The 54,673-nt window shown below is 60.0% G+C and carries 61 protein-coding genes and 1 pseudogene (2 of these 62 running past the window's edge); 32 read left to right on the top strand and 30 right to left on the bottom strand.

The window, feature by feature from the left end; genetic code table 11:
- The 3 genes in view from ACK83U_RS02840 to ACK83U_RS02830 are tightly spaced (at most 50 nt apart) and all read left to right on the top strand, a layout consistent with a single transcriptional unit that may run on beyond the window.
- On the top strand, positions 1–854 hold the 3' portion of the coding sequence (locus ACK83U_RS02840) for a M16 family metallopeptidase (protein WP_112605884.1). Its footprint begins 445 nt before the window's first position; 854 of the gene's 1,299 nt are visible here — the last part of the coding sequence; its start codon lies beyond the left edge, outside the window; it ends in the stop codon at positions 852–854.
- Positions 855–904: 50 nt separating this feature from the next.
- The gene (locus ACK83U_RS02835; protein WP_015339080.1) at positions 905–1,519 is read left to right on the top strand and encodes a GNAT family N-acetyltransferase; all 615 of its coding nucleotides are present in this window, start codon (positions 905–907) and stop codon (positions 1,517–1,519) included.
- Entirely contained in the window at positions 1,516–4,428 is a 2,913-nt protein-coding gene (locus tag ACK83U_RS02830; protein WP_412474783.1) for an EAL domain-containing protein, read from the top strand. The genes ACK83U_RS02835 and ACK83U_RS02830 overlap by 4 nt, the downstream gene beginning before the upstream one ends.
- 8 nt (positions 4,429–4,436) lie before the next feature.
- Here ACK83U_RS02830 and ACK83U_RS02825 read toward each other — a convergent pair.
- The 3 genes and pseudogenes from ACK83U_RS02825 to ACK83U_RS02815 form a co-directional block, all read right to left on the bottom strand.
- Positions 4,437–5,491, bottom strand: a pseudogene (locus tag ACK83U_RS02825) (putative zinc-binding metallopeptidase).
- Between the two features lie 133 nt (positions 5,492–5,624).
- Positions 5,625–5,816, bottom strand: a complete 192-nt coding sequence (locus tag ACK83U_RS02820) for a CsbD family protein (protein WP_112397964.1) — start codon at positions 5,814–5,816, stop codon at positions 5,625–5,627.
- Positions 5,817–5,911: 95 nt separating this feature from the next.
- Complete coding sequence (locus ACK83U_RS02815; RefSeq protein ID WP_112605890.1) at positions 5,912–6,517, bottom strand: YqgE/AlgH family protein; 606 nt, start codon at positions 6,515–6,517, stop codon at positions 5,912–5,914.
- 140 nt (positions 6,518–6,657) lie between these two features.
- On the opposite strand from ACK83U_RS02815, the gene ACK83U_RS02810 reads away from it, so the two are divergent.
- Entirely contained in the window at positions 6,658–7,485 is an 828-nt protein-coding gene (locus tag ACK83U_RS02810) for a protein-disulfide reductase DsbD domain-containing protein (RefSeq protein ID WP_112605893.1), read from the top strand.
- Between the two features lie 81 nt (positions 7,486–7,566).
- Positions 7,567–8,052, top strand: a complete 486-nt coding sequence (locus tag ACK83U_RS02805; RefSeq protein ID WP_112335510.1) for a peroxiredoxin — start codon at positions 7,567–7,569, stop codon at positions 8,050–8,052.
- 48 nt (positions 8,053–8,100) lie between these two features.
- Here the strand turns inward: ACK83U_RS02805 and ACK83U_RS02800 are convergent, their stop codons facing one another.
- Both ACK83U_RS02800 and ACK83U_RS02795 read right to left on the bottom strand, forming a co-directional pair.
- Positions 8,101–8,409: a type II toxin-antitoxin system RelE/ParE family toxin gene (locus ACK83U_RS02800; protein ID WP_112605897.1), complete on the bottom strand. Its 309-nt coding sequence runs from the start codon at positions 8,407–8,409 to the stop codon at positions 8,101–8,103.
- On the bottom strand, positions 8,410–8,655 hold the full coding sequence (locus ACK83U_RS02795) for a type II toxin-antitoxin system ParD family antitoxin (RefSeq protein ID WP_112605900.1): 246 nt from the start codon (positions 8,653–8,655) through the stop codon (positions 8,410–8,412). It abuts the gene before it with no gap.
- A 182-nt stretch (positions 8,656–8,837) separates the two neighbouring features.
- Between ACK83U_RS02795 and ACK83U_RS02790 the strand changes: the two genes are divergently transcribed.
- From ACK83U_RS02790 to ACK83U_RS02775, 4 genes are read left to right on the top strand one after another with little or no spacing between them, the layout of a single operon-like run.
- Entirely contained in the window at positions 8,838–8,966 is a 129-nt protein-coding gene (locus tag ACK83U_RS02790; RefSeq protein ID WP_280949796.1) for a hypothetical protein, read from the top strand.
- Positions 8,963–9,745: a metal ABC transporter ATP-binding protein gene (locus tag ACK83U_RS02785; protein ID WP_112605903.1), complete on the top strand. Its 783-nt coding sequence runs from the start codon at positions 8,963–8,965 to the stop codon at positions 9,743–9,745. Before ACK83U_RS02790 ends, ACK83U_RS02785 begins: the two co-directional genes overlap by 4 nt.
- Positions 9,742–10,614: a metal ABC transporter permease gene (locus tag ACK83U_RS02780; protein ID WP_112605906.1), complete on the top strand. Its 873-nt coding sequence runs from the start codon at positions 9,742–9,744 to the stop codon at positions 10,612–10,614. Before ACK83U_RS02785 ends, ACK83U_RS02780 begins: the two co-directional genes overlap by 4 nt.
- A 19-nt stretch (positions 10,615–10,633) precedes the next feature.
- Positions 10,634–11,536, top strand: coding sequence for a metal ABC transporter solute-binding protein, Zn/Mn family (locus tag ACK83U_RS02775; protein WP_112335506.1), 903 nt, complete (start codon positions 10,634–10,636; stop codon positions 11,534–11,536).
- Between the two features lie 48 nt (positions 11,537–11,584).
- On the opposite strand, the gene ACK83U_RS02770 is transcribed toward ACK83U_RS02775, so the two are convergent.
- Complete coding sequence (locus ACK83U_RS02770; protein WP_112335715.1) at positions 11,585–11,893, bottom strand: Dabb family protein; 309 nt, start codon at positions 11,891–11,893, stop codon at positions 11,585–11,587.
- A gap of 124 nt (positions 11,894–12,017) precedes the next feature.
- On the bottom strand, positions 12,018–12,917 hold the full coding sequence (locus ACK83U_RS02765) for a LysR family transcriptional regulator ArgP (protein WP_112605909.1): 900 nt from the start codon (positions 12,915–12,917) through the stop codon (positions 12,018–12,020).
- 165 nt (positions 12,918–13,082) lie between these two features.
- On the opposite strand from ACK83U_RS02765, the gene ACK83U_RS02760 reads away from it, so the two are divergent.
- Together ACK83U_RS02760 and ACK83U_RS02755 are read left to right on the top strand one after the other, a co-directional pair.
- Positions 13,083–13,691 carry a LysE/ArgO family amino acid transporter gene (locus ACK83U_RS02760; RefSeq protein WP_112605912.1) on the top strand — a complete coding sequence of 203 codons (609 nt, stop codon included), beginning with the start codon at positions 13,083–13,085 and terminating at the stop codon, positions 13,689–13,691.
- 110 nt (positions 13,692–13,801) lie between these two features.
- Complete coding sequence (locus tag ACK83U_RS02755) at positions 13,802–14,692, top strand: dihydrodipicolinate synthase family protein (RefSeq protein WP_112605915.1); 891 nt, start codon at positions 13,802–13,804, stop codon at positions 14,690–14,692.
- Between the two features lie 46 nt (positions 14,693–14,738).
- On the opposite strand, the gene rnhA is transcribed toward ACK83U_RS02755, so the two are convergent.
- The 5 genes from rnhA to ACK83U_RS02730 all read right to left on the bottom strand — a co-directional run bounded on the left by rnhA (position 14,739) and on the right by ACK83U_RS02730 (position 18,518).
- On the bottom strand, positions 14,739–15,179 hold the full coding sequence (gene rnhA, locus ACK83U_RS02750) for a ribonuclease HI (RefSeq protein WP_095434161.1): 441 nt from the start codon (positions 15,177–15,179) through the stop codon (positions 14,739–14,741).
- Positions 15,176–16,141 (bottom strand): homoserine kinase, encoded by a 966-nt coding sequence (locus ACK83U_RS02745; RefSeq protein WP_112605917.1) that lies wholly within the window; start codon positions 16,139–16,141, stop codon positions 15,176–15,178. Before ACK83U_RS02745 ends, rnhA begins: the two co-directional genes overlap by 4 nt.
- Before the next feature lie 33 nt (positions 16,142–16,174).
- Entirely contained in the window at positions 16,175–17,182 is a 1,008-nt protein-coding gene (ispH, locus tag ACK83U_RS02740; protein WP_112605920.1) for a 4-hydroxy-3-methylbut-2-enyl diphosphate reductase, read from the bottom strand.
- Positions 17,183–17,344: 162 nt separating this feature from the next.
- On the bottom strand, positions 17,345–18,106 hold the full coding sequence (locus tag ACK83U_RS02735; RefSeq protein ID WP_412474782.1) for an SURF1 family protein: 762 nt from the start codon (positions 18,104–18,106) through the stop codon (positions 17,345–17,347).
- A complete protein-coding gene (locus ACK83U_RS02730; RefSeq protein ID WP_112606087.1) occupies positions 18,099–18,518 on the bottom strand; it encodes a DUF983 domain-containing protein in 420 nt (139 codons plus the stop codon). Before ACK83U_RS02730 ends, ACK83U_RS02735 begins: the two co-directional genes overlap by 8 nt.
- A 151-nt stretch (positions 18,519–18,669) precedes the next feature.
- On the opposite strand from ACK83U_RS02730, the gene ACK83U_RS02725 reads away from it, so the two are divergent.
- Positions 18,670–19,320 carry a phosphotransferase-like protein gene (locus ACK83U_RS02725; RefSeq protein WP_112605926.1) on the top strand — a complete coding sequence of 217 codons (651 nt, stop codon included), beginning with the start codon at positions 18,670–18,672 and terminating at the stop codon, positions 19,318–19,320.
- A 62-nt stretch (positions 19,321–19,382) separates the two neighbouring features.
- Here the strand turns inward: ACK83U_RS02725 and ACK83U_RS02720 are convergent, their stop codons facing one another.
- The 6 genes from ACK83U_RS02720 to coxB form a co-directional block, all read right to left on the bottom strand.
- Positions 19,383–20,261, bottom strand: a complete 879-nt coding sequence (locus ACK83U_RS02720) for a cytochrome c oxidase subunit 3 (protein WP_112605930.1) — start codon at positions 20,259–20,261, stop codon at positions 19,383–19,385.
- A 62-nt stretch (positions 20,262–20,323) separates the two neighbouring features.
- Positions 20,324–20,935, bottom strand: coding sequence for a cytochrome c oxidase assembly protein (locus ACK83U_RS02715; protein ID WP_112605934.1), 612 nt, complete (start codon positions 20,933–20,935; stop codon positions 20,324–20,326).
- A gap of 9 nt (positions 20,936–20,944) precedes the next feature.
- Entirely contained in the window at positions 20,945–21,085 is a 141-nt protein-coding gene (locus tag ACK83U_RS02710) for a hypothetical protein (protein WP_015339051.1), read from the bottom strand.
- The gene (locus tag ACK83U_RS02705; protein ID WP_112605937.1) at positions 21,082–22,041 is read right to left on the bottom strand and encodes a heme o synthase; all 960 of its coding nucleotides are present in this window, start codon (positions 22,039–22,041) and stop codon (positions 21,082–21,084) included. The genes ACK83U_RS02710 and ACK83U_RS02705 overlap by 4 nt, the downstream gene beginning before the upstream one ends.
- Before the next feature lie 58 nt (positions 22,042–22,099).
- Entirely contained in the window at positions 22,100–23,794 is a 1,695-nt protein-coding gene (gene ctaD, locus ACK83U_RS02700; RefSeq protein ID WP_112397979.1) for a cytochrome c oxidase subunit I, read from the bottom strand.
- 13 nt (positions 23,795–23,807) lie between these two features.
- The gene (gene coxB / locus ACK83U_RS02695; RefSeq protein ID WP_112397980.1) at positions 23,808–24,698 is read right to left on the bottom strand and encodes a cytochrome c oxidase subunit II; all 891 of its coding nucleotides are present in this window, start codon (positions 24,696–24,698) and stop codon (positions 23,808–23,810) included.
- A gap of 337 nt (positions 24,699–25,035) precedes the next feature.
- Here coxB and ACK83U_RS02690 point away from each other — a divergent pair, with 337 nt between their 5' ends.
- Together ACK83U_RS02690 and tldD are read left to right on the top strand one after the other, a co-directional pair.
- On the top strand, positions 25,036–25,659 hold the full coding sequence (locus ACK83U_RS02690; protein WP_112335711.1) for an invasion associated locus B family protein: 624 nt from the start codon (positions 25,036–25,038) through the stop codon (positions 25,657–25,659).
- A gap of 63 nt (positions 25,660–25,722) precedes the next feature.
- Positions 25,723–27,138 (top strand): metalloprotease TldD, encoded by a 1,416-nt coding sequence (gene tldD, locus ACK83U_RS02685; protein WP_112605940.1) that lies wholly within the window; start codon positions 25,723–25,725, stop codon positions 27,136–27,138.
- A gap of 18 nt (positions 27,139–27,156) precedes the next feature.
- Here tldD and ACK83U_RS02680 read toward each other — a convergent pair whose 3' ends face one another.
- Together ACK83U_RS02680 and ACK83U_RS02675 are read right to left on the bottom strand one after the other, a co-directional pair.
- Positions 27,157–27,462 (bottom strand): pyrophosphatase, encoded by a 306-nt coding sequence (locus ACK83U_RS02680; RefSeq protein ID WP_112605943.1) that lies wholly within the window; start codon positions 27,460–27,462, stop codon positions 27,157–27,159.
- A 108-nt stretch (positions 27,463–27,570) separates the two neighbouring features.
- Positions 27,571–28,878, bottom strand: a complete 1,308-nt coding sequence (locus ACK83U_RS02675) for a D-alanyl-D-alanine carboxypeptidase family protein (RefSeq protein ID WP_112605946.1) — start codon at positions 28,876–28,878, stop codon at positions 27,571–27,573.
- Between the two features lie 227 nt (positions 28,879–29,105).
- On the opposite strand from ACK83U_RS02675, the gene ACK83U_RS02670 reads away from it, so the two are divergent.
- Positions 29,106–30,164, top strand: a complete 1,059-nt coding sequence (locus tag ACK83U_RS02670) for a polysaccharide deacetylase family protein (protein WP_112605949.1) — start codon at positions 29,106–29,108, stop codon at positions 30,162–30,164.
- Between the two features lie 3 nt (positions 30,165–30,167).
- Here the strand turns inward: ACK83U_RS02670 and pdxH are convergent, their stop codons facing one another.
- Positions 30,168–30,788, bottom strand: coding sequence for a pyridoxamine 5'-phosphate oxidase (gene pdxH, locus ACK83U_RS02665; RefSeq protein WP_112605952.1), 621 nt, complete (start codon positions 30,786–30,788; stop codon positions 30,168–30,170).
- Between the two features lie 64 nt (positions 30,789–30,852).
- Between pdxH and ACK83U_RS02660 the strand changes: the two genes are divergently transcribed.
- The 4 genes from ACK83U_RS02660 (at position 30,853) to ACK83U_RS02645 (ending at position 34,342) form a co-directional block, all read left to right on the top strand.
- Positions 30,853–31,311, top strand: a complete 459-nt coding sequence (locus ACK83U_RS02660; RefSeq protein ID WP_015339041.1) for an RT0821/Lpp0805 family surface protein — start codon at positions 30,853–30,855, stop codon at positions 31,309–31,311.
- A 313-nt stretch (positions 31,312–31,624) separates the two neighbouring features.
- Positions 31,625–32,788 carry a DnaJ domain-containing protein gene (locus ACK83U_RS02655; protein ID WP_112606090.1) on the top strand — a complete coding sequence of 388 codons (1,164 nt, stop codon included), beginning with the start codon at positions 31,625–31,627 and terminating at the stop codon, positions 32,786–32,788.
- Between the two features lie 121 nt (positions 32,789–32,909).
- Positions 32,910–33,728 carry an enoyl-ACP reductase FabI gene (fabI, locus tag ACK83U_RS02650; RefSeq protein WP_015339039.1) on the top strand — a complete coding sequence of 273 codons (819 nt, stop codon included), beginning with the start codon at positions 32,910–32,912 and terminating at the stop codon, positions 33,726–33,728.
- Positions 33,729–33,745: 17 nt separating this feature from the next.
- A complete protein-coding gene (locus ACK83U_RS02645) occupies positions 33,746–34,342 on the top strand; it encodes a histidine phosphatase family protein (RefSeq protein WP_112605955.1) in 597 nt (198 codons plus the stop codon).
- A 110-nt stretch (positions 34,343–34,452) separates the two neighbouring features.
- Here ACK83U_RS02645 and ACK83U_RS02640 read toward each other — a convergent pair whose 3' ends face one another.
- Entirely contained in the window at positions 34,453–34,713 is a 261-nt protein-coding gene (locus ACK83U_RS02640; protein WP_015339036.1) for a DUF1344 domain-containing protein, read from the bottom strand.
- A gap of 307 nt (positions 34,714–35,020) precedes the next feature.
- Here ACK83U_RS02640 and aroC point away from each other — a divergent pair, with 307 nt between their 5' ends.
- From aroC to ACK83U_RS02620, 4 genes are read left to right on the top strand one after another with little or no spacing between them, the layout of a single operon-like run.
- Entirely contained in the window at positions 35,021–36,118 is a 1,098-nt protein-coding gene (gene aroC / locus ACK83U_RS02635) for a chorismate synthase (RefSeq protein ID WP_112605958.1), read from the top strand.
- 10 nt (positions 36,119–36,128) lie between these two features.
- Positions 36,129–37,232 carry a 3,4-dihydroxy-2-butanone-4-phosphate synthase gene (ribB, locus tag ACK83U_RS02630; protein ID WP_112605961.1) on the top strand — a complete coding sequence of 368 codons (1,104 nt, stop codon included), beginning with the start codon at positions 36,129–36,131 and terminating at the stop codon, positions 37,230–37,232.
- Between the two features lie 48 nt (positions 37,233–37,280).
- On the top strand, positions 37,281–37,772 hold the full coding sequence (locus tag ACK83U_RS02625; protein WP_412474781.1) for a metalloprotease: 492 nt from the start codon (positions 37,281–37,283) through the stop codon (positions 37,770–37,772).
- On the top strand, positions 37,766–38,032 hold the full coding sequence (locus ACK83U_RS02620; protein WP_412474780.1) for a site-2 protease family protein: 267 nt from the start codon (positions 37,766–37,768) through the stop codon (positions 38,030–38,032). Before ACK83U_RS02625 ends, ACK83U_RS02620 begins: the two co-directional genes overlap by 7 nt.
- A gap of 21 nt (positions 38,033–38,053) precedes the next feature.
- On the opposite strand, the gene ACK83U_RS02615 is transcribed toward ACK83U_RS02620, so the two are convergent.
- The 3 genes from ACK83U_RS02615 to ACK83U_RS02605 form a co-directional block, all read right to left on the bottom strand.
- Positions 38,054–38,602 (bottom strand): GNAT family N-acetyltransferase, encoded by a 549-nt coding sequence (locus ACK83U_RS02615; RefSeq protein ID WP_412474828.1) that lies wholly within the window; start codon positions 38,600–38,602, stop codon positions 38,054–38,056.
- An 86-nt stretch (positions 38,603–38,688) separates the two neighbouring features.
- On the bottom strand, positions 38,689–39,747 hold the full coding sequence (locus ACK83U_RS02610; RefSeq protein ID WP_112605970.1) for a dipeptidase: 1,059 nt from the start codon (positions 39,745–39,747) through the stop codon (positions 38,689–38,691).
- Between the two features lie 73 nt (positions 39,748–39,820).
- On the bottom strand, positions 39,821–41,011 hold the full coding sequence (locus tag ACK83U_RS02605) for a winged helix-turn-helix domain-containing protein (RefSeq protein ID WP_112606092.1): 1,191 nt from the start codon (positions 41,009–41,011) through the stop codon (positions 39,821–39,823).
- A gap of 208 nt (positions 41,012–41,219) precedes the next feature.
- On the opposite strand from ACK83U_RS02605, the gene ACK83U_RS02600 reads away from it, so the two are divergent.
- Genes ACK83U_RS02600 through ACK83U_RS02590 form a run of 3 tightly spaced genes read left to right on the top strand, consistent with a single transcriptional unit; the run spans position 41,220 to position 43,085 of the window.
- Positions 41,220–41,897 (top strand): ABC transporter ATP-binding protein, encoded by a 678-nt coding sequence (locus ACK83U_RS02600; RefSeq protein WP_112605973.1) that lies wholly within the window; start codon positions 41,220–41,222, stop codon positions 41,895–41,897.
- Entirely contained in the window at positions 41,897–42,499 is a 603-nt protein-coding gene (locus tag ACK83U_RS02595; RefSeq protein WP_112605976.1) for an energy-coupling factor transporter transmembrane component T family protein, read from the top strand. The genes ACK83U_RS02600 and ACK83U_RS02595 overlap by 1 nt, the downstream gene beginning before the upstream one ends.
- Positions 42,500–42,527: 28 nt before the next feature.
- Positions 42,528–43,085 carry a biotin transporter BioY gene (locus tag ACK83U_RS02590; RefSeq protein WP_112397993.1) on the top strand — a complete coding sequence of 186 codons (558 nt, stop codon included), beginning with the start codon at positions 42,528–42,530 and terminating at the stop codon, positions 43,083–43,085.
- Positions 43,086–43,093: 8 nt separating this feature from the next.
- On the opposite strand, the gene ACK83U_RS02585 is transcribed toward ACK83U_RS02590, so the two are convergent.
- A complete protein-coding gene (locus tag ACK83U_RS02585; RefSeq protein ID WP_112397994.1) occupies positions 43,094–43,495 on the bottom strand; it encodes an acyl-CoA thioesterase in 402 nt (133 codons plus the stop codon).
- Positions 43,496–43,663: 168 nt separating this feature from the next.
- Between ACK83U_RS02585 and ACK83U_RS02580 the strand changes: the two genes are divergently transcribed.
- The 4 genes from ACK83U_RS02580 to dxs all read left to right on the top strand — a co-directional run bounded on the left by ACK83U_RS02580 (position 43,664) and on the right by dxs (position 47,909).
- Positions 43,664–44,605, top strand: a complete 942-nt coding sequence (locus ACK83U_RS02580) for a histone deacetylase family protein (RefSeq protein ID WP_112605979.1) — start codon at positions 43,664–43,666, stop codon at positions 44,603–44,605.
- Positions 44,606–44,607: 2 nt separating this feature from the next.
- Complete coding sequence (locus ACK83U_RS02575) at positions 44,608–44,859, top strand: exodeoxyribonuclease VII small subunit (RefSeq protein ID WP_015339025.1); 252 nt, start codon at positions 44,608–44,610, stop codon at positions 44,857–44,859.
- Between the two features lie 84 nt (positions 44,860–44,943).
- Complete coding sequence (locus ACK83U_RS02570; RefSeq protein ID WP_112605982.1) at positions 44,944–45,867, top strand: pirin family protein; 924 nt, start codon at positions 44,944–44,946, stop codon at positions 45,865–45,867.
- Between the two features lie 125 nt (positions 45,868–45,992).
- Positions 45,993–47,909: a 1-deoxy-D-xylulose-5-phosphate synthase gene (gene dxs, locus ACK83U_RS02565; RefSeq protein WP_112335476.1), complete on the top strand. Its 1,917-nt coding sequence runs from the start codon at positions 45,993–45,995 to the stop codon at positions 47,907–47,909.
- A 55-nt stretch (positions 47,910–47,964) separates the two neighbouring features.
- On the opposite strand, the gene ACK83U_RS02560 is transcribed toward dxs, so the two are convergent.
- The 3 genes from ACK83U_RS02560 to ACK83U_RS02550 form a co-directional block, all read right to left on the bottom strand.
- Positions 47,965–49,002, bottom strand: coding sequence for a sensor domain-containing diguanylate cyclase (locus tag ACK83U_RS02560; RefSeq protein ID WP_112397997.1), 1,038 nt, complete (start codon positions 49,000–49,002; stop codon positions 47,965–47,967).
- A 325-nt stretch (positions 49,003–49,327) separates the two neighbouring features.
- Positions 49,328–51,271 (bottom strand): methyl-accepting chemotaxis protein, encoded by a 1,944-nt coding sequence (locus ACK83U_RS02555; protein ID WP_112605985.1) that lies wholly within the window; start codon positions 51,269–51,271, stop codon positions 49,328–49,330.
- A 224-nt stretch (positions 51,272–51,495) separates the two neighbouring features.
- Complete coding sequence (locus ACK83U_RS02550; protein WP_112605988.1) at positions 51,496–52,503, bottom strand: DUF4424 domain-containing protein; 1,008 nt, start codon at positions 52,501–52,503, stop codon at positions 51,496–51,498.
- A gap of 111 nt (positions 52,504–52,614) precedes the next feature.
- On the opposite strand from ACK83U_RS02550, the gene ACK83U_RS02545 reads away from it, so the two are divergent.
- Both ACK83U_RS02545 and ACK83U_RS02540 read left to right on the top strand, forming a co-directional pair.
- On the top strand, positions 52,615–53,355 hold the full coding sequence (locus ACK83U_RS02545; RefSeq protein WP_112605991.1) for a TlyA family RNA methyltransferase: 741 nt from the start codon (positions 52,615–52,617) through the stop codon (positions 53,353–53,355).
- Positions 53,352–54,602: a class I SAM-dependent RNA methyltransferase gene (locus ACK83U_RS02540; protein WP_112605994.1), complete on the top strand. Its 1,251-nt coding sequence runs from the start codon at positions 53,352–53,354 to the stop codon at positions 54,600–54,602. The genes ACK83U_RS02545 and ACK83U_RS02540 overlap by 4 nt, the downstream gene beginning before the upstream one ends.
- Before the next feature lie 4 nt (positions 54,603–54,606).
- Here the strand turns inward: ACK83U_RS02540 and ACK83U_RS02535 are convergent, their stop codons facing one another.
- Positions 54,607–54,673, bottom strand: partial view of a crotonase/enoyl-CoA hydratase family protein gene (locus tag ACK83U_RS02535; RefSeq protein WP_112605997.1) — the 3' end only. Its footprint extends 686 nt past the window's final position; only the last 67 of its 753 coding nucleotides appear in the window; its start codon lies beyond the right edge, outside the window; it ends in the stop codon at positions 54,607–54,609.

The following is a 54,673-nucleotide window of genomic DNA, read 5'->3' as shown; positions in this document are numbered from 1 at the left end:
GCGGTCAGACGCTGGGACGCGCCATTCTCGGCACGCCGGAAACAGTTGTCTCCTTCTCGCCGGAACAGATCCGCCATTATCTCGGCCGCAACTATACGACCGACCGCATGTTCGTGGTGGCGGCAGGCGCTGTCGACCATGAAAGCTTCGTGCGTCAGGTCGAGGATCGCTTCTCCAGCCTTCCGACCAAACCGTCCGCTCCGCCCGTTATCGAACCGGCGCGTTATATCGGCGGCAACATTCGCGAAACGCGCGACCTGATGGATGCGCAGATCCTGCTCGGCTTTGAAGGCCGCGCCTATCACACCCGCGATTTCTACTGTTCGCAGATTCTCGCTAACATCCTCGGCGGCGGCATGTCCTCGCGCCTTTTCCAGGAAGTGCGCGAATTCCGCGGCCTCTGTTATTCGGTCTATGCCTTCCATTGGGGCTTCTCCGATACCGGCATTTTCGGCATCCATGCCGCGACCGGTGGCGAGAACCTGCCGGAACTGCTGCCCGTCATCGTCGACGAGCTGCACAAATCCTCCCATGACATTCAGCAGCAGGAAATCGAGCGCGCCCGCGCTCAGATCCGCGCACAGCTGCTGATGGGTCAGGAAAGCCCGGCCGCTCGCGCTGGTCAGGTCGCCCGGCAGATGATGCTTTATGGCCGCCCCATCCCGAACCAGGAGATGCTGGAGCGCCTGGAAGGTATCACGATCGAGCGCCTGACGGATCTTGCCGGCCGCCTGTTCTTCGATACAGTACCGACGCTTTCTGCGATCGGGCCGCTGGAGCAGCTCGCGCCGATGGAGGACATCGTCACTTCGCTGTCGTCGCCGGTCCCTGCTTCCAGAAGCGCAAGCGGCTAAGGGCACGCCGCAGGCCTATGGGTGCAATTCTCGGGGGAGTGCTTGGCGGCATGCAAAAATCTGTCTTTCGGTTTCTCTCACGTCATTCGGACGCGGTTGAACTCGAAAACGACAATTATTTGCTGCGGCTGCCGCGCTACTCCGATTTCAACCAATGGCACAGGCTTCGGGCTGAAAGCCGCCGTTTTCTGGAACCTTGGGAACCTACCTGGCGACATGACGAGCTGACCGAGGCCGCCTATCGGGCGCGCATCATTCGGGGCAAGCAGGAATACAGCTCCGGCCAGGCCATACCGCTCTTCATTTTTCTGAGGGAAAACACGACGCTGGTTGGCGGCATCACGATCGGCTATATTCGCCGAGGTGCCGCGCAGAGCTGCATGATCGGGTATTGGATGGGCGAGCGCTACTCCGGTCAGGGCCATATGTTCGCCGCACTTCAGTTGGTTATACCCTATATCTTTTCCGGACTTGAGTTGCACCGAATTGAAGCAGCCTGTATTCCGGATAACGAGCGTAGCATGCGGCTTTTGCAAAAAGCCGGTTTCCAACGGGAAGGTCATTTGCGCGGTTATCTTAAAATCAACGGTCAGTGGCGCGACCATGTGATGTTTTCAAGGTTGGCATCCGACACCAACCCGAACCGAAGCTTCGACCAGCGATGATCGCCGGAATGATGCAGACGTGGCCGATGGCCCGGCGGCTATGCGCGCTGATCGCAACGCTCGCAGCCGTGATGTTGCTGCTGCTCACCGGAGTGGCTGACGCAGCCGAGCCTGTGAAGATCTCGCGCGACGATACCGCTCTCGACCTGACGGCGACGACGGAGATCTATACCAATCAGGGAGAAGCCTTTCAGGTCTCTACAGCCGCAGGCACCGACGGCATCCGACGCCGCATTGAGGTACGATCCTCTTCGCCGAACCATCAGGGTGACTGGGCCGTCTTTGCACTGGCTAATGTGTCCGAAGAGCAGCTGGAGCGCGTCATCGTCGCCCCGCATTTCCGCCTGGTGAATTCGAAAGTCTTCTGGCCGGATCTCGGCTCGCAGCGCATCGTCGCGATCACGCCGAGCGAAGGGTTCGCGCTCGATCGCCAGCCGAGCGACGAAGCCGATGTCTTCCGCATCACGCTGAACCCCGGCGCGGTCGTCACCTTCGTTGCCGAACTTTCGTCACCAAACCTGCCGCAGCTCTATCTTTGGGAACCGAACGCCTACAAGGATACGGTCAACGCCTTCACGCTCTATCGCGGCATCGTGCTCGGCATTGCCGGCTTGCTGGCGGTGTTCCTGACCATCCTTTTCGTGGTCAAGGGAACCTCGATGCTGCCAGCGACGGCGGCGCTTGCCTGGGCGGTGCTCGGCTATATCTGCGTCGATTTCGGCTTTCTCGGCAAGCTCATCAGCATCACGTCAAGCGACCAGCGAATATGGCGCGCCTGTGCGGAGGTGGCGCTCGCGTCGAGCCTGGTGATCTTCCTGTTCACCTATCTCAATCTCAATCGCTGGCACGCCCATCTCGGCTATGTGACGCTTGCCTGGGTACTCGGTCTCGCGCTGCTCTTCGGTGTGGCGATCTACGATCCGTCGATTGCCGCCGGCATCGCGCGGCTGTCGCTGGCGCTGACCGCGACGGCAGGCCTGCTGCTTATCATCTATCTCGGCTTCAGCCGTTATGATCGGGCCATCCTGCTCGTGCCCGCCTGGGCGCTGATCCTCGTCTGGCTGTTCGGGGCCTGGATGACCGTCATGGGCAAGCTCGACAACGACATCATCCAGCCGGCACTCGGCGGCGGCCTTGTTCTCATCGTCCTGCTGATCGGCTTCACCGTCATGCAGCACGCCTTTGCCGGCGGCGCATTTCAGCAGGGCCTGTTCTCGGATCTGGAACGGCAATCCCTGGCGCTCACCGGCTCCGGCGATACCGTTTGGGATTGGGACGTGGCGCGCGACCGCGTGGTGACGACGCCCGATATCTCGATGAAGCTCGGCCTTTCTCCCGGCACCATGCACGGCGCTGCGCGCAACTGGCTGCCGCGGCTGCATCCCGACGATCGCGACCGCTTCCGCGCGACGCTCGACGTGCTTCTGGAACATCGACGCGGCCGGCTGAACCATGAATTCCGCATTCGCGCCGAAGACGGGCATTTCCACTGGCTGTCGATCCGCGCCCGGCCGGTCCTTGGTTCCAACGGCGAGATCATTCGCTGCGTCGGTACGATCGTCGACATCACCGAGCAGAAGAATTCGATCGAGCGGCTGCTGCACGACGCCGTGCACGACAATCTCACGGGACTGCCGAACCGCCAAGTCTTCCTCGATCGCCTGCAGGCGGTTCTAACACTTGCCTCGGATGGCAATCAGCTCAGGCCGACGGTCATCGTTATCGATATCGACCGGTACAAGCTCGTCAACGATACCCTTGGCTTTGCCGCTGGTGACAATATTCTCATCGCGCTGACGCGACGTCTTCGCCGGCTGATGAAGCCGCAGGATACGCTCGCTCGCCTTTCGGGCGACCAGTTCGGCCTCATCCTCGTTTCCGAACGCGATCCAGCCAAGGTCGCCGACTTCGCCGATGCAATCAGCAAGGCAATCATGGTGCCGATCAATTTCGCCAACCGCGAGATCATCCTGACGGCTTCGGTCGGACTGACGTCCTGGGTCGATCAGCAGGAGAATGCGACTGGTATGCTGAGCGATGCGGAGCTCGCCATGTACCGCGCCAAGCGCGCCGGCGGCAATCGTGTCGAACCCTTCCAGCCGGCCTTCCGAAGCTTCGGGACGGACCGGCTGCAGCTGGAAACCGACTTGCGCCGGGCCGTCGAACGCAAGGAACTCTCGCTCGTCTATCAGCCGATCGTTCGGCTCGAAGATGCGGAGGTTGCCGGCTTCGAGGCGCTGATGCGCTGGGAGCATCCAAAGCGCGGCAATATTCCGCCATCGGAATTCATCCCGATCGCCGAGGCTTCCGATATCATTGGCCCGCTTGGCATGTTTGCGCTCGAGCAGGCAACGAATGACCTGATGGCATGGCAGCGACAGACCGGCGACCTGCCGCTGTTCGTCTCCATCAACCTTTCCAGCGTCCAGCTGCTCAACAACGAGCTTTACGACGATATCCGCGCCCTGCTCGCCAAAACCCATTGCGATCCGCACCGGATCAAGCTGGAGCTGACGGAATCGCAGGTGATGGAAAATCCGGAACAGGCACGGCTCGTGCTCGACAAGCTGCGAGATGCCGGCATCGGCCTGGCGCTCGACGACTTCGGCACCGGCTATTCCTCTCTCGCCTACCTCACCCGTTTCCCCTTCGATACGATCAAGCTCGACAAGGCGATGGTCCGCGACGATAGCGACAAGAAGGCGGTTCTGTTGCGTTCGGTCATCTCCATGGCGCGTGAACTCAACATGCGCGTGGTCGCCGAAGGCATCGAATCGGAAGAGGATGCGCTGGAGCTCGCCAAGATCGGCTGCAGCTACGGCCAGAGCTTCATCTTCGGCCCGCCGATGGGTTCGGATTCGGTGATACGCCTGCTGAAGGAACGCTTTCCGCTGACGAAGCGCGCCTGAGCATTCGATCACGCGCTGTCGATCAACTCCCTGATATAGTCGAGCTTAGCGACCACGGGCGGCGAGAGAATGAAGGGATAGGAATCCGGCTGCCCCATACTGCGCTGGATGGAGTTGATCGCCACGCTCAAAGGGATCCAGGCGCTGACGAGCTGCTCGGCGCTTTCCGCCCTGTAAGGATTGAAATCTATCTCGGCCGCCATGTCATGATAGCGATGGGGATCGATCACCACGCCGAAGGAGCGTGCCGTTTCCAGCGTGTCGACGATGTGCAGATAATGCGCGAAGCATTCGGCAAAATCCTCCCAGGGATGGGAGCTGGCATAGGCGCTGATAAAGCTTTCCTGCCAATTCGCCGGTGGCCCGTTCTCGTAGTGAGCCTGAAGCGCTGCGCCATAATCGGCGCGCTCGTCGCCGAAGACGGCGCGAAAGGCATCGAATTGCCCGCGGTCGCGGACAAGCTTGTTCCAGATGAAATGGCCAGTCTCATGGCGGAAGTGGCCGAGCAAAGTGCGATAAGGCTCGTTCATCGAGGTGCGCGCCTGTTCGCGCGTGCATCGTCCGCCTCGGCGGCACGGATGGCGATCAGTCCCTCCTCATGACCCGTCATCGCGGGGACCACGGTATCGCCCTGCACCTCGTCCTCGAGGAAGTCGAAGACGAGCCCACCTTCGGGGTCCTGCTGACGGTCGGGATGCGGCAGGTTCCAGCGCAAAAGCGAATAAAACAAATGCCGCTGCGCCTGACTGATGCGCCGCCAGCGGTCTATGCCCTGTTCCGTGCCGGTGTTCGGCACGAGACGATTGTGCCGGCAGGCGACGCAATAGGGTTGCGGGTCGTCCGCATCGATCAGCCAATTGCATATATCGAGTTCGGCATTCGCGCAGAACCGAACGTGTTGTGCCGGCTCGGACACCGGATGCCAGCTGTCAGCATTTTCAGCTTCCAAGGCGTATATCGCCAAGCGGTCGGGGATAAAACCAAGCTGATGGCCGCAACGCACGCACTGCCTGTTATCGAAGTGGACGGGCTGGCCGCAATGGTCACAAGTGAAAAGCCGCATGTCTCCCCTCGAAAAATCCTTGGCCGATAGTAAAGAGCCTGCCACGTTTCCGTAACAGGCCCTTCCTCCCAATATCGCCGCTACAACATCAATTCCGATGGAGCGGCGACCATGGATTTGAAAAATTCAGCAGTCACATCCGGTCGACTGCGCCCTTGACCTTATCCTTGGCCTTGCCAACGGCGGTCTGCACCTTGCCCTTAGCTTCCTGGGCGGCGCCCTTCGCGCGCATTTCTCTGTCATTGGTTGCCTTGCCGGCTGCCTGCTTTGCCTTGCCGGCGATTTCATTCACCTTACCGGATACCTTGTCGGTTGTGCTGCTCATATCTGGCGCCTCCTGGTCTGGCCCGGCGGAATTGCCGATGCTCTGTCAGGAAAACGTCACCACAGCTATTTCGTTCCAAAGTAACGCAACTCGGCTTAGCTATGGCCCGCCTGCAGCGACAGCATCGCAGGATTGATGCCCATCAGAGCCAGCGCGCGATCATATTTATTGTCGAGGCTGCGATCGAAAATCATTTCTTCGTTTGCCGGGCAGTTCAGCCAGCCATTATTGCCGATCTCGGCTTCGAGCTGGCCAGCCCCCCAGCCGGCATAGCCGAGCAACATGGTGGCGCGCTTCGGGCCGCTCCCTTTGGAAATCGCCCGCACGATGTCGAGCGTCGCCGTCAGGCTGATGTCATCACTGACCGGAATGCTGCCGTCGCTGATGTAATCGTCCGAATGCAGAACGAAGCCGCGGCCGCTTTCGACGGGGCCGCCGGTCTGGATGGGGAAATCGCGCGCCCTCTGCGGCAACACGATGGCATCGTCGTCCTTGATCATTTCGAGATGCAGCAGAACATCGGTGAATGTTAGCTTCTGAGACCGATTGATGACGAAGCCCATGGCACCGGCATCGGAATGGGCGCAGATATAAATCACCGTTCGATGGAAGTTCCGATCCTCCATGCCCGGCATGGCGATCAGGAACTGACCGTCGAGAAAACCTCTTTCGCGTCTATTCTTCAGCGTCGATAGGGACATCGTGCCTCCTGACCGCAGTCCGCAACTGCACCGCCTGTAATCAAGATGGGGCAATGTCATAAATCAATCAACTGAAAATGATCATTTGCTTCTTCGTCCGTGCTGGCTCCAGGCAACTCAATCGGCTAAATCCTTGTCGCATGATCGAATTCAGTACCGTTGGCCGGCTGTCGGCCCTTCTCGCTACTTTGTTTTTCAGCGCCTCGGCAGTCCATGCCGCGACGAGCGACTGGGTAGACAATGAGGGCGGCAGGATGCGTCTGATCGCGCTGGCGCCGGACGCCGAAGGGCATATCCGCGCCGCCTTGCAGATCGAACCGGAGCCGGGCTGGATCACTTATTGGCGCGAGCCAGGTCAGGGTGGAATTCCACCGCAAATTACGCCGGCACCTAGCAGCGGCGTGACATTGGAAAGGGCGGCCTACCCGGCACCAAAACCGATCAGCGTCGGCCCTATCCAGGAAATCGGCTACGACGCGCCGGTGACGTTTCCGCTCGATCTTCGCGTCGCCGGCAAGGCGCCGGAAAAGCTTGAGCTGACAGCTTTCATCGGCCTCTGCAAGGATATCTGCATCCCTTTTCAGGCCGAATACTCCCTGCCCTTGCCGGCCAATGCACAGCCGACCTCGCGTGAGCTGGCCTTGCTCGATGCGGCAAAGGCGATGCTGCCCCAAGCTCCTTCTGCGGATTTCGCCATCCAGAGCCATCAGATCTCCGCCGACGCCAAGAGCCTTTCGCTGCAGCTGACACTGCCGGAAGCGAGTGGAAAGGCACCTGAAATCTACGTCACGGGGCCGTCAGGCTATGTGTTCTTTCAGCAAGCAAATGCAAAGCGGGAGGGAACCGCCTTCTCCGCCGATATCGAGATCGGCAAGCTGCCGAAGGATTATAGTCCGAAGGGCAAGAGCTGGGGCATCCTCGTCGTCGATGGCGATCGGGCGATGGAAACCACCCTTGCACTTGAATAGGCGCGGCCTATAGTTCCCTGACCGTCTTCAAGCCATCGGCGACCATTCGAGCGCCCCGAAACACGACCCAAGGAGAGAGCCATGACCATCGCGATCGGCGACACACTGCCTGCCGCAACCTTCAAGGAAAAGACCGCCGACGGCCCGGTCGAGATCAGCACCGAGCAGCTCTTTGCCGGCAAGCGCGTCGTTCTCTTCGCCGTTCCCGGCGCGTTTACGCCCACTTGCTCGCTCAATCACCTGCCGGGCTTTCTCGAAAACCGCGACGCCATTCTTGCCAAGGGCATCGATGACATCGCCGTCGTTTCCATCAATGACTGGCACGTCATGGGCGCCTGGGCACAATCGTCCGGTGGCCTCGGCAAGATCCATTTCCTCGCCGACTGGGATGGCTCCTTCACCAAGGCGCTTGGTCTTGAAGCCGATCTTTCCGCCGGCGGCCTTGGCATTCGCTCCAAGCGTTATTCCATGCTGGTGGAAGACGGCGTGGTGAAGACGCTGAATATCGAGGAAAGTCCCGGCCAGGCAACGGTTTCAGGCGCCGCTGCGATGATCGAGCAGCTTTAGGGTTTTGATGGACGGAAGAAACAGGGCGCCTCAAAAGCGCCCTTTGTTTTATTCTTCCTCATTGAAATGAGTATCGAAATCTCGATGTCCTTCGAGCACATTCAAAACCTCGAAAACATCCTCAACATAGCGGAAAAAGATTACATACCCACGAAATGCGAAGCTTCGCATATCGTCTCTCAGTTCCGGCCTTAGGCGGCCCATTTGACCGGGTAGGGCCGCAAGACTTGCGCACTTGCGGCGTAGCTCTCCTGTGAATTTCAAAGCGACCTTTGGGCTGCCGCTTTGACGCGTTATAAATACAAGAATATCCAGGATGTTATCCTGAGCGGCGGCTGTATAACGAAGCCGAGGCACTCAATGGCTTTCTTTTGCCAGTTCGGCAGCCTTGGCTTCCAAAGCGGCGCCAAGCTCCTCGTCAGATATATCGCCCCCACGATCGATCGATGCTTCCAGAGTACGCCGTAACGCTGCTATTTTCGCCTCACGCTCCTCTACGAGCCGGAGACCTTCGCGCACAACTTCGCTGGCGGAGCTGTAACGCCCCTCTTCCACGGTTTTCTCAACGAATTTTTCCCAGCGTTCACCGATAGAAACATTCATATGTGTCACCTCCTGCTGCCTCGATGAACCATCGAATAACAGATAATGCGCTATGTATAGCATCAACGGTGGAGAGCGCCAATTACCGGTAGTCAAAACCCTCAATTCACCCTTCGCCTCTTTTTCGCCTCATTTCATCGGTTACAACGTGTTATGTTATTACATAATTGAAAAGCCCCGAAATGCCTTTTGATCGTGATCCCTTCGCGTCGTCCCTCATGGGGCGCTCGGCCTTGATGCGCCTGGCCTATGTAGCGGTTGGCATTGCTGTGCTTTGGGCGGCTATCGGCTGGGCGGTGGCGCTGGCATGAACGATCTGATCCGCCTCAACAATCTCACCGTTACCTATGAACGCCATCCGGCCGTTCACCACATCTCGGGCGGCTTTGCCGCCGGCGGCCTGACGGCGATTGCCGGGCCGAACGGTGCCGGCAAGTCGACCTTGCTCAAGGCGATCGTCGGAGAACTGCGTCCGGCGGAAGGCTCGATCGATCGCGGGGCGCTAACGCGCAACGATTTCGGCTATCTGCCGCAAGCGGCTGATATCGTCAGACGCTTTCCAATTTCGGTGGCCGATACTGTCATGCTCGGCGCCTGGAAGAATGGTGGCGCCTTTGGCCGGTTCTCGCGCAAGGATGCCGAGCGGGCGCAAGAGGCGCTCGGCATCGTCGGACTTTCGGGCTTCGAAAAAAGGCATATCGGCTCGCTTTCAGCGGGCCAGTTCCAGCGCGTGCTGTTCGCGCGGCTACTGCTGCAGGATGCCCGCGTGATTCTCCTGGACGAACCCTTCACCGCCATCGATCAGCGGACAACGCGCGATCTTCTCGAACTCGTGCTGCGATGGAACCGGGAGGGACGCACGGTCATCGCCGTCCTGCACGATTTCGAGCAGGTGCGAAGCTATTTTCCCGAGACACTGCTGATCGCCCGCGAACTCGTGGGATGGGGCAGGACGGAGGATGTCATGAGCCCAAGGAACCTCATCAAGGCGCGCGCCATGGCCGAGCGCTGGGACGAGGAGGCCGCGACATGCCTGCCCGAAGAAGAGCATGACGAAGGCGGCCTCGTGAAGCGGGAGCCGGCCGAATGACCGTCTACGACATCTTCCTCGCACCCTTTGCGGACTACGGCTTCATGCGGCGCGCCCTGATTGCCTGCGTCTGCCTCGGCCTTGGCTCCGGCCCGATCGGCGTCTTTCTGATGCTCCGGCGCATGAGCCTGATGGGTGATGCCATGAGCCATGCCGTCCTGCCTGGTGCCGCTATCGGCTATCTCATTGCCGGCTCTCTTTCGCTGACCGCCATGGGGCTCGGCGGTCTTATCGCCGGCCTTTCGGTGGCGCTGCTGTCCGGCCTCGTCAGCCGCGCGACTGTACTGCAGGAGGATGCGAGCTTTGCCAGCTTCTATCTGACCTCGCTGGCGCTTGGCGTTCTTATCGTGTCGTTGCGTGGCTCCAATATCGATCTGCTGCATGTGCTCTTCGGCACCATTCTCGCAATCGATGCGCCGGCTCTCTACCAGATCGGTGCGATTACGACGGTGACGCTGCTGGCTCTCGCTGTCATCTACCGGCCGCTGGTCGTGGAATGCTTCGACCCCGGTTTCCTGCGTGCCGTCGGCGGGCGGGGACCGCTCTATCACTTCCTGTTCCTGCTGCTGGTCGTGCTCAATCTCGTCGCCAGCTTCCAGGCGCTCGGTACGCTGATGGCCGTCGGGCTGATGATGCTGCCGGCCGCCGTGGCGCAGCTATGGTCGCGCAGCCTGCCTGCCATGATGATAATCGCGACGGGTACTGCGATGGCGTCGGGCTATATCGGCCTCATCGCCTCCTATCACCTCGAATTTGCCTCCGGCCCGACCATCATCATCACCGCCAGCCTGATCTACGGCTTCTCCATTCTCTTCGCGCCCTCGGGCCTTGCCCGGCGGTTCTTCCCCCGTCCCCATCTCCGGGGCTAATCCGAACAAGGAGACTCGCATGAACAAACAGAGACTGCTTCTCTCGGCGGCATCAGCAGCCTTCGTCGCCTTCGGCGTCGCCGCACCGGCTTCCGCCGAAACCCTCAATGTGGTCGCGTCCTTCACCGTGCTTGCCGACGTGGTCAAGCATGTCGGCGGCGACCATGTGAAGGTCTCGAGCCTCGTCGGCCCGAACGGCGATCCCCATGAATTCGAGCCCTCGCCGGCCGATGCCAAGACGCTGAACGCCGCCAAGGTCGTCTTCGTCAGCGGCGAAGGGCTGGAAGGCTGGATGGACCGGCTGATCAGCGCATCCGGCTACAAGGGAACGCCTGTTGTCGCCTCAGACGGCATCAACACGCGCACCATGGTCGACGACGGCAAGACGGTCACCGATCCGCATGTCTGGAACAGCCCGGTCAATGTGAAGGTCTGGGTCGCCAATATCGAGAAGGCGCTTTCTGCGGCGGATCCGGCCGATGCGGCTGACTTCAAGGCCAATGCCGAGCGCTATACCAAGGTGCTGACCGAGCTTGATGCCTATGCCCACAGCAAGTTCGACAAGATCGCCGACGATCGCCGCAAGGTGCTGACCAGCCATGATGCCTTCGGCTATTTCGGCCGCGAATACAAGGTAAGCTTCCTCTCGCCGCTCGGCGTCTCCACTGAAACGGAAGCATCGGCTGCCGACGTCGCCAAGCTGATCGAGCAGATCAAGACCGAGCATGTGAAGACCTATTTCTTCGAAAACTCGAACGATCCGCGCCTCGTCAAGCAGGTCGCCAAGGCAACCGGCGCCGAGCCTGGCGGTGAGCTCTATGTCGAATCGCTGTCAAAGGCCAACGGACCAGCTTCGACTTACGAAAAAATGTTCCGTTATAACGTTGATCAACTCGCCACAGCCATGGCGAAGTCGAGCTGATCATTCAAGGAGTATGGTCGCAGGCGTACACTGCCTGCGATCACTCACTTAAATGTTGAAATCGAAGACCATCAGGCCGGCCAGACCGCCGTCCGTGGACGAAACGATCCGCTCGCCGACGGCGACATGATCGGGATGCACCAGATAGGCATCGCGCGCCTCGACACTCTCGAAGGTGACGACAAATCCATCGGCGAAGCCACCATGCAGGCCCTCAGGCGAGACGTTCGGCCCATATTTCACGTCAACAATACCCGGAATGACCTTCTGCAAGGCCACGACGGAGTCGAAGAGCGCCGCCTTCTCGTCCTGTGGCAGGGCGGACTTGAGTCTAAGAAAAACGCAATGCAGGATCATAATGCAATCTCCCTGGAAGTCGGCGGCAGCATAGAGGGAAAGGGCAACCGGGCAAGGCATCAATTCGCGAACATTGCGTTCCGACAGCGAGGCGAATGACAACGCGTTCAGCTCGAAGCACAGCTCACGCTGACAAATGGGCTTTGGCTGTTGCAGTGATTTCGCGTGTCAATTCCGCAAGCCGGTCCGCGGCGAGACGATTTACCTGCCAATATAATGGAATGTCCAGCGGCGTGTCGGGGATCAGCTCGACCAAGCGCCCGGCCTTCAGATGCTCCCGAACAAGCTGGATGGGATTCATGCCCCATCCCATGCCCGCAAGGCTGGCATCGACGAAGCCTTGTGTCGAAGGCAGCCAGTGGCTCGGATAGGCAAAATCCTCTCCGAATGTCTGGCGTATCCAGCGGCTCTGAAGCCTGTCCTTCTGGTTGAAGGTCAGGGCCGGCGCGTTCTGGATCGCTTCCGGGGTAACACCTTTTGAAAAATGCCGGGCAATGAAAGCGGGGCTTGCCGTCGCGTGGTAGCGAAGCGCGCCGAGGGACATACGCCGGCAGCCTTGAATTGGCTTTTCCAGGCCGGTGACGGCCGCGATCACCCGCCCCCGCTGCAGCCATTCGGCCGTATGATCTTGGTCGTCGATGGCGATATTCAGCAGATAGGAAGAGCGTTTGGCAAAACCGGATATGGCTTCTACGAACCACGTCCCGAGACTATCGGCATTCGTGGCAATATGAAGTGTGACCCTTTGTTTGGGCTCGCCGGGATCGACGAGCGCCGGCAAACGTCCGAACAGCTCGTCTTCCAGCATGCCGACATTCTCCATATGGCGGCAGAGCCATTCGCCCTTTTCCGTCGCGGTGCAGGGATTGCCCCTGACGATCAGGACGATGCCCAGGCGTTCTTCAAGCTGCTTCACCCGCTGCGAGACGGCCGAAGGCGTGACGTTAAGAATGGCTGCCGCCTTTTCGAAGCTGCCGGTCTGGACGACCATGGAAACGGCACGGAGAGCGGAATAGTCGAGCATAGATTAGTTTTTCTTAATCTGGATTAGCAACATTAAGTAGCCTAAGTCTTAACATGCCGATACCGGAAATGCTCATTCGTTTTGGAGCATTTCGCTAGAGCCTTTCGTTCTTGCGCAATTCCGGACGGAAAACCGCTTCGCACTTTTCCTGGAATTGCTCTGAGCATGAATTTTTCGATCTATCTAACCGGCCTGATGATGGGGCTCAGCCTGATTGTCGCGATCGGCGCGCAAAACGCCTTCGTCCTGCGTCAGGGCCTTCGCAACGAGCATGTATTCGCCGTGTGCCTTGCATGCGCGCTCTCCGACGCAGCGCTCATCGTGCTCGGAGTGACGAGCTTCCGTCAGATCTCGGCGCTACTGCCCTGGCTCGATCCTGTCATGCGCTATGCCGGGGCAGCCTTCCTCATCTGGTATGGAGCCAGGAGCCTCTACTCCGCCTTGCGTTCGTCCGCGGTGCTGGCCGCCGGAGAGGCGAAGTCATCGAGCTTCCGGCAGACGCTCGCCATGTGCCTCGCGCTCACCTGGCTCAACCCGCATGTCTATCTCGATACTGTCGTATTGCTTGGCACGATCTCGACCCGGTTTCCGGGGAACGAGGCTTCATTTGCAGCGGGTGCCATGACGGGCTCCTTTCTGTTCTTCTTTTCGCTCGGCTTTGGCGCGAGGTGGCTGAGGCCGATCTTCGCGAAACCCGCGTCCTGGCGCATTCTGGAAACGCTCATTGCTCTTACGATGTGGATGATCGCCACCAAGCTGCTGCGCGGAGTATGATTTCTGCGGCATATTCATGGACAGTCACACGACGCTCAGCGTAGGACGATTTCAGCTTCTGCTTTTCGAGCGCTATCGCTGGTCGAAGCCTGACAGAGAAGGAAACAATCGTGACACTCTTTACCGGCCTTTCGGCCTTTCCGATTACCCCCACCGATGCTTCCGGACACGTTGATATTGTAGTGCTCGCCCGCCTGCTCGAACGCATCCAACTGGCGGGCGTTGATTCCATCGGGTTGCTCGGCAGTACCGGCGGTTACGCCTTCCTGTCACGCGACGAGCGCCGGCGGGCCGTACAGACGGCAATGACAAGCGTCGGCGGCAAGATCCCCGTCATCGTTGGGGTTGGAGCGCTGCGAACCGACGAAGCTCAGGTATTGGCGCGTGATGCCAAGACGGCTGGCGCAGATGGGCTGCTGCTGGCCCCCATGTCCTATACACCACTCACGGAGGAAGAGGTCTACCAGCACTTCATCTCAGTCGCGGATGCGGGCGATCTGCCGCTCTGCATCTACAACAATCCCGGCACGACGAAATTCACATTCAGTCATGCGCTGATTACGCGGCTAGCAAAAGTGGCGAATATCACGGCGGTTAAGATGCCGTTGCCGCCGGAGAACGATTTCAAGGGAGAGATGGCACTTCTGCGCGAGGAAACGCCAAAGGATTTCTCCATTGGCTATAGCGGCGACTGGGGAGCGGCGGCCGGACTGCTAGCCGGTGCCGACGCCTGGTACAGCGTCGTCGCCGGCCTTCTGCCCGTCGAAGCGCTGGCGCTCACAAGGGCGGCCCAAGCAGGCAACACCGCCGAAGCCGAACGGCTCGATCAGAAATTCCAGCCGCTATGGAGCCTGTTCAAAGAGTTCGGCAGCTTCCGCGTTATGTATGCGATTGCGGAAGCGCTCGATCTTTGCAGGATCGATCCACCCCGCCCAATCCTGCCTCTCTCTGCTGCCGAAAAGCTACGGGTGAGAAGCGCGCTCGATCACATCTTGATGTGATCGCTTCGAGGCCGGCGCGGCGAGTCCAGGCTCATCGCCAGCGGAACTACTTCCTCTTGAAAGGCTCCATGCCCTTGCGCGCCAGCTCGTCGGCCCGCTCGTTCTCCGGGTGTCCCGCATGGCCCTTGACCCAATGAAGCGTCACCTTGTGCCTATTATAAGCCTCGTCCAGCGCCTGCCAGAGCTCGGCATTCTTCACCGGTTTCTTGTCCGCGGTCTTCCAGCCGTTCTTCTTCCAGCCAAAAATCCACTTGGTGATGCCATCCTTGACGTAGACGCTGTCGGTATAGAGATCGACCTCGCATGGGCTCTTCAGGGCACCGAGTGCCGAGATCGCCGCCATCAGCTCCATGCGGTTGTTGGTCGTCTCCGCCTCGCCACCGGAGAGCTCCTTTTCAACCTCGCCATAGCGGAGCACCGCCCCCCAGCCGCCGGGACCGGGATTGCCCGAGCAGGCGCCATCGGTAAAAATATCGACGTGCTTCATGCCTTCAGCCCATATTCCGCGGCTGAAGCAATCTGGCGGTGGAAGCGCAGCTTGCGCAGATATTCGATCGGGTCTTTCTTCGTGACCATTGCGCCGGCCGGGGTCGTCAGCCAATCGTAAAGTCGGGTCAGGAAGAAGCGCAGGGCCGAGCCGCGGGCAAGCGTCGGCAATGCGGCGATTTCGGCAGTGCTCAGCGGCCGCACGCTCTGATAGCCCTCCAGCAGCGCCATTCCCTTGGTGATGTTGTAGGCGTGATCCTTCTCGAAGCACCAGGCGTTCAGGCAGATCGAGACATCGTAGGCGAGCTGGTCGTTGCAGGCGAAATAGAAGTCGATCAGACCAGACAGCGTATCGCCGAGGAAGAAGACATTGTCCGGGAAGAGATCGGCATGGATGACACCTTCGGGCAGGTTCTTCGGCCAATGCTTTCCAAGGAAATCGAGTTCGCTGCGGATTTCGTTCTGCAGACCGGCTTCGACTTCGTCGGCGCGTGCCTCGGATTTTTCCCACAGCGTCTGCCAGCCCTCGAGCGATAGCGCATTCGGGCGACGGATCTCGAAACCCTCGCCGGCAATATGCATGGCGGCCAGTGCCTTGCCGACTTCGCGGCAATGATGCGCTTCGGGCTTGCGCAGCCACATGCCCTCAAGAAATGAGATCAGGGCGGCAGGACGGCCGGAGAGATGGCCGAGCAACTCGCCGTCGCGGCGCGGCAGAGGCAGCGGGCACGACAGGCCACGGCTCGCCAGGTGCTGCATCAACCCCAGGAAGAACGGCAGATCGCCCTTATCGACGCGCTTCTCGTAAAGCGTCAGGATCAGCGGATCGCGGCTCGTGTGCAGCAGGAAGTTCGAATTCTCGACGCCTTCGGCAATGCCCTTGTAAGAGAGCAACTCGCCGACATCATATTCGGTCAGGAACCACTTCAAATCGTCTTCGGTAATATCAGTATAAACGGCCACGAAACAGTCCTGAACTTGAGCGCCTTGGGTCGGCTATTCGCCGTTGACGAAAGCCATGTCTGCTGTCGTCAGCTCTATACTGCGAAGCTCGCGATTGACGAGGAAATTCTCCGTTTCCTTCACAGTTTCAGCGAGTTCCACCACGGCATTATAGCGGGCGCGGAAAGCTTCGATGATCTCGTTGACGATGACTTCTGGCGCAGATGCACCAGCCGAGAGGCCAACCGTCTGGATATCGCCGATATTGTCCCAATCGATCTCCGAGGCGCGCTGGACAAGCACGGATTTCTTCGCCCCTGCCCGGAGCGCTACTTCAACGAGGCGTTTGGAATTGGAGGAATTCGGCGCGCCGACGACGATGAAAAGATCGCAGCCGGGTGCCGCCTCCTTCACCACTTCCTGGCGATTGGTTGTGGCGTAGCAGATCGAATCTGCAGCCGGTGCAGTCAGATTGGGGAAGCGCTCCTGCAGCCGCGCGATGACGCCGGCGGTATCGTCAACCGAGAGCGTCGTCTGCGTCACGAAACCGAGATTATCGGGATCGGCAGGCTCGTAGACATCGGCATCCTCGACCGTCTCGATCAATGACACGGAGCCTTCGGGCAGCTGGCCCATCGTGCCGATCACTTCCGGATGGCCGGCATGGCCGATCAGGACGACGTGGCGGCCGAGACGATTGTGGCGCATGGCCTGCTTATGCACCTTCGAGACCAGCGGACAGGTGGCATCGAGATAGAAGAGATTGCGCGCATCGGCATCGGCCGGCACGGATTTCGGTACGCCATGCGCCGAGAAGACGACGGGCTGGGCGCGATGTTCGGCCGGGATTTCATCCAGCTCCTCGACGAAGATGGCGCCCTTGGCCTCCAGCCCCTCGACGACATAGCGGTTATGGACGATCTCGTGGCGGACATAAACCGGCGCGCCATAGGCCTTTAGCGCCAGAACGACGATCTGGATAGCGCGGTCGACGCCGGCGCAGAAGCCGCGCGGCCCGCAAAGCCGGATGGTCAGGTCAGGTTTGGAAACAGCTATGTTCATGTCTCTTCCGAAATGCGCGACGATGGCTGAGCCATAGATAGGGCTGTCCTGCCGCCTGCTCCATTCAGTCCGCATGATCTTATCTAAAAACCGCTGCGCACTTTTTGGGATCATGCTCTAGCCGAATATTCCATCGAAATGAAGCTATTCTATTGCATGCCTCTATTGTCGGGGCGCGTCCGGATGGCGCTTGCGCCACCAGGATATGGCGACGATCGCTGCCAGCGCCGCTGCCAGCCCATACCAGGTCACCGCATATTGCAGGTGATTGTTCGGCAGATCGATGATGGTGACGCCGCCGATCGGCAGACCTGCCGGATTGGGCGTCTTGTCGGCGTCGATGACGAAGGACAGCACCTTGTCCTTCGGCAAGCCGACGCTGGAGGCCATGGCGTCCAGATCCTTCCAGAAGAAGATGTTCTTGCCGAGATCATTGTCCGGCATGCCGTCGGGCCGGTCGACGAGTTTTGCCCGAGCGAGGCCGATAACGGTCTGTTCGCCGGTCAATTCACCCTGTTTGCGCTTTTCGGGGTCCTTCGCCTCGGTGGGGACGAAGCCTCGATTGACGAAAATAAAGCGGCCATCGTTGAGCTGCAACGGCGTGTAGATGTGATAGCCGGGATCGCCATCGTGTGTGGCGAGGAAATGCCGCTCCTTGTCGTTGAGGTAATGACCAGTCGCCGTGACGACGCGATACTCAATGTCGCCGCCGGATGCCGCCATCGCCTCGATCGCCGCCAAAGGTATGGCGGGTGCATCCTTGCGCGCGGCGATATCGGCCAGCAGGCCTTCCTTCCACTGCAGTCGCTCCACCTGCCAGGTGCCGAGCCCGATCAGGATGACGAACGCAACGAGCAGAAGCAGTGCCTTGGCGATCTGCCACAGGGGATTGGCGCGGCGCACAGGCACTGCGGACTCAGTCACGGTGGACGCGCCCTTCGGCGGCGCTGTTGCGATATTGCAGGGCGATCAGAATGCCTTTGCACCAGCGCAGGGACAAAAGCGAAAGAATGATCGTCAGCGGGGCGAACAGCACTATGTAGACCCAGATTGGCGGCGCATAATTGATCTGCATCCACAAGACCGAACCGATGATGATGAAACCGACGATCAGGATTACGAAGACCGCAGGGCCATCACCTGCATCGGCGAAGGCGTAATCGAGATCGCAGGCGGCACAGCGCGGCTTGAGCGACAATAATCCATCGAAAAGCTTGCCCTGGCCGCAACGCGGACAACATCCCTGTATGCCGACCTTGAATGGATCGACGGGCGCAAAGAGAGCGCTATCATCATGGGATATCTTGTCCGGCGTCTTGTCTTGCTCTGAGGTCAAAGTTCTGTCTCGATCGGCTGCCATTGCGAGCGAACCTATCGATCTCGCCCCTGTCACTATCAGTAACCGCGATGTGCGCGTCCGTCCAATCGAAAAGCGCAGATACGCCGCGCCAGCAGCCCGGGAAAAGCATGCAGAAAGGATTGGATTCATGGCAACCAGCGAAGGCTCGCCTCTTGGTCAGATCATCATTCTCAATGGCGCGCCGCGATCCGGAAAAAGCAGCATCGTCGAGGCGATACAGGCTGATTTCGAGGGCGTTTGGCTCAATCTCGGCGTCGACACCTATGTGCGGCATGTCACGCCTCCACGCTACCGTCCTGGTATCGGCTTGCGTCCCGGCGGCGAGTGGCCTGATCTCGAGCCGCTGGTTGCGTGCCTTTATGCCGCACTCTATGCGTCGATCGCCGCGCATAGCCGCATGGGGCTCAACGTCATCGCCGAGTTCGGTCATCACGACAGCTATTCGCAACCGCTCGGCATTCTCCCCGACTGCGCCCGGCTTCTGGCAGGTCTGCCCGTCCTGTTCGTCGGCGTACGCTGCCCCCTTGATGTTGTGCTGCAGCGGCGGCTGGTGGAAGGACCAGAAAGACAGGGCACTTACGTTGCTGTCGGAGCGGATAAGCCCATCCCCGCGCCGGTCATTGCATGGCAGGAAGAGGTCCACCGACCGGGGATCTACGATCTGGAGATCGATACATCAGTAAAGAGCTCTAAGGCCTGTGCCGAGGAGATCCAGCAATTGCTCGCCAAGGGCCTGCCCCATCCCACTGCATTTGAAAGAATTGCCTCAATGTATTGAGGGTAAAAAACAAAAGGCGGACGCTGAGCGCCCGCCTTTTGTTTTCGAAAGATCGATACCGATCAGCCCGCCGCAAGCGGTGCGCCCCAGCTGCCCCAGATGTAGATGCAGAAGAACAGGAACAGCCAGACCACGTCGACGAAGTGCCAGTACCAGGCGGCCGCCTCGAAGCCGAAATGCTGCTTCGGCGTGAAATCACCCCGGATGGCGCGGACCAAGCAAACCAGCAGGAAGATCGTCCCGATCAGAACGTGGAAACCGTGGAAGCCGGTCGCCATGAAGAAGGTTGCGCCATAAATCGAGTTCTTGAACGCGAAGGGGGCATGCGCATATTCGTATGCCTGGACGCAGGAGAACAAGGCGCCAAGCAGAACTGTCAACGTCAGCCCCTGGATCAGCCCCTTGCGGTCGCCATGCAGCAGCGCATGGTGCGCCCAGGTAACCGTGGTGCCCGACAGAAGCAGGATGATTGTGTTGTAGATCGGCAGATGCCAGGGATCGAGGACCTCAAGGCCCTTCGGCGGGAACTGGCCGCCGAGGAAGGCCGTGCGCGATGCCTGGATCGCCTCGTTCGGGAACAGGCTGACATCGAAATAGGCCCAGAACCAGGCGACGAAGAACATCACCTCCGAGGCGATGAACATGATCATGCCGTAGCGCAGATGCAGCGAGACGACGCGGGTATGCGCGCCCTCATGCGCTTCCTTGATCGTATCGGCCCACCAAGCATACATGACGAAGAGAATCACGGCGAGGCCGATGAAGAACAGCCAAGGGTGCGCTAGGTTCAGTCCAAATAAGTGAAACGCGCTGCCGTTCAGATAGCGCATGAAGCCGACGCCCCCCAATGTGAGCACGAAGGCCCCTATGGCCGCGGTAATCGGCCACGGGCTGGGGTCGATAATGTGATAGTCGTGTTTTCTCTGATGCGCCTCGGCCATATCAGCAATCCCCGAATAACTTTTCCCATATTGCTTCCGGTCAAACCGAGAAGCACTCTCCATCAAAGCTTCTTTTCCACCGGCCGCCCTGCGGCATCGTTGGATGCCACGGGCTTTGTGCCTTCCCGTGGGTAATAGGTATAGGACAATGTCAGCGCATTGATCGTCTTGGTTTCCGGAGCCTTGGCGATCTCGGGATCGACGTAGAAAACCACTGACATCTCGCGCTTTTCGCCGGGCGCGAGATCCGTCTCGTTGAAGCAGAAGCACTGGACCTTGTTGAAATAGACCCCGGCTTCGAGCGGCGTGACGTTGAAGATCGCTTGGCCGCGCTCCATCTTGTCCGACTTGTTCTCGATCTGGAACTTGACCTCGACCGTCTCGCCGATCTTCGGGCTTACGGACTTTTGCAACGGCTTGAAATCCCATGGCAGGCCGGGCGCGACGTTGGCATCGAAGGAAACCTGGATCTGCTTGTCGAGGATGAGGTTCGACACCTGCTCGACGCGCTGCGTCGTGCCGTTATAGCCCGTCACCTGACAGAACATGCGATAGAGCGGCACGGCGGCGGCGCACATGGCGCTCATGCCGACGACGAAGCTCAGGCACATGGCAACGATCATCCCGTTGCTACGGGTGCCGTTCCTCGTGCTTTTTGTGACCTCCCCCTCCATGACGCCTCCTCAAACGTGTCCGGAACCGACCTTGATGATGGTGATCGCGTAGAACAGCACCACCAGACCGGCAAGTACGAGGCCGAGCGCGATATTGCGCCCTCGCCGCGACTTCTTCTGCGCCTCAGTCAGCTTGACGAGCTCTATCATAGCCAGCCTCCGGCACCACCCGAAATCAGCACGGCAACGAGCCGGTCGATCAGCAGCGCGGAAAAGATCGCAAAGAGATAGAAAATGGAAAAGCCGAAGAGCTTCTTTGCCGGCACCATCTTCACGTCGCCATCGGCCATGCGCCAGACGGCGATGGAACAGTGCACGAAGATCGCGCCGAGCACCGCTGCAACGACGCCATAGCCGAAGCTCGCAAAGCCTATGAAAGCCGGCACGACGCCGAAGATGGCGGTCAGCACCGCATAGACGACGATCTGATTCTTCGTTGTTGGGATGCCGGAGACATTCGGCAGCATCGGTACGCCGACGGCCTCGTAATCCCCCATCTTGAAGAGTGCCAGTGCCCAGAAATGGGCCGGCGTCCACAGGAAGATGATGAGGAAGAGCACAATGCTTTCGACCGGCACGCTGCCGGTGACGCATGCCCAGCCGATGACGGGCGGGAAAGCGCCGGCAGCACCGCCGATGACGATGTTCTGCGGCGTCGAGCGCTTCAGCCACATCGTGTAGACGACGGCATAGAAGAAAATCGTGAAGGCGAGAATGCCGGCGGAAAGCCAGTTGATCGCAAGACCAAGGATCGTCACCGAAAAGCCCGACAGCACCAGGCCGAAGGCCAGCGCCTCCGATGGATTGATACGGCCCGAAGGTATCGGCCGGCTCTTGGTGCGGGTCATGACAGCATCGATATCGGCGTCGTACCACATGTTCAGGGCGCCGGATGCGCCCGCGCCGACCGCAATGCAGAGGATGGCGATGAAACCGAGAACGGGGTTGATATGGCCGGGAGCCAATACGAGGCCGGTAAAGGCGGTGAAGACGACCAGCGACATCACGCGCGGCTTCAGAAGCTCGAAATAATCGCGCGCACCCGCTTCCGACAGGCCGGTTTCTCCTTGCTTTGCGAGCGCTTCGTGATTGTCGATGACCGTCATTCTTTGTTCCAATTATCCGTTGAACCGGACGCCGCTTATCACGGCGTCCGGAAATGAGCTACTTGATGCGCGGCAGCTCTTCCCACTGATGGTGCGGCGGCGGCGACGACAGCTGCCACTCGAGCGTGGTTGCGCCCTCACCCCAGGGATTATCGCCTGCGACGCGTTTCTTTGCGAAGGCATCTATAACGCCCCAGAAGAAGAAGCAAAGGCCAACGGCTGCGACATAGGAGCCGATGGAGGAGACGAAGTTCCAGCCGGCATAGGCATCCGGATAGTCGATGTAGCGGCGCGGCATGCCCGCACGACCCAGGAAGTGCTGCGGGAAGAACACCATGTTCACACCGACGAAGGTGATCCAGAAGTGCCAGTTGCCGATCCGTTCATTGTACATGTAGCCGGTCATCTTCGGGAACCAGTAGTACCAGGCGGCGAAGATGGCGAAGACGGCGCCAAGCGACAGAACATAGTGGAAGTGTGCCACAACGAAGTAAGTCGCATGCAGTTCGCGGTCGAGGCCGGCATTGGCGAGCTGGACGCCGGTGACGCCGCCGAGCGTGAACAGGAAGATGAAGCCGAGCGCCCAGATCATCGGCGTGCGAAACTGGATCGAACCGCCCCACATCGTCGCAATCCATGAGAAGACTTTGACGCCTGTCGGAACGGCGATGACCATTGTCGCGAAGACGAAGTAACGCTGCGTGTCGAGCGACAGGCCGGTCACATACATGTGGTGGGCCCAGACGACGAAGCCGACGGCGCCGATCGCGACCATGGCATAGGCCATGCCGAGATAGCCGAAGATCGGCTTGCGCGAGAAGGTCGAGATGATGTGGCTGATCATGCCGAAACCGGGCAGGATCAGAATGTAGACTTCCGGATGGCCGAAGAACCAGAAGAGGTGCTGGTAGAGCAGCGGGTCACCGCCGCCTTCCGGCGCAAAGAAGGTCGTGCCGAAATTGCGGTCGGTCAACAGCATGGTGATGGCGCCGGCGAGAACCGGGAGCGACAGAAGCAGCAGGAAGGCGGTGATCAGAACCGACCAGGCAAACAGCGGCATCTTGTGCAGCGTCATGCCGGGAGCGCGCATGTTCAGGATCGTGGTGATGAAGTTGATCGCACCGAGGATCGAGGAGGCACCGGCGATATGCAGCGCGAAGATAACCAGATCAATCGCCGGGCCGGGATGGCCGACCGTACCTGACAGTGGCACATACATCGTCCAGCCGCCGCCCGCGCCGTAAGCGCCTGCCGGGCCTTCGACGAACATCGAGAGGATGAGCAGCAGGAAGGCCGGAACGAGCAGCCAGAAGGAGATATTGTTGAGGCGCGGGAAAGCCATATCCGGCGCGCCGATCATGATCGGCACCATCCAGTTGGCAAAGCCGCCGATCATGGCAGGCATGACCATGAAGAAGATCATGATCAGCGCGTGGGCGGTGACGAAGACGTTGTACATCTGCTTGCCGCCATCGATGGCGGCATCGCCCGAAAAGCCGTAGACCATCGATGCCAGACCGCTGAAGATCTGGATGCCGGGCTCCTGCAATTCCATGCGGATAGCAACGGAAAGGAGGAAGCCGATCACGCCCGCAAAGATCGCGAAGATCAGATAGAGCGTGCCGATGTCTTTGTGATTCGTCGAAAATAGCCAACGATCAGCGAAAGATTGCTTGTGTGCGTGATGATCGTCGTGCGCGTGGGCGTCGTGAAGATCATGCGAGTGATCGTCGTGTGCCTTGGATCCAGCCATTGTTCCTACCCTCTTACTTCGCCGTGTTTTCCGCGACCTTGACGGTCGTCGGTTGGTCGACGGCGGCCATCAGAGCCTTGTTCGCCTTGCCGACATCGGTTGCAGCAGCGGCAAGCCACTGCTTGTACTGATCGTCGGAGACGACACGGATGGCGATCGGCATGAAGGAGTGATCCTTGCCGCAGAGCTCGGAACACTGTCCATAGTACAGGCCTTCGCGGTCGGCATTGAACCAGGTTTCGTTCAGACGGCCCGGAATGGCGTCAATCCTGACACCAAATGCAGGCAAGGCGAAGGAATGGATGACGTCGGTCGGTGCGGCGGTGATGAGAAGGCGCACGTTCTTGCCGACGGGAACGACCATTTCGTTATCGACGGCGAGCAGCCGCGGATATTTCGACTTATCGTCCTTGCCGGCGGCGGCGCGGTCCTGCTCCTTCAGCATGAAGGAGTCGAAGGCGACCGGCGTCGCGCCACTGCCCTCATATTCATAATTCCACTGCCATTGCGTCGCCGTCGCCTTGACGGTGACATCCGTCTTTTCCGGGAACGTCAGCTGATCGGTCAGAAGATTGAAGGAGGGAATAGCCAGGAAGAGAAGAATGAGGACCGGTCCGATGGTCCAGACGACTTCGATCAGCGTGTTGTGGCTCGTCTTGGACGGAACCGGGTTCTTGGACGCCCGGAACTTGACCATGACCACCACCAGCAGGACCAGAACAAGCAGCGTGATCGGAATGATAAACCAAAGCGTGTATGCCTCAAACCAGCGGATTTGATGCATGTTGCCGGTTGCCGCCTGCTGCATACCGGTTTCCCAAGGTCTCGGCTGATCGGCGTAGCTACCTGTCGCAAAAAGCAGACAGATCATAGCCGCCAGAGCCGCGTAAGCTCTCTTAATCACGATGTCTCTCCCTCCAGCGTTTGATCCCAGATCTTCCTCAAACGCAGTATCCCTACAATCCATTGCGCTTCAAACCACAGTTTGGGGTGCTCCGCAACAACTCACGACATTTGTTAGTGCGGCATTTTTGCGCGAATATCCCCCCAAGCTTGTCGCGGACATGGCAAGCATTTCATCATCATACGAAAAATTGCATCGCGGTCCATGGCGCCGCCGGGACAAAATGGAGTAGACGTCGTATTTCCGCCGTAGTCGGTTGGAATCCAGCAGCCGGGGCTTTTCATTTGCCGGCCTGGGCTTCAACAATAGCGGCACTGATTCGAATCTAGAGGTTTCCATGGGTTTTCGTTCCCTCGCCCGGCTTTTGCTCCTTACCGGCAGCGTCGCTGCCGCAGTTGCCGCACCCGCATGGGCGCAGCAGGGCCAGCAGACTCAGCCGCCGGCGCAGCAGACCCAACAGTTGCAGCCGGACCAGCCGGGCCAGCAGCAGCCGCATACGCAGCAAGTGCCAACAAGCCAGGTTCCGCAACCGCCGGGTACGGTCCGGTCCAGCCACGGCGCTTGGTCCGTCGTGTGCGACAAGCCGGCAGGTGCGGCGACCGAGCAGTGCGCGCTGATGCAGAACGTGATCGCCGAGGATCGTCCGGAAATCGGTCTGTCCGTCGTCGTGCTGAAGACGGCTGACCGCAAGTCCAAGATCCTGCGCGTACTGGCGCCGCTCGGCGTGCTGCTTCCGAACGGTCTCGGCCTCAATATCGACGGCAAGGATATCGGCCGCGCCTATTTCGTGCGCTGCTTCTCCGATGGCTGCTATGCAGAAGTCGTGCTGGAGGACCAGTTGCTGAAGACGCTGCGTAGCGGCGCCACAGCAACCTTCATCGTCTTCCAGTCGCCGGAAGAAGGCATCGGCATCCCTGTGGATTTGAAGGGCTTTGCGGACGGCTACGACGCCCTTCCCTGACCGGATGGGCTTGCTCTTGCGCGGTGCGAAGCCTACATCGGCTCTGAACGGAGCACCTGATCCATGAATACCGATCTCCTTACACTTTTTGATGCCGATGAAGCCAAGCTGCGCGGCATCGTTGCCGAAGCTCTTTCCGGCGCCGATGACGGCGAGCTCTTCGTCGAGCATGTCCAGGCGGAATCGCTGACATTCGACAATGGCCGGATGAAGGGCGGCAGCTTCAACACCGAGCAGGGCTTCGGCCTTCGCGCCGTCGCCGGCGAAGCGGTGGGCTACGCCCATGCGGGGGATCTTTCCGAGGCTGCATTGAAGCGCGCCGCCGACGCGGTGCGCGCGGTGACATCGGGCTATGCCGGCTCCTACGCGGCCGCGCCTCAGCGCACCAACAAGGTGCTCTATGGCGACGAGAACCCGATCGGCACGCCGAGTTTCGAGGAGAAGGCAAAGCTCCTGCAGCGGATCGACAGCTATCTGCGCGACAAGGACGCGAAGGTGCGTCAGGTGACGGCATCCATCGCCGCCAGCTGGCAGGTGGTCGACATTCTGCGCGCTGACGGTCATCGCGTTCGCGATGTGAGGCCGATGACGCGCGTCAATATCTCCGTGATCGTGGGTGACGGCGACCGACAGGAATCCGGCTCCTTCGGCACCGGCGGCCGGATCGGCTTCGGTGATTTCGTCTCAGCGGACAATTGGCACTACGGCGCCGACGAGGCCCTGCGTCAGGCGCTTGTCAATCTGGAGGCGATCGAGGCACCCGCCGGCACAATGGACGTCGTGCTCGGCTCCGGCTGGCCGGGCGTCATGCTGCACGAAGCCGTCGGGCATGGGCTCGAAGGCGACTTCAACCGCAAGAAGACATCGGCCTTCGCCGGCCTGATGGGCCAGATGGTGGCCGCTCCCGGCGTTACCGTCGTCGATGACGGCACGATCGAGAACCGCCGCGGCTCGATCACCGTGGACGACGAAGGCACGCCATCGGCCTACAACGTGCTGATCGAGAATGGCAAGCTGGTCGGCTACATGCAGGACCGGCAGAATGCGCGGCTGATGGGCATGAAGGCGACCGGCAACGGCCGCCGCCAGGGCTATGCCCATACGCCGATGCCGCGCATGACCAACACCTATATGCTCGGCGGCGACAAGACGCCGGAGGAAATCATCGCCTCGGTGAAGAAGGGCATCTATGCCGTTTCCTTCGGCGGTGGCCAGGTGGATATCACCTCAGGCAAGTTCGTCTTCGGCTGCACGGAAGCCTATCTCATCGAGGACGGCAAGCTCGGCGCTCCGATCAAGGGCGCGATGCTGATCGGCAACGGCCCGGATGCGATGAAGCGCGTTTCGATGATCGGCAACGACATGAAGCTCGATACCGGGATCGGCAATTGCGGCAAGGCCGGCCAATGGGTTCCGGTCGGCGTTGGTCAGCCGCATTTGCGCATGGACCAGATCACGGTGGGCGGCACCAAGACCTAATCGTTCTTGAGGCGCTTATCACGCCTCGGGACGAAAACGCCATTTGCGCTCCACCGCAGCGGTCAAATCCAGGCCGTTGCGATGCGCGAATAAAAGAATGTGGCCGAGCACATCGGCCGTTTCGTCGGCAAGTGCGGTCGCCAGTTCCGCATCGCTCATGCCCTTGCGCCGCCCACGGCCGGTGACCTTGTTCCAGATCTGGATCAGCTCGCCCATCTCCTCCTGGAGTTTCAGCACGAACCAATCGTCGTCACGCTCCATGCCGTTATCGGCGGCGTAGCGTGCCGAAGCCGTTTCGAATTGCTCCATCAGATCTTTCAGCATCGAAATCGTTCCCTTTATGTTCTAGACATCAATGAACGATTCCCGTCAAAAAGTCGAGCCGGCGGAGATCGCTCCGCCGGCTCGTGTTTATCCAATTCAAGATTACGCTCAGCCCTTGCTCGGCAGCAGCATGCAATCGAAGTCCTTACGCTTCAAAGCAGAGCAGGCGGAATTCGCATCGTCGCGGCTTGCAAAGCCGGTGAAGCGGGCGCGATAGACCGTGCTGGCACCCTTGCCGACGGCCTCGGTATAGGGCGAGGCATTGGCGAGCGCATTGCCGGCCTTGGACTTCGCTTCCGAGAGAATATCCTTGGCAGCCTGGGCGGTCGGCGTCGCCGCGATCTGCACTTGCCAGCTTCCGGATACCACCGGCTTGCTGGCGGTTGCCGGCTGCTTGTTGTCGACGAGGATCTCGTCCATCGCAGCCGGGCGATCCATCGGCACGGTGACGTTCGAGGCGGCAGCGAATGCCATCGGAACGACCTCCGCGCGTTTGCGTGGGGTGGCTGCGGTGGTCTGCGTGTCGACATCCACGGCAACGTCGTCCGATGCAGACGCCACTTCAACCTGCTTGGCCATCTTGCCACCGCCGACGCTCGCCATCAGACGCGATGTCGCGACGGGGCTTGCCTTGGGCACATAACGATCCAGCAGCGATGCCATCATCGCATCGCGGCCACGCGCGGTGGCGCCGCCCATGACGACGCCGATCACGCGGCGATTGCCCTGGCGCACGGCGCTGACTAGGTTGAAGCCGGAGGCATTGGTATAGCCGGTCTTGATACCGTCCATGCCTTCATAGCGATACATCAGATTGTTATGGCCGCGCACGTAATGGCCGCGGTAGTTAAAGCTCGTCTGCGAGAAGAGTCGGTATTCCTGGGGGTAGTTGTTGATGAGCGCGACGGCCAGCGTCGACATATCTCGCGCCGTCGTCCACTGCTGCATGTTCGGAAGGCCCGAGGCATTCAGGAAGGTGGTGCGGCGCATGCCGAGTTCACGCGCCTTCTGCGTCATCATCCGCGCAAAGCCGCTTTCGCTGCCGCCGAGCGCTTCCGCCATGGCGGTTGCGGCGTCGTTGGCGGACTTGATGATCATGCCATCGACGGCTTCGCGGACGGTCACCGTGCCGCCGGGCTTGAGGCCCAGCTTGGTGGGCGGCTTGGCAGAGGCGAAGCGCGAAACCGGTATCCGGGTATTCCAGCTCAGCTTGCCGCGGTGGATCGCTTCGAAGGTCATGTATAGTGTCATCATCTTGGTCAGCGATGCCGGATGGTTGAGGTCATCCGCATTGCTGGATGCCAGCACGTTGCCGGTCTTTGCATCCATGATGAAATAGGCGCTGCCAGCGAAGCTCGCCACGGGAGCGCTCAACAGCAAGACGGCCGCAGACAAAGCCATCAGAAGTCGTTTCATAATTGTCCCCAACCGAAAGAATGCCAACACACCGCATCAATCCCTGTACGATTTTGCGACAAAAAGCCTGATACCGGTGCGATATTGAGGCAACAGCCTCGATAGTTCTTCAATTTTGCCTTTCCTGGTAAAATAAGCATTAACGCATTGGAAATTATGACAAAGATTCAGTAAGGTTTAACGGGGATGCGCTACAGCGTTGACATTGGTCAACCGGGTCGAGCCGCATGGAACAGGGCATCAAGGTCCGCCTCAAGCGCACGATGATCTCAAGCGGACTGGAAGCCGCCGCAATCTTGAAGGGTGCGGGGCTAATGCGCGACGTTGCGGGCCTCGGCACTATCTTCACCCTTCATCACGTCCGCCCTGCCCTCCCCCGCCGTTTTGCGCCCAATGCGCATCTGGAGGTCTCGCCCGACTTTCTCGATCAGGCGATCGCACGGCTGAAACAGGACGGTTACGAGTTCATCGCATTCGACGCTCTTCCGTCACGGGCAAAAGAGGCTTCCGGCAGACCCCCCTTCATCGCCTTCACGCTCGATGACGGCAACCGGGACAATCTCGATTATGCCCTGCCGATCTTTGCGCGCCACAATGTGCCCTTCACCGTCTTCGTCGCCCAGGGGCTTTCGGAGCGGACCCATAGCATATGGTGGGAGACGCTGGCCGAGCTGCTTAGCCGGCTGGATCGGGTGACATTCGATTTCGGATCAGGAGACGAGTTTCTGCCACTCGGCAAGGACAGCCAGAGGCATGCCGCATTCGCCCGCTTCGCCGCTTTCGTCCACAGCGACGAAGAAAGCGAAGCCGTCGGCCGGATCGATGAGCTTGCCCGGCGTCATGGCCTGGAGCCGCTCGACATCGTCCGTGCATCGATCATGGATCGGAACGAATTGCGGCAGCTCGCGCGCCATCCGCTTGCTTCGCTCGGCGCCCATACGGTGAGCCATCGAGCATTGGCAAGGCTCCCCGAGGCGGAGGCGGCCGCGGAAATAGCACTCTCGGCCGATTATGTCGCCGACATTACCGGAAAGCGGCCAACCACAATCGCCTACCCCTATGGCACGAACGAGGCCGTCTCGCCGCGCGAGGGCCGGCTGGCGGCAGAGCTCGGCTTTTCCGTCGGCGTCACCACGCGCCCCGGCACGATCACGACGACAAATGGCAATGCACCGCTGCTGCTGCCGCGGCTATCGCTGAACGGCCATTACCAGAAGCCCCGCTATGCGTCGGCGCTTGCATCCGGCATCCCCATGCGGCTGATGGGGCGCCGGGAGCCGGCATAAGGTTTACGGATACATCCGCACCTTTTGCCAGGCGCCTTCGGGCACATCGCGACGAAATTCGATACGATCGTGCAGTCGGAACTGGCGGTCGTGCCAAAATTCGATCGACAGCGGCCGGATGCGGAAGCCGGACCAATAAGGCGGGCGCGGAATATCGCCGATCGCGTAACGAGCGGTATATTCGGCGACGGCCTTTTCGAGCGCGAAGCGGCCTTCCAGAGGGCGCGACTGCTTTGAGGCCCATGCCCCGATGCGGCTGCCGCGGGGTCTTGTCTTATAATATTCGTCGGCTTCCTTATCGCTCACCACTTCAACCAGGCCACGCAAACGCACCTGGCGACGCAGCGACTTCCAGTGGAAGCACATGGCGGCTTTCTTCTGGGAAAGAATTTCTTGGCCTTTCTGGCTCTCGAAATTTGTATAGAATACGAATCCGTCGCTATCGAAACCTTTCAGAAGAACCATGCGGACATTTGGCAAACCATCCTTATCCACCGTTGCCAGCGCTACCGCATTCGGATCGTTCGGTTCGGTGGTCTCCGCCTCACGCAGCCAGGACGCAAAGAGGCTGAAAGGTTCGTTCTGCTCGGTGAAGTCACCGCTTGTTAACTCGTTTTCCGACATATTAATTCAAAAGCTCCGCAATTCCTAATAACCGCCGGCCCCTCTGGCTGGCCAAGAAGTTCGGGTGGAAGTCATAGCAAAGTCGATCGTTCATACAAAGCGCAAGCTTGCAAAAGGCGTAACGATGGCTGTCGCCCTCATCTCCCTTTTCACCCTTGGCGGCTGCGTCGGCGGCGGCATGGACTACCTGAGCTCGGCCAAAGTGGATCGCAGCGTATCGACAGGCACCGTGCCGACGGCACCGGTGACAGCGGACAGCATCTCCGACGAGACCACAGTGCGCAATGCCGTCACCTCGGCGGATCTCAATAAGCTCAACGGACAGCCGATACCCTGGGCAAACACCTCGACCGGCAGCGCCGGCGTCATCGACACGATTGTCGAAAGCAATGCATCCGGCGTGGTCTGCCGCCAATTCCGCACGAGCCGGCATTCCTATCAGGGTGTTGCCAACTTCTCTGGCAGGACTTGCCTTGTCGGCCTCGGCGAATGGCAGTTGCTGAGCTTCCAGCAAGCGGGCTGATCGCCCTTCTCCTGTTTCCATCGCCTCCAAAACATTTTTGCTTCCGTACGCGTGATGTTGACATCTGCGCTCTCCGTCCGACTGCAATTTTGGCACCGCCTGTTAGCGATTGGCTAACCATGCCCCGAAATGGGGATCTGCTGCCCCTCTCCGCCGTAACGCCTGATTAGCAACTCTTCCCGCAGGATCGGCTCATCGGCGCATCACCCTTGCCTCCCATGACAGGAAGCAGGACGGCGAAGCGCTATCAATTGGTTCTTTGCTTGGGGTGCTGCGATGGGGCTGGGCACACCCACGAATGATGGCGGGAAAGATGCGGGATCCGTATAAGGTGCTGGGCGTTAGGAAGGATGCGGGGGCGGACGAAATCAAATCCGCCTGGCGCAATCTGGCAAAGACTGCTCATCCCGATCACAATCCTGGCGATCCGACGGCTTCGGAGCGATTTGCCGAAATCGGCCGTGCTTACGAGACGTTGAAGGATCCCCAGAAGCGCAGCCGTTACGATCAGATCGCGCGTATGGCCGAGGCGAAGGGCCAGAGCCAGGAACAGACGATCATACAGCAGCGGCAGGCGGCACGGGAGGCGGCCGAACGAGCCAAGGCCGCGCGTGCCAATGCCGACAAGATCATGGAAGAGCTCGCCCGGGCCAATGCCCGCAAGGCAGCAGCCTCGGCGGCATCCGGCCAACATGGTAATGCCGCCGAATCACCGGAAGATATGGTCGAGCGTATTTTCGGAGTGAAGACCGGCCAGGCGCAGCAGGCACAAGCCACGGCTGATGTCGGCGCACAACAGGCGGAAAAGCCGCGGGAACAGCCCACTACCGCAGCATCGGAAGAGCTGCAGATGGAAGAAGAACAGTTCGCAGCGGTCTCCGCTTCGGCCGGCTCGCGCTCGGCCTTCGGCATCCTAGGCTCCCTGGTGCGACGCATCACGGGCGGCAATGTGCCCGAAAAGCCACCGGAAAAAACCCCGGAGGTCGCTGCCGAAGCCACGGTGACGCTCGACGACATGCTGAAGAGCCGTTGGATCATCGTGCCGCTGCCCGATGGCCGCGAGGCGCGCTTTCAGGCAACGACGGATATCTCCAACGGTCAGGTGCTGCACCTCAAGGGCCAGGGGCTGAAACTGCAGGGCATGCTGCGCGGCGATGTCGCCGTCACTGTGCATCTGTCGACCGACGGGCGCTTCACGCTCGAGGGCAGCGATGTGCGCACCATATTGCCTGTCAGCATCGAAAATGCGGTCCTTGGCTGCGAGACAACAGTCGAGGGCTTGAACGGGCCGGTCAGGATCACGGTGCCGGCATGGTCCGGTTCGGATCAGATCATTCGCATTTCCGGTGAGGGATTGCCCAACGGCAATGGCGCAAAAGGCGATCTCATTGTCGAATTGCGGCTGATGCTCTGGGAAAAACCCGACGACAAGGTCACGGATCTCATGCGCAGCATGCGCGAAGGACTTTTCCTGTGAAATTTTGGTGACAACAGCACCCTTTGTTACGATCCCTAACAGTTGATGATCTTTACGATGCTTGAACCGGGGGTCGGCCTATGCCATAGGCAGGTTCATCTAAAGTTCAAGGGAGCATAATATGGCTCAAGCCACTGGCCTCATGGCAGGCAAACGCGGCGTCATCCTCGGCGTAGCAAACAACCGTTCGATAGCGTGGGGTATTGCCAAGGCCTGCTCGGATGCCGGAGCCGAAATCGCATTGACATGGCAGGGCGATGCCCTGAAGAAGCGCGTCGAGCCGCTCGCTCAGGAACTCGGCGCCTTCATGGCCGGCCATTGCGACGTGACCGAGCCGGCAACGATCGATGCCGTCATGGACACGCTCGAGGCGAAATGGGGCAAGATCGATTTCGTCGTGCATGCCATTGCGTTTTCCGACAAGGACGAGCTAACCGGCCGTTATCTCGATACCAGCCGTGACAATTTCACGAAGACGATGGACATCTCCGTCTATTCCTTCACGGCGGTTGCACAGCGCGCCGAGCGAATCATGAATGACGGCGGCTCCATGATCACCCTCACCTATTACGGTGCGGAGAAGGTCATGCCGCATTACAACGTCATGGGCGTCGCCAAGGCCGCTCTCGAAGCAAGCGTACGCTACCTTGCAGTCGATCTCGGCAGCCGCGGCATCCGCGTCAACGCGATCTCGGCAGGCCCGATCAAGACGCTCGCAGCGTCCGGCATCGGCGACTTCCGCTACATCCTGAAGTGGAACGAGTACAACGCGCCGTTGAAGCGGACTGTCACGATCGACGAAGTCGGCAATTCCGCCCTCTACCTGCTGTCGGATCTGTCGACGGCCGTGACCGGCGAAATCCACCACGTCGATTCCGGCTATCACACGGTCGGCATGAAGGCCGTGGACGCGCCCGACATTTCCGTCGCGAAGGACTGACCAACAGGAATCTGACCGTGTCGCCCATCCTCTATGTGATACGCCACGGTCAGACCGACTGGAATGCCGAGCGCCGGTTGCAAGGGCAGAAGGATATCGATCTGAACGCCATCGGCCGCGAACAGGCGCGGCAGAACGGCGTCGATCTTGCGGAAATCCTCGCCTTCGAAAACATCCCCTTCGATTTCGTCGCAAGCCCGTTGCGGCGTACCCGCGAAACCATGGAAATCGTTCGGCAGGCGATGGGGCTGCCGCCCAAGGACTACGGCACTGACGACAGGTTGGTCGAAGTGTCCTTCGGGGCCTGGGAAGGCTTTACTCTCAAGGAATTGAAGGCGACCGAGCCTGACCGCCTTGCCGAGCGCAAGGCCAACAAATGGGATTTTATCCCGCCCGGCGATGATGCCGAAAGCTACGAAATTCTCTCCTGGCGCGTTGGCGCCTGGCTGACGTCCGTCGACCGCCCGACGGTCTGCGTCACGCATGGCGGCGTTATACGCACGCTGTTTCGCCTGATCGGGGATGTCGAAAAGGAAGAGGCGGCCGAAATCCCCATCCATCAGGACCAGATCCTGAAAGTCGATCCGGAAATGAAGATTATTGGCTGGATGTAACGCGGTTTGGGATTAGGCCGGGGACCGTTATTTCGGAGAACGCCTAAAATCGATCGATCGAAAACTCTGGATTTCACCCGCACCGGGTGAGTGCCTGGCCAAGCCGGGATTTATTGGACGATATCAAGATCGTTGACGACGCGCTTGCCGTCGACTTCCGTATAGAAGACCACGACCTTCACACCGGCCTGCAGGCCGCTGAAATCGAAATCCTCCGGCACCTGATAGCTCTTGCCGTCATCCAGCGTGATATTGAAGTTCTTCGCATCGACCTTCTTGATGACGGCCTCGACATCCGCGCTCTCAGCAAAACCAGCGACAGGAGCAAGCAGGCTTGCCGTGGCCAAAAGCGTCGCTACAAAGAAGCGCATCGTCGTCACCCTTCAGGTAAATTGATTATGATTTCTTATGCGGCCTAGAAAACACGTCGAATATGGCGGAAGTTGCCCCCAATAATGACTTCGCCCGCCCAATTGGTGAATGCATCGTCACAATCCACAATTCGGATTAATCTTTGTTTACCATGCCGATGCTTGAGGAAGAAAATGGCTGAGCGCCGTTTCCGAGGCAACTGAAAGAAAGATTTTGTCTTGTCAGAATTTTGGCCTATGAGTGGGCCGCAATTGCAAGTGACAAGACGCGGCCTGCCGTCAGGCTGCGCTAATCCGGTCGTTTTACATGTCGCATAACACATTCGGTCACCTCTTCCGCGTCACCACCTGGGGCGAAAGCCACGGCCCGGCGCTCGGCTGCGTCGTCGACGGCTGCCCTCCGGGCCTCCGTTTCAAACTGCAGGACATTCAGACCTGGCTCGACAAGCGCAAGCCGGGGCAATCGCGCTTTGTGACGCAGCGACGCGAGGACGATCTCGTGAAGGTTCTGTCCGGCGTCATGCTCGATGAGGACGGCGAGACGATGATCTCGACCGGAACGCCGATCTCGATGCTGATCGAGAATACCGACCAGCGTTCGAAGGATTATGGCGAAATCGCCCGACGCTATCGTCCCGGCCATGCCGACTATACCTATGACGTCAAATACGGCATTCGCGATTATCGTGGCGGCGGGCGCTCCTCGGCCCGCGAGACAGCAGCGCGTGTTGCCGCCGGCGGCATCGCCCGTCTCGTCGTGCCCGGCGCGACCATCCGCGGCGCGCTGGTGCAGATCGGCAAGCATAAGATCAACCGTGCCAATTGGGACTGGGCTCAGGTCGACCAAAATCCTTTCTTCGCGCCTGATCCGGAAATCGTGCCGGTGTGGGAAGAATATCTCGACGGCATCCGCAAGGCAGGCTCCTCGATCGGCGCAGTCGTCGAAGTCGTGGCCGAAGGCGTGCCGGCCGGGCTTGGCGCTCCGATCTACGGCAAGCTCGATCAGGACATCGCCTCGCTGCTGATGTCAATCAACGCCGTCAAGGGCGTCGAAATCGGGGAAGGCTTCGCCTCCGCCGAACTCACAGGTGAGGAAAATGCCGATGCGATGCGGATGGGCAATGACGGCAAGCGCATTTTCCTGTCCAATCACGCCGGCGGCATCCTGGGCGGTATTTCCACAGGCGAGCCCATCGTCGCACGCTTTGCCATCAAGCCGACTTCGTCGATCCTGACGGAACGCCAGTCGATCGATGCCGATGGCAACAACGTCGATGTGCGCACCAAAGGCCGCCACGATCCATGCGTCGGCATTCGTGCGGTGCCGATCGGCGAAGCCATGGTTGCCTGCGCGGTTGCCGACCATTATCTGAGAGATCGCGGCCAGACAGGCCAGCAGAGATAGGAATTTCGAGATGCCGTATGACCAGAAGCGCGTTGTCGATGCCATCCGGGCTTTCGAAGCCGGCGAGATCGTCGTCGTCATGGACGATAACGACCGCGAAAACGAAGGCGACCTGATCGTTGCCGCCGTACACTGCACGCCCGACAAGATGGCCTTCATCGTTCGCCACACCTCTGGTATCGTCTGCACGCCGATGCCGCGCGAAGAAGCCAAGCGGCTCAACCTCAATGCCATGGTCGCAGAAAACGACTCAGCACATACGACGGCCTTCACCGTTTCCGTCGACTTCAAGCATGGGACCACGACCGGTATTTCCGCCGACGACCGCACGCTGACGGTGCGCAACCTCGCCAACCCGAATGTCGGTCCCACAGATTTCGTGCGCCCCGGCCATATTTTCCCGCTCGTTGCCCGCGAAGGTGGCGTGCTGATGCGTTCGGGCCATACAGAAGCTGCGGTCGATCTTTGCAAGCTTGCCGGCCTGCCGCCGATCGGCGTCATCTGCGAGCTCGTCAATGACGATGGCACCGTCACGCGCGGTCAGCAGGTGGTGAGCTTCGCCGAGCAGCATGGGCTGAAGCTTGTTTCGGTCGCCGATCTCATCGCCTATCGCCAGCGGAAGGAAACGCTGATCGAACTCGGCGCCAGCTTTGATGTCGAGACTCCGTTCGGCAAGGCGCGCGCCCATACCTATTCGCTGCCCTGGGATCCAATGCAGCACCTTGCCGTTGTCTTCGGCGACATCCGCGACGGTATCGACATTCCGGTCCGCCTGCATCCGGAGAACGTTGCCGAGGATATTTTCGGCAAGAACAGCCCGGTCGATTTCTACATGAAAAAGATCGCCGAAGAGGGCCGCGGCATCATCGTCTATCTGCGTGAGGGCTCTGTCGGCGTCGGCCATTTCGACAACGGCCGCAAATCGCGCCAGGCCGGCCGCGAGGCGCATGCCGAAGCGCAGACGCGGGATAGCGAATGGCTGGAAATCGGCCTCGGTGCTCAGATCCTGAAGGATCTCGGCGTCAGCTCGATCAAGCTGCTCACCAGCCGCGAGCGGCACTATGTCGGCCTGGAAGGTTTCGGGATCAAGATCGCCAAGACGGAGATCTGCTGAATTTTAACCGTCCCCCAAAGGGACGGCCGGACGCGAGGTTTGTAGTCATTGAAGTTCGCCTATCGTGATGATGGGATAGAATTGAGGATCGGCGGTTTACCGCCGGTCTGGGTGCATATGGGGATTTTGATCGTCGCCTGCCTGGTCACGTTCCCCCTCTGGATCGAGCTTCATACGAGAGGGTTTGTCACTGCAGCCATCGTCATTCCAGGAATTATCCTGTCGATATTGGCTCATGAAGTTGGACATGCTTGGACAGCCCGCTATCTCGGCTGCAAACCAACGCTGATACGCCTCCATGCTGGTGGCGGCGAGGCAATTTGGGAGAGCGGCGACATCACAAGGGTGGAAGCGCGTTTGATTACGATCGCGGGGCCGGTCACAAACCTGCTGATCGGAGTAGCGTTTTTCGTGGCTTACCATGTCAGCATGGCAGACGCCGCGGCATCCCTCCTGCCAAGCCCTGAAAGCCCTTGGACTGCGCCTCCTCCCATTGCCACCTCACCGTTTGCAAGGCTTTTCATTGGCTCGGCGTGCTAAATCTCGTCTGGTGCGCCGTCAATCTGCTGCCGGCGTTTCCGCTTGATGGCGGACATCTATTCCATGATCTGGTCGAGGCTCGCTACGGCTCTGATCGCGCCCTGTTCTGGACGGGCCTATTTGGAACGATTTTCGCAATCGTCGCCAAGATCATTTTCATTGCCGGCATCCTAACTGGTTTCGTGATCTGGTCGCCGCCCTATCTCAAGCCGAACTTGCAGGCACTGCGCGCGTCGCGACAACACCAACCGACTAGATAAGCGGCGCGCAATCTCGATCGATCAAGATTGGTCTTGAGGTGGCAGGGCCGAAAACTCGCGATCCAGCAGGCCCATCATGATGTCGTCGTGCCAGCTGCCGCTGACGTAAGCCGTCTCGCGCTCCCGACCCTCGATGATGAAGCCGCACTTTTCATAGGCTCGGATGGCACGCTTGTTATAGGCGAGCACGCGTATTCCGATGCGATGCAGCCCCATGTCGCCAAAGGCGTGCTTCAGCAGAAGAGTGATCGCTTCGGTGCCAAAATCTTTGCCGAGCAAGGCGGGATTGCTGATGCCGATGGCCATCGTCGCGCGCTTGTCCAGCGCGTTGACGTTGTCCAGTCTGATTTCTCCGGCAAAGACTCCGTTGATTTCGATGACCCAGGCATATGGGCGCTCGGCAAACAGCTGTACCCATCTAGCCGCGCCCTCTCTGGTCACAGGCTTGATGTCTTCCTTGTTGATACCGTACATTTCCGAAATCTCGGCATTCGTGCCCAAGGAGAAACGCACATCGGCATCTCCGTCACATGGCGGACGGAGCCTGACATTGCGGCCTTTTAGAATCAGTGACGACAATGAACTCTCCTCCTCGGATGCTCTTCTGCCTATTGGATTTAGTTAGCCATGTCCTCTCAAGGAGGAGGTGACAAAGCTCATGATCGATCCGGCCATGAGAGGCTGAACACGCGAAGCCAATTGTCATACGCGAATTTTCGCAAGGTCAGCTCGTCGAAACCACTTTTGCGCATGGCGTCAAGGAGACGCGGCAAGCCGCTTGCGTCCTTGATCTCGCGGGGCATGACGGCACCATCGAAATCCGATCCCAAAGCGACCCCCGCGGGTCCAACGCGAGCGATGAGGTAATCGATCTGGCGAATAACGGCCTCGAGCGGGGTGTCCTCGTCAAGATTAGCATCCGCGCGGATATCGTTGACGGCAAGATTCAGCCCGACGACGCCGCCTGTATCGCGGATGGCATCCAATTGCCGGTCGGTGAGGTTTCGGGTCGACGGACATATGGCATGGGCGCAGGCGTGGGTGGCGACGAGCGGAGCGGTACTCAATGCGGCCACGTCCCAAAATCCGCGCTCGTTCAGATGGGAAACATCGATCATGATCCCCAATTCATTGCATCTTCTGACCAGGCTCTTTCCCAAATCGGTGAGGCCGGGTCCAGTATCTGGCGATCTCGGATAGGCGAACGGAACGCCGTAACCAAAGATATTCGGGCGGCTCCACACGATGCCCAGAGATCGAAGGCCGGCACTGTGCATGCTATCCAAATAGCCGAGATCGGGGCCGATGGCGTCGGCGCCTTCCATATGAAGCACGACGGCAAAGACGCCGGCATGTCGTGCCGCCTCGATCTCGCTAACGCTCGTTGCCAGACGGATTTTATCGCCCGAACGTCCAATCAGCTTCTTTATGGCCGAAAGCTGTCCGTCGATTTGCCGGCGGGCATGGTCCGGATGCAAAGCTTCAGCATAGCGAACTTCGTAGCCATCATGGGTGATCGTCAGGTCATCCACCGGCTCTTGGTCCGGCGCGGCGTACATCGCAAACAATCCGCCAGCCAAGCCACCTTCGAGCGCCCGCGGAAGATCGAGATGCCCTGTCTCGGACCGAACCAGAAAATCACGGCCGTCGGGTCTATAGTCCAGCATGAACTGGACCGCATCATTATGCCCATCGAAAATCCGAACATTATCCATGCGATCGCTGTCCCCAAAAATCAGCGGCCGTTCCCCGGATGCCGCTCACCACCGATCTCTCGAAAAGCAAGGGTCATCCCCGCCAGCCTTCGAGAAACACGACCTTCTCGACGCCGGTGAAACGGGCAATACGCTCCAGCTCGGCCTCCAGCTTCTCCAGCCGGCCGGCCGATGCCTTGACGCCCGGTTCAAGCCACAGGCGCTTGACGTCAAGCGTTCCCGCCTTGCGGTCGGCCTTCATATCGATCCGTCCGATCAGACGGTCTCCCTCGAGGAGCGGAAAAACGTAATAGCCATATTCACGCTTCGGTTCCGGCACGAAAATCTCGATGCGGTAGAAGAAGCCGAACAGGCGTTCGGTGCGATTGCGATCGCGCAGCGTGGGATCGAAGGGGCTAAGCACACGGATACGCGCCGGCGCTTCGGCGTGACTATCGAGCGTGTCATGAAAGTCGAGGAAAGCAAGCGAAGGGCGAGGCTTGCCGCCAGCGGCAGGCTCGACCAACACTTCGGTCAGCTCGTCGCGATGCGTCTCGACCCAAGTCTTAGCCTCCTGCGGCGTCACCAGATCCCAGAAGGCGGCAATCTCGCCTGAGGTCGCAAAGCCGAGACGCTGCAGCGCGCTGCGGCAGGCCCAATCGACAAATTCGTCATGCTCCACTTCCGGCTCATGGAAATGGGCCGGCAGCACACGCTCCACGAGGTCATAGACCTTCTGGAAATTGGTGCGGCCGGCGATCGCGAACTTGCCGGTGCGCCAGAAATATTCGAGCGCCGTCTTGTTGGGGTGCCAATTCCACCAGCCACCGGAGACATGATCTTCCGCCTTGACCTCGCGGGCGGTGATCGCGCCGTTCTTCAGCACGCGTTCGTAGGTTTCCTCGAAAGCCGCCTCGAACCCCTCGCCGCGCCATTTCCGCCAGCGTTCGATGATCGCCGCTTCCTCGCGGCGAAAACGGTGCTTCCAATAGACGAAAAATGCGCTCGGTAGAATGGAGGCGTCGTGCGTCCAGTTCTCAAAGAGCGCGCCGTCCTTTTCCAGAAGTTCCGTCAGGTGCTCGCGCCGATAGGTCTGGTTGCGCGAAAACAGGATCTGGTGATGGGCACGCTCGACGGTGCCTATGCTATCCACCTGCACGAAGCCGATGTCATGGATGAGCTGCAGCAGGCCGGCCTTGGTCAAGGCGCGGTTCGGCGGATTGGCAAGCCCCTGTTTAGCAAGGAACACGCGGCGGGCGTCACGATTCGAGAGCAGATTCGTCATACGCGGATCATAGGCATAAATTCCCATGCTTTCAAAGAGGCCCTGATTTGATAAATCGAGGCGATGCGCTATAGCTCCGCGATAGAGCAACTCCAGGAAAAGTGCGTAGCGGTTTTCCGTCCGGGATTGCGAGACAATAAAAGGCTGGAGCGGCTCTGAGGTTCCGTGAAACGCTGAACCGCTCCAGCTTACCGAACAAGGAAGCCGCTTGGACATCCGCTTCGAAAATGCCGGCGTCGATTACGGCAAGCGCACTGCGCTGTTCCCGCTGAGCCTGACGCTTCAAGAGCGTCGTATTGGCGTCATCGGCCTCAACGGCTCCGGAAAGACAACCTTTGCGCGGCTGATCAACGGGCTTGTCAAGCCGACGACCGGGCGCGTTGTGGTCGATGGACTTGATACCATCGCCGATGCCGCCAAAGTGCTCGGCAAGGTCGGCTATATCTTCCAGTCGCCGCAGAACCAGATCATCCTGCCCATCGTGCGCGACGACATCGCCTTTGGGCTCAAGGCACGCGGATATAACAAGGCCCAGATCGAAACCGCGGTCGAGGGCATTCTTGACCGTTTTGGCGTTAGCCATCTCGGCGCGCGGCGGGCACATGAGCTTTCCGGCGGTGAGTTGCAGATGGCCGCGCTCTGCTCGGTACTGGTCACCGGCCCGGATATCCTCATTCTGGACGAACCGACAAACCAGCTCGATCTGAAGAATCGGGCGCTCGTTCAGAAGACCATGGCAACGCTTCCAGAGAATGTCATCGTCATCAGCCACGACCTGCCGCTACTTGAGGATTTCGACCGTGTGCTGCTGTTCGACCAGGGCCGGCTTGTTGCCGACGCGCCCGCAATGGAGGCCATCGCCCGCCACAAGGAGATGGCAGGCTGATGCAGACGCTGCATGTGGATGCGGATACATGGATGCATCGGTTCTCGCCGCGCGTGAAGCTGCTTGCGCTGACCGCATTTGGCGTATTGCTGTTTCTGACGCAGTCCATCGTGCTGCTCGCCTGCGCAAACCTTGTCGGCGCCGCCCTTTATCTTCGCTGCGGCCTGCCAGTTGCAGAGGCGCTCAAGCGGCTGCGACCTATCCTCGTCTCGATTGCCGTCCTGGCCATATTCGCGGCAATCGTCGGCCCGCTGCACGCAGCCATCGTTACGGCGCTGCGATTGACCGCGCTGGCGCTATTTGCCGCCACGGTGACGGCGACGACATCGATGGCTGCTTTCATTGATGAGATCACCGCCCTTGCCACGCCGCTCGAAAGGCTCGGCCTGCTCAAGGCTGCCGATATCGGCCTTGCGATCGGCCTCGTCATCCGTTTTGTGCCTGAAATTCTCGATCGCTACCGCGCGATCCGCGAAGCGCATCAGGCCCGCGGGATCAAGATTCGCCTCGCAACCACGCTCGCGCCGCTGATCATCCTGACACTGCGCGATGCGGACAATATTGCTGCTGCGATTGACGCGCGCGGCATTCGGCGTCAATGAACATGGGACTTTGTTGGAAGGAACCGCCATGAACACCCGCGATCTCGTGCTTTCAGCGCTGTTTGCCGCCATCATCGTGGCGCTCGGCCTCTTGCCGCCCATCCCGATCGGCATCATTCCGGTTCCGATCACGGCGCAATCTCTCGGCGTCATGCTTGCCGGCGTGGTGCTAGGCGCAAGGCGTGGCGCGATCGCGGTATTGCTCGTGGTCGTTCTTGTCAGCATCGGCCTACCGGTGCTGTCGGGCGGACGCGGCGGTCTTGCAGTGTTTGCGGGCCCGACGGCCGGCTTCTTCGTCGGCTGGATATTCGCAGCCTTCGTCACCGGCTATCTCTCCGAGAGATTGGTGAAGCCGGAGCAGAGCGGCCTCGTTCAAGGCGTCGGCTTCTTCATCGCTGCCGTCATTGGCGGTGTCGTGGTGCTCTATGCATTGGGCATTGCCTGGCTCGCCATCAATATCGGCTTCGGCAAGGCGTTTATCGGGTCTCTGGGCTTCGTGCCGGGCGATATCGTCAAGGCCGTGGTCGCGGCCCTGGTCGGCCGCGCCGTCATGGTCGGCTATCCGCTTCTGCCGCAGCGCAGCTAAAACTCGGCTCAAGCCAGATATTTATAGAGCCAGTCGCGCGTGTCTTCCGGCAGCGGCACGGGATCATGCTCGTCGCCGCGCACCGCAAGCCAGAGGATTTCCACTTCTGCCGCCAGTTCGTTGCCGGTTTCGACCGCCACGACGAAACCGACCGATTTGCCGCCGATCTTGTTGACACTGATCGAGTAGCGGGCAAGTTCATCATAGTGCAAGGCACGGTGCAACGAACAGGATACTTTCTTGGCGATGTAGACGGGTTCATCGTCCACAAGCGGTCGCGTGCGCCAGAAGTTCGAGAGTGCGGTCTCTGCCTGTGAGATATAGGATGCGATAAACATCTGGCCGTGCCGGTCGACATCGCGCGGCGGCACCCTTACCTCGATGACATCGGATCGTTCTACTCTTGCCATGACGCAATAACCCTGGCCGACGCCATACTGACCTTAATGAAAGCTTAACACCACGCTTCGATAAGTAAACGGGCGCCATTCCAAAGTGGTTAAGATGGATTGTTGACATTGTAGTGACATGGTCCATGTCCTGTAATAGGCGTCACACCTCATTTATAGATTGGCCCCATGAGCACACGTCTTTACGAACATCCGATCTTCCTTGAACACATCGTTCCGGCAGGTCACCCCGAACGGCCGGATCGGCTGCGATCGCTGAACATCGCGCTGGAGCATCCAAATTTCGAGCGGCTGGATCGGCAAAAAGCGCCTGCCGCGCATGAGGATGCAGTCCTGCTTGCCCACCCTGAGGAGCATCTGGAGTTCGTGCTGCGCTCGATGCCGGACAGGGGCGACGACGGCGAGATCAACCAGCTGGAAGCCGATACATATGCGAGCCCGAAGACGTTGCAGGCGATCATGCATGGCGTCGGCGGCGCCATGGCGGCGGTCGACGACGTCTTCTCCGGTGCGGCCGACAATGTCTTCGTCGCGGCCCGCCCGCCCGGCCACCATGCCGAGAAGACCAAGGCCATGGGCTTCTGTTTCTTCAACAATGCCGCGATTGCCGCCCGCCATGCGCAAAAGGCCCACGGCGCCGAGCGCGTCGCCATCGTCGATTGGGACGTGCACCACGGCAACGGCACGCAGGACATCTTCTGGGACGATCCCTCGGTGCTTTTCTGTTCCACCCACCAGATGCCGCTCTATCCGGGCACGGGCAAGAAGGAGGAGCGTGGCACGCACAACACAATCGTCAATGCGCCGCTGTCGCCCAATACCGGCGGCGATCATTTCCGCGAGGCCTTCAAGTCGCGCGTTTTGCCGGCGCTCACTGACTTCAGCCCCGACCTCATCATCATCTCGGCCGGGTTTGACGCCCACCACCGCGATCCCCTGGCGCAATTGAACCTGACGGGCGAGGATTTCGACTGGGCGACGGGACGGCTGCTCGAGATCGCTGACCGCAGCGCCAAGAACCGGGTCGTCAGCCTGCTCGAAGGCGGCTATGATCTGGAAGGTCTCGCCGAGTCGGCGGGGATGCATATTCTACGCATGATGAGAGGTTGACGATGAGCGAGAACGCCAAGGCAGATGTTTCGGGCTATTCCTTCGAGAAGGCCGTGGCGGAGCTTGAAAGCATCGTTGCACGGCTTGAGCGCGGCGACGTGGCGCTCGATGAATCCATTTCGATCTACGAGCGGGGCGAAGCGCTGAAGAAGCATTGCGAGGCACTCCTTTCGGCCGCGGAAAACCGCATCGAGAAGATCAGGCTCGACCGCGCCGGCAAGCCGCAGGGCACGGAAGCGCTGGATGGCGCTTGAGACGAAGCCAGAAAATTTGAGTTTGGGTGACATTGCCGGTAGGTTGGCCCGGTAGGTTGCGTTCCGACCGAAAGGAGAGCGGTTATGTCCTTCTTCCCAGGCAACGATCCGCAGGCCGGTGATGCCTTCGCCTGCGACGCGATAGAAAATCTGATTATACCGCGCACCAGCGACCTCGGCGGCTTCTCCGTGCGGCGCGCACTTCCGAGCAGCCGGCGGCGACTGGTGGGGCCGTTCATTTTCTTCGATCGCATGGGGCCTGCCATTTTACGGCCGGGTCAGGCGCTCGACGTGCGCCCGCATCCGCATATCGGCCTTTCCACCGTCACCTATCTGTTCGACGGCGAAATCCGCCATATGGATAGCCTCGGCACCGCCAAGGTGATCCGCCCCGGCGACATCAACCTGATGACGGCCGGGCGCGGCATCGTGCATTCCGAGCGCACGCCGGAGAACCTGCGCGACCATCCGTTTTCCATGTCCGGCTTGCAGACGTGGCTGGCGCTGCCCGACGACAAGGAGGAGATCGATCCCTCCTTCGCCCATACGGAAAAGGATGACTTACCAACGATCGCCGACGGCGGCGTGAGCGGCCGCGTTGTCATCGGCGATTTCGAAGGCCTGAAATCGCCGGTGAAATCATTCACCGATACGCTCTATGTCGATCTTCAGCTCCAGCCGAACACGACGTTTCCTTTTGGGGCGGCGCATGAGGAGCGTGCCGTCTACATTCTCTCCGGTTCGCTTGTCGTCGCCGGCGACCGTTTCGAACAGGATCAGCTCCTCGTCTTCCGGCCGGGTGATGCGATAACGCTCGAGGCCGGCGAAAAAGGCTGTCATCTCATGCTTTTTGGCGGTGCAGCGCTGAATTCGAAGCGCTATATCTGGTGGAATTTCGTCTCGTCCTCAAAGGAGCGTATCGAAAAGGCCAAGGAAGAATGGCGCACTGGCCGCTTCGATATCGTGCCGGGCGACGAGGAAGAGTTCATTCCCCTGCCGGAGGGCTAACGGGTTCATAACATTCCCACATGTTTCTTGTTCGGGAGTACCTTGAATTCGGCGCCTTTTGTCGCAATCTGTTTTGACGTAAAGGCGGACAACCGCCCAAGAATAGCAAGAAAGAGGCTTCAGCCTTGACACAAATGCCACAGACGCCCCTGCTGGACCGGGTCCAATATCCTTCCGACCTGCGAAAGCTGGAGGACCGGGAATTGCCGCAGCTCGCCCGCGAAGTCCGCGATGAGATGATCGATGCGGTATCGCGCACCGGCGGACATCTTGGCGCCGGCCTCGGCGTGGTCGAGCTGACCATTGCAATCCACAGCGTCTTCAATACGCCGAACGACCGCCTCATCTTCGATGTCGGGCACCAGTGTTATCCGCACAAGATCCTGACCGGGCGCCGCGACCGCATTCGCACGCTGCGCCAGGAAGGCGGTCTTTCCGGCTTCACGCGCCGAGCCGAGAGCGAATACGATCCCTTCGGCGCCGCGCACTCCTCGACATCCATTTCGGCCGGTCTGGGCATGGCGGTTGCCGCCGAGCTCGATAATACCGACCGCCGCGTGATCGCCGTCATCGGCGACGGCGCCATGTCGGCCGGCATGGCCTATGAAGCTCTGAACAATGCCGGCGCGCTCGATGCGCGGCTAATCGTTATCCTCAACGACAACGACATGTCGATTGCCCCGCCGACGGGAGCGATGAGCGCCTATCTCGCGCGCCTCGCCTCCGGCCGCACCTATATGGGCTTCCGGGACTTTGGAAAGAAACTGACCGCCTATCTCGGCAAGAAGGTTGACCGCGCCATCACCCGGGCGGTCGAGCACGCACGGGGCTATGTGACCGGTGGCACCATGTTCGAGGAAATGGGCTTCTACCATATCGGCCCGATCGACGGCCATTCCTTCGAGCATCTGCTTCCGGTGCTGCGCAATGTGCGCGACAATGCACAGGGCCCGGTGCTGATCCATGTCGTGACGCAGAAGGGCAAGGGCTATGCGCCCGCCGAGGCGGCCGCAGACAAATATCATGGCGTCAACAAGTTCGACGTCATCACGGGTGCACAGACGAAAGTGAAGCCGAATGCGCCAAGCTACACAAGCGTCTTTGCGGACGCTTTGGTGCAGGAGGCGACCCTCGATGACAAGATCGTCGGCATTACCGCTGCCATGCCGAACGGCACCGGCCTCGACAAGCTGCAGGAATTCTTTCCGAAGCGCTGTTTCGACGTCGGTATCGCCGAGCAGCATGCCGTGACCTTCGCTGCCGGCCTCGCCGCCGAAGGTTACAAGCCCTTTGCTGCCCTTTACTCCACCTTCCTGCAACGCGCCTATGACCAGGTGGTGCATGATGTGGCGATCCAGGGCCTGCCGGTGCGCTTCCCGATCGACCGCGCCGGCTTCGTCGGCGCCGATGGCCCCACGCATGCCGGCTCGTTCGACACCGCTTTCCTGGCCACCCTGCCCGGTTTCGTCGTCATGGCCGCGGCCGATGAGGCGGAACTTAAGCATATGGTGCGCACAGCCGCCGCCTATGATCTCGGCCCCATTTCCTTCCGCTATCCACGCGGTGAAGGCGTCGGCGTCGATCTGCCGGAGCGCGGTCAGATTCTCGAAATCGGCAAGGGTCGCGTCATCAAGCAGGGCACGAAGGTCGCCCTGCTCTCCTTCGGTACGCGCCTGGCCGATAGCCTTGCCGCCGCCGAAGATCTGGACGCTGCCGGGCTTTCGACGACGGTTGCGGACGCACGCTTCGCCAAGCCGCTCGACCACGATCTCATCCGCCAGCTTGCCGCCCATCACGAGATCCTGATCACCATCGAGGAAGGCTCGGTCGGCGGTTTCGGCAGTCAGGTCATGCAGTTCCTTGCCAATGAAGGTCTGCTCGACAGCGGCCTGAAAATTCGCTCGCTGGTCATGCCCGATATCTGGATGGAACAGGCCAAGCCCGAGGCCATGAATGCCATGGCAGGCCTCGATCGTGCCGGCATCGTGCAAACGGTATTCCGTGCGCTCGGCCGCGGCCGCATCGTTGGAGCAGCGGGATAAGACGCGAAATTAGACAGCGCGCCTAAGCCTGCCTGATCCCAAGTATCTTCGCATATCAGGCATTGAGTGCATTGAAGACCGCTACGCGGTCTCGACCTTCTGCCTTCGCCCGATAGAGGGCAGAATCAACATTCTTCAGCAGCGTCACGCGCGTTGCGCCATCATGCGGCGCGAGGGCCGCGCCGATGCTGAGCCTCGCAAAAACGGATACTCCATCGACTGCGAAGGGCGTTCTGAAAGCGGCGAGCAGCCGCTCGGACAGGGACACAAGCGCATGCTTGTCAGGCGAATCCGGGACGAATATCGCAAACTCGTCGCCGCCCATGCGCACGACGATGTCGTCCGCGCGGAGGACCGAACGGATACGCAGCGATGCCTCGCACAGAACTTCGTCGCCGACATTGTGACCGAAGCGATCGTTGATCGATTTGAAGCCGTCCATGTCGAGATAGAGGACGCCGAAATTGCCGCCTTTCGTGATGGCAGTGCTCAATGCACCGTCAACGATAGATTCCAGCGCCGACCGATTGAAGAAACGGGTCAGCGGATCGGTCATAGCCGCCGCGCGCAGATCATTCTCGGCTATTCCCATCAGCAAGTTCGTTTTCTGCAGACGCAGAAGCGCGCTTGCGATCTGGGCAAAGCGCCTCAGACTTTGCTCCTCACTCGAGGAAAACTGCCTCGGCCTCTGATCGAGGATGCAGAAGGCTCCTACCGGCAAACCGTTCTCCAGTCGCACTGGAGCGCCTGCATAAAAGCGAAAATAGGGATCATCGAGAACAAAGGGGGCAGCCTTCAGCTCCGGTTCTTCCATAAGGTCCGGAAGGACCAGCAGTTCGTCATCGAAAACCACCCGCGTGCAGATCGACATATCGCGCGAACATTCGGCGATCTTCAGCCCCGCCTGGCCTGCTATGCGTTGCCAGTCCTCGTCGATAATGTTGATTGCCGCATAGGGTGTCTCGAACACGCCTCTTGCCAATTCGGCGAGGGTCGCAAGCTCCGGCGTCGGACTGCTATGAACTCCATTCAGGGAGCGCACGGCCAAAAGTCTCTGTGTCTCATTGGCCGGAACTCGGACGAGCTGCCCCATTCAGATCTCCCTCAGCATCACCATGCGTTCTATAACAAGGAGGTTCGCCGCCCACGGCAACCCTGCCGCTGATCAAATATTTAATAAATCTTGACCAAAGGATGGTCCGCCGAGAAGCAGACGATAGCCAGGAGCCTTTTCCTCAAGAAAAGAGCGCTCCAGCGACAGCGCGCTGCCCCAAAGTCGGACAGGTCGCTGAAAATGATGCTCTTCTGAAAGCTGTGAAAAGAGCGGCCCGCCGCAAAGGGACGGGCCGCCGATAGGTCTACGAGGGTAATTCGCCGTGAAAGCCTCCGGGGGGCGCCACGAAGCCGCCGTGGAGCGATCAGAATTCTTCCCAATCATCCCTTGCGGCGGCAGCGTTAGCACTTGTCTTTCCGGCAAAAGCCTGGGCAATGGTGCGGCCCAGGGCGCGAGCCGGAGAGGCTGCGGGTTTAGAACGCGCCGTCGCAGCAATGGGCCTGGCGGGTGCAGCCTTGGCGGTATTGCCGAGACGGAACTGCTGAAGCAGCTCGTTGAGTGCTGCAGCTTCGCGGGCGAGCGCATGGCTGGCCGCCGTCTGCTCCTCAACCATGGCGGCATTCTTCTGCGTGCCTTGATCCATGTTGTTGACGGCGGTGTTGATCTCCTGCAAGCCAGTCGACTGTTCGCGGGTCGCAGTCACGATTGCGCCGACATGGCGGTTGATCTCCTGCACCTCGGATACGATCAGTTCCAGCGCCTTGCCGGTCTCGCCGACCAGCGACACACCGGTATTGACCTGATCGCTCGACGTCGTGATCAGCGACTTGATTTCCTTGGCGGCATTGGCCGAGCGCTGCGCAAGCTCGCGTACTTCCTGGGCAACGACCGCAAAGCCCTTGCCTGCATCCCCGGCACGGGCGGCCTCGACGCCGGCATTCAGCGCCAGAAGATTGGTCTGGAACGCGATGTCGTCGATGACGCTGATGATGTTGCTGATCTCGCCCGAGGATTTTTCGATCTGCTGCATGGCCGAAACGGCTTTGCGAACCACTTCGCCCGACCGTTCCGCGCCGAGGCGGGCGCGTTCGACGAGATGGCCGACATCCTCGGCGCGCTTGGCGGAGTCGCGAACCGTGATCGTGACCTCTTCCAGTGCTGCGGCAGTCTCCTCGACGGCGGCGGCCTGCTGCTCGGTGCGGTGCGCCAGATCGTCGGCGGCCGAACGGATTTCGTCAGCACCGGCATTGATGGCGGAGGCATTTTGGCCAACGGACCGCAAGGCCGCTTCGAGCTTTTCGACCGCATTGTTGAAATCGGCGCGGACGCTGTCGAACTGCGGCGCGAGGCTATCATTAAGACGGGTTGCGACATTGCCCGACGACAGGGCCGCGAGGCCGCTGGCGAGCGCTTCCATGGCGAAACGGATTTCGCCCTCTTCACGCGCCTTCTGCTCGTCGTTCATCAGGCGCTGACGTTCGGCGTCGCCACGCATACGCTCGGTCTCGCCGGCAAGACGCAGCTTCTCGATGCCAGCCTGCTTGAAGACGAGGACGGCATCCGCCATGCGGCCGATTTCATCGCCGCGGCCAACAGCCGGGACTTCAACGTCATGCTCGCCGTTTGCCAGACGGCCCATGGCCGCCGTCATGCCGACGATTGGACGGACAATAATGCGCGAAAGCAGCCAGGCAAGTACAGCGGCGGCAAGCGAGGCGAAGACGCCGCCGATGATGAGGGTCAAGCGCAGATCGCCATTGGCATCGTCCTGCATGGCTGCGAGACTGCTTGCCTTGGCGCGCGCAGCCTGCTTGATCTTGGCGGCGGCATCGCGAAAGCCGTCAAGCTGGCCCTTGGTTTCGTTCTGACCGATCTTGACGATCTGGTCGAGCGGCATCTCGGTTTCCTTACGGGCCTTGGCCTGCGGCTCCGCGAGCTGGTGGAAATAGAGATCGGCCGCCTTCTGCATGTTGTCGATCGCTTGCAGCAGATCCGGCGAATCGGCAGCCGACAGCTTTGCAGCAGCGATACTCTTCAGCATCCGCTCGCGATTGTTGAAGATATCGTCATAGGTGCTGTTGCTGCGCAGAAGCAGAAAGCCCCGCAGATTGACGGCCTGTTCCAACATGGCCTGTAGCGAATCATCGATCAGGCTGACGAGCTGCTGCGACCTTTCCTGCTCGACGGCAGCACCGGCGGAAACCTCTTGCTTGGAATAGACGAATGCGGAAACGCAGGCGAAAATGGCAATCAGGGCCGTAAATGTGATGGCAAGCTTGCCATTCAAAGAGAGCTTTTTCGCGGACATAAGCGGGCGCCTCCGGAGCGCAGGTCCTGGCGAGCATGATTAAGGACCGCGCGAGGAAGAGGCGCGGCTATGCTCGAAGAATTCAGGGAGGGGGCATGATTGGGACGCTGACGCGCGAAGCCTTCATGGCAGGCGGCGATCTTGAAACGGATCGCCGCAATCACGGGCATCAATAGAGGCTTCGGCTTTAAATTTATTTAATTTGAGAGACAGTGAGTGCACCGCTAGTTCACGGCAGCTGCAGCTAGGATCAGGATATCCAGGTCGTGCTCCGGGTAAAAATCCTGCGCCGTCATCTGGAATGTCGTCGCGCCGATCTTCTTCACATTCGTACCGCAAAAGCTGATGTAGTTTTCAGGACTGCCCTTATCGACCGTCAACTCGAAATGCTTGATCGGACCGGACCAGTTGGCTCCGGTCGTCAGCACATAGGAGATCCAGCTCTCCGTATAGCCGCGGCCACCCTTGTCGGCCACCGCGGCAAGTTTCACCGCCGTCTTCAGAAAAGTCTCGTCGAGACAATATTTACCACGATAGGCCTGGAGCTGCTGCTTCTGGTAATCTTCGTCGCCGGCGAAGGTGATGGCGACCGTGCCGCCGACACTTGGCTTGTAGCGATGCTCGACCGCAATCTTCGCCTTGGCCGGAAATTTCGTACGCCACCAATAGGTGGTATGCAGCGTCCACATCGGCGTCGGATGATGCTTCATGCCCTGGCCGTCATTGTCGTATTCGTCGTCGGCGATCAAACCGCGGGCAGTCCAGTCCTCGAGTAGATCGACGGGCAGCTTGGCGACGGCATCCATGGCCGCCTTGCTGAGCGGCAGCAGCGACACGCCATGAGCCTTCAATTCATCCGTCATGTCGACGCCGGCCACCGATACGCGCTGCTGCAGGGTCGGCGTAATAGCCTTACCATCCTGGGTCACAGTGAAGCCGAGGAAATTGTCGGAATCAACATTTCCCGTATCGACCATGCTGTCTATGTCACCCTTGATATCGGGCATCGGGAAGGCGACGACGCTTTCGACATCCTTGTCGGAGGTGTTTTCGAATACGTAATCGACGCGCACTTCGGTCTGCGAGATGAACAGTTTTTCCTGATCCATGCTGATATCGCCAGTGCGGACATAGGCAAGACCACCCGTCTTCAGCTCGGCCATCGTATCATTTGCCATAGCCGGAACGGCGATCGTCGCCATCAGCGCTGCATAGCCACAGATATTTCGCATGGTGCCCCTCACCGTTGATGTCGGCGATTATCGCCTGTCGCAATCCTGCGTCAACGCCGATATCAGCATAAAAGGCTTGCAACACAGCCGATTGCCCGGCATGGACAGCCCATGTCAGAACCACAACGCCTCGACCAGCTTCTCGTCACCCTTTCGCTCTTCGCCAGCCGCTCGCGCGCTCGCGATGCGATCCAGCGCGGCACGGTCACCGTGAACGGCAAGATCGTGACGAAGCCCGGGGCACTCTTCACCGAAGACGCACAGATCAGCATCGACGATCCGGCGCAGGATTATGTTTCCCGCGCGGCGCTGAAGCTGGTGGCGGCGCTTGATCATTTCGACCTCGATCCGCGCGGACAGCATTGTCTCGATGTCGGCGCATCGACCGGTGGTTTCACCGAGGTGCTGCTTGAGCGAGGCGCTGCCCATGTCACGGCGATCGACGTCGGCCACGACCAGATGCATCCGCGCGTAGAAGCCGATCCGCGCGTGACCAATATCGAAGGGCTGAATGCGCGCAATCTGACCGCCGGGGATATAGGCGAGCCCTTCTCCTTCGTCGTTTCCGATGTCTCGTTCATTTCGCTCAAGCTCGCTCTCGCGCCGGCGCTTGCGCTTGCCGAACCGGGCGCGCGGGCGGCACTGCTCGTAAAACCGCAATTCGAGGCGGGCCGCGATGCGATCGGCAAGGCGGGTCTCCTGAAGGACCCCTCCTCCGCTCCGGCTGTGGCGGCCGAACTCGAGCGCTGGTTCACCGAAGACATGGGCTGGCAAAGCCTCGGCCTCATCGCCTCGCCGATTACAGGCGGCGACGGCAACCAGGAATTTCTTCTCGCAGGGATCAAGCCATGAGCACTGAAACCGTCACCATCCAGAAGCTCGGCGCCCAGGGCGACGGCATCGCGCAGGGCGCCGATGGACCGATCTATGTACCCTTCACGCTGCCGGGCGAAAGCGTCGCCATCGCGCGGGTGAAGAGCCAGGGCACGCTGATGTCGGTCGCGTCCGCCTCGCCGGATCGCCAGGAGCCACACTGTCGGCACTTCGGCCCGCATGGCGTCAACGGCGCCTGCGGCGGCTGCACCCTGCAGCATTATGCCGATGCGCCCTATCGCGCCTTCAAGCGCCAGCTCGTCGTCGACGCGCTTCGCTCCAAGGGCCTGACGCCCGAGGTGGACGATATCGTCGCCGCGCATCCGGGCGAGCGGCGCAGGGTCGTCTTCGCCGCGCGCAAGACTGAAAAGGATATGCTGATCGGCTTCAATCAAGCCGAAAGCCACCATATCGTCGCCATCGAGGAATGTCCCATCGCCTCGGCCGGCATCATGGCCCGCCTGCCAGCGATCAAGACGATCGCCGCTGCAATGGCCGTCAATGCCGAAGCCTTCCGCATTTCCGTGTTGGAAACGCAGACCGGCCTCGATCTTGCGGTCGATGGCATCAAGTCGCTTTCGGACAAGCAGCGCCGCAGCACCATCGAAACGGTTCTGTCGCTTCGCGGCATCGCCCGTGTTTCACTGAACGGCGAAATCCTGGTCGAACCGGTAAAGCCGATGATCGATTTCGGTGGCATTCAGGTTGCGCCGCCACCTGGGGCCTTCACGCAGGCGACCAAGCAGGCCGAGGACGCCATGGCCGAGCTGGTGGCAACCCATGTCGGCAAGGCAAAGCGCATTGCCGATCTCTTCGCCGGCAGCGGCACCTTCTCGCTTCGCCTGGCGCGGATCGGCCGCGTGCATGCGGTGGAAAGCGAGGAAAAGCCGCTCGTGGCACTGGACCAAGCAGCGCGCACGACACAAGGGCTGAAGCCCGTCAGCGTCGAGCGCCGCGATCTCTTTCGCCGACCGCTGATGACGCAGGAACTGAAGGTCTACGACGCCGTCGTGTTCGACCCGCCGCGCGCCGGCGCGGAATTTCAGAGCAAGGAACTGGCTCGATCGCAGGTCAAGAAGATCGTCGCCGTCTCCTGCAACCCGCTGACCCTCGCCCGTGACCTCGCTATCCTCGTCGAGGGCGGCTACCGCATTACCCGGGTAACGCCGATCGACCAGTTCCTGTGGACCTCGCATGTCGAGGTGGTTGCGGCGCTGGAGAAGTAAGCCTTCACCGCTTCATGAAGGCCTCGAAAGCCGCGCGGGCTTCGGCGCTTTTCAGTTGGGCGGCGAAATGC

Source organism: Rhizobium sp. WW22 (assembly GCF_047041135.1).
In the GTDB taxonomy this organism is placed as follows: Bacteria; Pseudomonadota; Alphaproteobacteria; order Rhizobiales; family Rhizobiaceae; genus Rhizobium.
The sequence above is the reverse complement of the archived record's forward strand: the minus strand, read 5'-3'. Positions and strand labels throughout refer to the sequence as shown.

What these genes read in the sequence shown, in the direction of transcription:
- ACK83U_RS02835 (WP_015339080.1), top strand. Translation starts at nt 905, where the DNA reads ATGCAAAAATCTGTCTTTCGGTTTCTCTCACGTCATTCGGACGCGGTT.
- ACK83U_RS02830 (WP_412474783.1), top strand. Translation starts at nt 1,516, where the DNA reads ATGATCGCCGGAATGATGCAGACGTGGCCGATGGCCCGGCGGCTATGC.
- ACK83U_RS02820 (WP_112397964.1), bottom strand. Translation starts at nt 5,816, where the DNA reads ATGAGCAGCACAACCGACAAGGTATCCGGTAAGGTGAATGAAATCGCC.
- ACK83U_RS02815 (WP_112605890.1), bottom strand. Translation starts at nt 6,517, where the DNA reads ATGTCCCTATCGACGCTGAAGAATAGACGCGAAAGAGGTTTTCTCGAC.
- ACK83U_RS02810 (WP_112605893.1), top strand. Translation starts at nt 6,658, where the DNA reads ATGATCGAATTCAGTACCGTTGGCCGGCTGTCGGCCCTTCTCGCTACT.
- ACK83U_RS02805 (WP_112335510.1), top strand. Translation starts at nt 7,567, where the DNA reads ATGACCATCGCGATCGGCGACACACTGCCTGCCGCAACCTTCAAGGAA.
- ACK83U_RS02795 (WP_112605900.1), bottom strand. Translation starts at nt 8,655, where the DNA reads ATGAATGTTTCTATCGGTGAACGCTGGGAAAAATTCGTTGAGAAAACC.
- ACK83U_RS02790 (WP_280949796.1), top strand. Translation starts at nt 8,838, where the DNA reads ATGCCTTTTGATCGTGATCCCTTCGCGTCGTCCCTCATGGGGCGCTCG.
- ACK83U_RS02785 (WP_112605903.1), top strand. Translation starts at nt 8,963, where the DNA reads ATGAACGATCTGATCCGCCTCAACAATCTCACCGTTACCTATGAACGC.
- ACK83U_RS02780 (WP_112605906.1), top strand. Translation starts at nt 9,742, where the DNA reads ATGACCGTCTACGACATCTTCCTCGCACCCTTTGCGGACTACGGCTTC.
- ACK83U_RS02775 (WP_112335506.1), top strand. Translation starts at nt 10,634, where the DNA reads ATGAACAAACAGAGACTGCTTCTCTCGGCGGCATCAGCAGCCTTCGTC.
- ACK83U_RS02770 (WP_112335715.1), bottom strand. Translation starts at nt 11,893, where the DNA reads ATGATCCTGCATTGCGTTTTTCTTAGACTCAAGTCCGCCCTGCCACAG.
- ACK83U_RS02765 (WP_112605909.1), bottom strand. Translation starts at nt 12,917, where the DNA reads ATGCTCGACTATTCCGCTCTCCGTGCCGTTTCCATGGTCGTCCAGACC.
- ACK83U_RS02760 (WP_112605912.1), top strand. Translation starts at nt 13,083, where the DNA reads ATGAATTTTTCGATCTATCTAACCGGCCTGATGATGGGGCTCAGCCTG.
- rnhA (WP_095434161.1), bottom strand. Translation starts at nt 15,179, where the DNA reads ATGAAGCACGTCGATATTTTTACCGATGGCGCCTGCTCGGGCAATCCC.
- ispH (WP_112605920.1), bottom strand. Translation starts at nt 17,182, where the DNA reads ATGAACATAGCTGTTTCCAAACCTGACCTGACCATCCGGCTTTGCGGG.
- ACK83U_RS02725 (WP_112605926.1), top strand. Translation starts at nt 18,670, where the DNA reads ATGGCAACCAGCGAAGGCTCGCCTCTTGGTCAGATCATCATTCTCAAT.
- ACK83U_RS02720 (WP_112605930.1), bottom strand. Translation starts at nt 20,261, where the DNA reads ATGGCCGAGGCGCATCAGAGAAAACACGACTATCACATTATCGACCCC.
- ACK83U_RS02715 (WP_112605934.1), bottom strand. Translation starts at nt 20,935, where the DNA reads ATGGAGGGGGAGGTCACAAAAAGCACGAGGAACGGCACCCGTAGCAAC.
- ACK83U_RS02710 (WP_015339051.1), bottom strand. Translation starts at nt 21,085, where the DNA reads ATGATAGAGCTCGTCAAGCTGACTGAGGCGCAGAAGAAGTCGCGGCGA.
- ACK83U_RS02705 (WP_112605937.1), bottom strand. Translation starts at nt 22,041, where the DNA reads ATGACGGTCATCGACAATCACGAAGCGCTCGCAAAGCAAGGAGAAACC.
- ctaD (WP_112397979.1), bottom strand. Translation starts at nt 23,794, where the DNA reads ATGGCTGGATCCAAGGCACACGACGATCACTCGCATGATCTTCACGAC.
- ACK83U_RS02690 (WP_112335711.1), top strand. Translation starts at nt 25,036, where the DNA reads ATGGGTTTTCGTTCCCTCGCCCGGCTTTTGCTCCTTACCGGCAGCGTC.
- tldD (WP_112605940.1), top strand. Translation starts at nt 25,723, where the DNA reads ATGAATACCGATCTCCTTACACTTTTTGATGCCGATGAAGCCAAGCTG.
- ACK83U_RS02680 (WP_112605943.1), bottom strand. Translation starts at nt 27,462, where the DNA reads ATGCTGAAAGATCTGATGGAGCAATTCGAAACGGCTTCGGCACGCTAC.
- ACK83U_RS02675 (WP_112605946.1), bottom strand. Translation starts at nt 28,878, where the DNA reads ATGAAACGACTTCTGATGGCTTTGTCTGCGGCCGTCTTGCTGTTGAGC.
- ACK83U_RS02670 (WP_112605949.1), top strand. Translation starts at nt 29,106, where the DNA reads ATGGAACAGGGCATCAAGGTCCGCCTCAAGCGCACGATGATCTCAAGC.
- pdxH (WP_112605952.1), bottom strand. Translation starts at nt 30,788, where the DNA reads ATGTCGGAAAACGAGTTAACAAGCGGTGACTTCACCGAGCAGAACGAA.
- ACK83U_RS02655 (WP_112606090.1), top strand. Translation starts at nt 31,625, where the DNA reads ATGCGGGATCCGTATAAGGTGCTGGGCGTTAGGAAGGATGCGGGGGCG.
- fabI (WP_015339039.1), top strand. Translation starts at nt 32,910, where the DNA reads ATGGCTCAAGCCACTGGCCTCATGGCAGGCAAACGCGGCGTCATCCTC.
- ACK83U_RS02640 (WP_015339036.1), bottom strand. Translation starts at nt 34,713, where the DNA reads ATGCGCTTCTTTGTAGCGACGCTTTTGGCCACGGCAAGCCTGCTTGCT.
- aroC (WP_112605958.1), top strand. Translation starts at nt 35,021, where the DNA reads ATGTCGCATAACACATTCGGTCACCTCTTCCGCGTCACCACCTGGGGC.
- ribB (WP_112605961.1), top strand. Translation starts at nt 36,129, where the DNA reads ATGCCGTATGACCAGAAGCGCGTTGTCGATGCCATCCGGGCTTTCGAA.
- ACK83U_RS02610 (WP_112605970.1), bottom strand. Translation starts at nt 39,747, where the DNA reads ATGGATAATGTTCGGATTTTCGATGGGCATAATGATGCGGTCCAGTTC.
- ACK83U_RS02605 (WP_112606092.1), bottom strand. Translation starts at nt 41,011, where the DNA reads ATGACGAATCTGCTCTCGAATCGTGACGCCCGCCGCGTGTTCCTTGCT.
- ACK83U_RS02595 (WP_112605976.1), top strand. Translation starts at nt 41,897, where the DNA reads ATGCAGACGCTGCATGTGGATGCGGATACATGGATGCATCGGTTCTCG.
- ACK83U_RS02590 (WP_112397993.1), top strand. Translation starts at nt 42,528, where the DNA reads ATGAACACCCGCGATCTCGTGCTTTCAGCGCTGTTTGCCGCCATCATC.
- ACK83U_RS02585 (WP_112397994.1), bottom strand. Translation starts at nt 43,495, where the DNA reads ATGGCAAGAGTAGAACGATCCGATGTCATCGAGGTAAGGGTGCCGCCG.
- ACK83U_RS02580 (WP_112605979.1), top strand. Translation starts at nt 43,664, where the DNA reads ATGAGCACACGTCTTTACGAACATCCGATCTTCCTTGAACACATCGTT.
- ACK83U_RS02575 (WP_015339025.1), top strand. Translation starts at nt 44,608, where the DNA reads ATGAGCGAGAACGCCAAGGCAGATGTTTCGGGCTATTCCTTCGAGAAG.
- ACK83U_RS02570 (WP_112605982.1), top strand. Translation starts at nt 44,944, where the DNA reads ATGTCCTTCTTCCCAGGCAACGATCCGCAGGCCGGTGATGCCTTCGCC.
- ACK83U_RS02560 (WP_112397997.1), bottom strand. Translation starts at nt 49,002, where the DNA reads ATGGGGCAGCTCGTCCGAGTTCCGGCCAATGAGACACAGAGACTTTTG.
- ACK83U_RS02555 (WP_112605985.1), bottom strand. Translation starts at nt 51,271, where the DNA reads ATGTCCGCGAAAAAGCTCTCTTTGAATGGCAAGCTTGCCATCACATTT.
- ACK83U_RS02550 (WP_112605988.1), bottom strand. Translation starts at nt 52,503, where the DNA reads ATGCGAAATATCTGTGGCTATGCAGCGCTGATGGCGACGATCGCCGTT.
- ACK83U_RS02545 (WP_112605991.1), top strand. Translation starts at nt 52,615, where the DNA reads ATGTCAGAACCACAACGCCTCGACCAGCTTCTCGTCACCCTTTCGCTC.
- ACK83U_RS02540 (WP_112605994.1), top strand. Translation starts at nt 53,352, where the DNA reads ATGAGCACTGAAACCGTCACCATCCAGAAGCTCGGCGCCCAGGGCGAC.